General features: G+C 62.6%; 55 protein-coding genes (2 of these 55 only partly in view). 16 read left to right on the top strand and 39 right to left on the bottom strand.

Annotated features, from left to right (window positions below; translation table 11 throughout):
- The 6 genes from ACK4FZ_RS04250 to def form a co-directional block, all read right to left on the bottom strand.
- A protein-coding gene (locus ACK4FZ_RS04250) for an ATP-binding protein (RefSeq protein ID WP_409818403.1) crosses the window boundary here: on the bottom strand, window positions 1–1,014 show its start. The gene continues 1,098 nt to the left of window position 1, outside the view; the window shows 1,014 of its 2,112 coding nt (coding positions 1–1,014); its start codon is at window positions 1,012–1,014; its stop codon lies off the left edge, out of view.
- Window positions 1,014–1,622 (bottom strand): DUF4390 domain-containing protein, encoded by a 609-nt coding sequence (locus ACK4FZ_RS04245; RefSeq protein WP_409818402.1) that lies wholly within the window; start codon window positions 1,620–1,622, stop codon window positions 1,014–1,016. The genes ACK4FZ_RS04250 and ACK4FZ_RS04245 overlap by 1 nt, the downstream gene beginning before the upstream one ends.
- Window positions 1,582–2,832 carry a 16S rRNA (cytosine(967)-C(5))-methyltransferase RsmB gene (rsmB, locus tag ACK4FZ_RS04240; protein WP_409818401.1) on the bottom strand — a complete coding sequence of 417 codons (1,251 nt, stop codon included), beginning with the start codon at window positions 2,830–2,832 and terminating at the stop codon, window positions 1,582–1,584. The genes ACK4FZ_RS04245 and rsmB overlap by 41 nt, the downstream gene beginning before the upstream one ends.
- Window positions 2,833–2,916: 84 nt before the next feature.
- Entirely contained in the window at window positions 2,917–3,777 is an 861-nt protein-coding gene (gene htpX / locus ACK4FZ_RS04235; protein ID WP_409818400.1) for a zinc metalloprotease HtpX, read from the bottom strand.
- A gap of 54 nt (window positions 3,778–3,831) precedes the next feature.
- Complete coding sequence (fmt, locus tag ACK4FZ_RS04230; protein WP_409818399.1) at window positions 3,832–4,752, bottom strand: methionyl-tRNA formyltransferase; 921 nt, start codon at window positions 4,750–4,752, stop codon at window positions 3,832–3,834.
- A gap of 75 nt (window positions 4,753–4,827) precedes the next feature.
- Window positions 4,828–5,331 (bottom strand): peptide deformylase, encoded by a 504-nt coding sequence (gene def, locus ACK4FZ_RS04225; protein WP_409818398.1) that lies wholly within the window; start codon window positions 5,329–5,331, stop codon window positions 4,828–4,830.
- A gap of 108 nt (window positions 5,332–5,439) precedes the next feature.
- On the opposite strand from def, the gene ACK4FZ_RS04220 reads away from it, so the two are divergent.
- The 6 genes from ACK4FZ_RS04220 (at window position 5,440) to ACK4FZ_RS04195 (ending at window position 12,587) form a co-directional block, all read left to right on the top strand.
- Window positions 5,440–6,453: a LysM peptidoglycan-binding domain-containing protein gene (locus tag ACK4FZ_RS04220; protein WP_409818397.1), complete on the top strand. Its 1,014-nt coding sequence runs from the start codon at window positions 5,440–5,442 to the stop codon at window positions 6,451–6,453.
- On the top strand, window positions 6,450–7,571 hold the full coding sequence (gene dprA / locus ACK4FZ_RS04215) for a DNA-processing protein DprA (RefSeq protein ID WP_409818396.1): 1,122 nt from the start codon (window positions 6,450–6,452) through the stop codon (window positions 7,569–7,571). The genes ACK4FZ_RS04220 and dprA overlap by 4 nt, the downstream gene beginning before the upstream one ends.
- Window positions 7,572–7,597: 26 nt before the next feature.
- The gene (locus tag ACK4FZ_RS04210) at window positions 7,598–8,056 is read left to right on the top strand and encodes a DUF494 family protein (protein ID WP_144372312.1); all 459 of its coding nucleotides are present in this window, start codon (window positions 7,598–7,600) and stop codon (window positions 8,054–8,056) included.
- Between the two features lie 134 nt (window positions 8,057–8,190).
- Window positions 8,191–10,485: a type I DNA topoisomerase gene (gene topA / locus ACK4FZ_RS04205; protein ID WP_409818395.1), complete on the top strand. Its 2,295-nt coding sequence runs from the start codon at window positions 8,191–8,193 to the stop codon at window positions 10,483–10,485.
- Window positions 10,486–10,741: 256 nt separating this feature from the next.
- Window positions 10,742–11,131 carry a hypothetical protein gene (locus tag ACK4FZ_RS04200; RefSeq protein WP_409818394.1) on the top strand — a complete coding sequence of 130 codons (390 nt, stop codon included), beginning with the start codon at window positions 10,742–10,744 and terminating at the stop codon, window positions 11,129–11,131.
- 88 nt (window positions 11,132–11,219) lie between these two features.
- Window positions 11,220–12,587, top strand: coding sequence for a PAS domain-containing protein (locus ACK4FZ_RS04195; protein WP_409818393.1), 1,368 nt, complete (start codon window positions 11,220–11,222; stop codon window positions 12,585–12,587).
- 31 nt (window positions 12,588–12,618) lie between these two features.
- Here ACK4FZ_RS04195 and ACK4FZ_RS04190 read toward each other — a convergent pair whose 3' ends face one another.
- The 5 genes from ACK4FZ_RS04190 to ACK4FZ_RS04170 all read right to left on the bottom strand — a co-directional run bounded on the left by ACK4FZ_RS04190 (window position 12,619) and on the right by ACK4FZ_RS04170 (window position 17,418).
- Window positions 12,619–13,002 (bottom strand): diacylglycerol kinase, encoded by a 384-nt coding sequence (locus ACK4FZ_RS04190; protein ID WP_409818392.1) that lies wholly within the window; start codon window positions 13,000–13,002, stop codon window positions 12,619–12,621.
- A complete protein-coding gene (locus ACK4FZ_RS04185) occupies window positions 12,999–14,060 on the bottom strand; it encodes an FAD:protein FMN transferase (protein WP_409818391.1) in 1,062 nt (353 codons plus the stop codon). Before ACK4FZ_RS04185 ends, ACK4FZ_RS04190 begins: the two co-directional genes overlap by 4 nt.
- A complete protein-coding gene (gshB, locus tag ACK4FZ_RS04180; RefSeq protein WP_409818390.1) occupies window positions 14,060–15,013 on the bottom strand; it encodes a glutathione synthase in 954 nt (317 codons plus the stop codon). The genes ACK4FZ_RS04185 and gshB overlap by 1 nt, the downstream gene beginning before the upstream one ends.
- A gap of 32 nt (window positions 15,014–15,045) precedes the next feature.
- Entirely contained in the window at window positions 15,046–16,329 is a 1,284-nt protein-coding gene (gene gshA / locus ACK4FZ_RS04175) for a glutamate--cysteine ligase (RefSeq protein ID WP_409818389.1), read from the bottom strand.
- Window positions 16,330–16,473: 144 nt separating this feature from the next.
- Window positions 16,474–17,418, bottom strand: coding sequence for a carbohydrate kinase family protein (locus tag ACK4FZ_RS04170; RefSeq protein ID WP_144372304.1), 945 nt, complete (start codon window positions 17,416–17,418; stop codon window positions 16,474–16,476).
- Window positions 17,419–17,540: 122 nt separating this feature from the next.
- On the opposite strand from ACK4FZ_RS04170, the gene ACK4FZ_RS04165 reads away from it, so the two are divergent.
- Complete coding sequence (locus ACK4FZ_RS04165; RefSeq protein WP_409818388.1) at window positions 17,541–18,029, top strand: TlpA family protein disulfide reductase; 489 nt, start codon at window positions 17,541–17,543, stop codon at window positions 18,027–18,029.
- Here ACK4FZ_RS04165 and ACK4FZ_RS04160 read toward each other — a convergent pair.
- From ACK4FZ_RS04160 to ACK4FZ_RS04150, 3 genes are all read right to left on the bottom strand, one after another.
- Window positions 18,024–21,155: an EAL domain-containing protein gene (locus tag ACK4FZ_RS04160; protein ID WP_409818387.1), complete on the bottom strand. Its 3,132-nt coding sequence runs from the start codon at window positions 21,153–21,155 to the stop codon at window positions 18,024–18,026. The genes ACK4FZ_RS04165 and ACK4FZ_RS04160 overlap by 6 nt on opposite strands.
- The gene (locus ACK4FZ_RS04155) at window positions 21,155–21,979 is read right to left on the bottom strand and encodes a phosphate/phosphite/phosphonate ABC transporter substrate-binding protein (protein WP_409818386.1); all 825 of its coding nucleotides are present in this window, start codon (window positions 21,977–21,979) and stop codon (window positions 21,155–21,157) included. The genes ACK4FZ_RS04160 and ACK4FZ_RS04155 overlap by 1 nt, the downstream gene beginning before the upstream one ends.
- Before the next feature lie 341 nt (window positions 21,980–22,320).
- Entirely contained in the window at window positions 22,321–24,342 is a 2,022-nt protein-coding gene (locus tag ACK4FZ_RS04150) for an FAD-dependent oxidoreductase (RefSeq protein WP_409818385.1), read from the bottom strand.
- A 208-nt stretch (window positions 24,343–24,550) separates the two neighbouring features.
- On the opposite strand from ACK4FZ_RS04150, the gene ACK4FZ_RS04145 reads away from it, so the two are divergent.
- Window positions 24,551–25,102, top strand: a complete 552-nt coding sequence (locus tag ACK4FZ_RS04145) for a carbonic anhydrase (RefSeq protein ID WP_409818384.1) — start codon at window positions 24,551–24,553, stop codon at window positions 25,100–25,102.
- A 72-nt stretch (window positions 25,103–25,174) separates the two neighbouring features.
- Here ACK4FZ_RS04145 and ACK4FZ_RS04140 read toward each other — a convergent pair whose 3' ends face one another.
- The 25 genes from ACK4FZ_RS04140 to ACK4FZ_RS04020 form a co-directional block, all read right to left on the bottom strand.
- Window positions 25,175–26,095 carry a lysophospholipase gene (locus ACK4FZ_RS04140; protein WP_409818383.1) on the bottom strand — a complete coding sequence of 307 codons (921 nt, stop codon included), beginning with the start codon at window positions 26,093–26,095 and terminating at the stop codon, window positions 25,175–25,177.
- Between the two features lie 19 nt (window positions 26,096–26,114).
- Window positions 26,115–26,417 carry a P-II family nitrogen regulator gene (locus ACK4FZ_RS04135; protein ID WP_409818382.1) on the bottom strand — a complete coding sequence of 101 codons (303 nt, stop codon included), beginning with the start codon at window positions 26,415–26,417 and terminating at the stop codon, window positions 26,115–26,117.
- 10 nt (window positions 26,418–26,427) lie between these two features.
- On the bottom strand, window positions 26,428–27,360 hold the full coding sequence (locus ACK4FZ_RS04130; protein ID WP_409818381.1) for a sodium-dependent bicarbonate transport family permease: 933 nt from the start codon (window positions 27,358–27,360) through the stop codon (window positions 26,428–26,430).
- Between the two features lie 76 nt (window positions 27,361–27,436).
- Window positions 27,437–28,015, bottom strand: a complete 579-nt coding sequence (locus ACK4FZ_RS04125; protein WP_409818380.1) for a GNAT family N-acetyltransferase — start codon at window positions 28,013–28,015, stop codon at window positions 27,437–27,439.
- 209 nt (window positions 28,016–28,224) lie between these two features.
- On the bottom strand, window positions 28,225–29,088 hold the full coding sequence (locus tag ACK4FZ_RS04120; RefSeq protein WP_409818379.1) for a phosphoribosylaminoimidazolesuccinocarboxamide synthase: 864 nt from the start codon (window positions 29,086–29,088) through the stop codon (window positions 28,225–28,227).
- Window positions 29,089–29,141: 53 nt separating this feature from the next.
- Entirely contained in the window at window positions 29,142–30,272 is a 1,131-nt protein-coding gene (locus ACK4FZ_RS04115; protein ID WP_409818378.1) for a 5-(carboxyamino)imidazole ribonucleotide synthase, read from the bottom strand.
- Entirely contained in the window at window positions 30,272–30,760 is a 489-nt protein-coding gene (gene purE / locus ACK4FZ_RS04110) for a 5-(carboxyamino)imidazole ribonucleotide mutase (protein WP_144372292.1), read from the bottom strand. The genes ACK4FZ_RS04115 and purE overlap by 1 nt, the downstream gene beginning before the upstream one ends.
- 552 nt (window positions 30,761–31,312) lie before the next feature.
- Entirely contained in the window at window positions 31,313–32,068 is a 756-nt protein-coding gene (locus tag ACK4FZ_RS04105) for a YbgF trimerization domain-containing protein (RefSeq protein WP_409818377.1), read from the bottom strand.
- A gap of 84 nt (window positions 32,069–32,152) precedes the next feature.
- The gene (locus ACK4FZ_RS04100; protein ID WP_409818376.1) at window positions 32,153–32,692 is read right to left on the bottom strand and encodes an OmpA family protein; all 540 of its coding nucleotides are present in this window, start codon (window positions 32,690–32,692) and stop codon (window positions 32,153–32,155) included.
- 102 nt (window positions 32,693–32,794) lie between these two features.
- Window positions 32,795–34,081: a Tol-Pal system beta propeller repeat protein TolB gene (tolB, locus tag ACK4FZ_RS04095; RefSeq protein WP_409818375.1), complete on the bottom strand. Its 1,287-nt coding sequence runs from the start codon at window positions 34,079–34,081 to the stop codon at window positions 32,795–32,797.
- A 4-nt stretch (window positions 34,082–34,085) separates the two neighbouring features.
- Window positions 34,086–34,970 carry an energy transducer TonB gene (locus ACK4FZ_RS04090; RefSeq protein WP_409818374.1) on the bottom strand — a complete coding sequence of 295 codons (885 nt, stop codon included), beginning with the start codon at window positions 34,968–34,970 and terminating at the stop codon, window positions 34,086–34,088.
- A complete protein-coding gene (locus tag ACK4FZ_RS04085; RefSeq protein WP_409818373.1) occupies window positions 34,970–35,377 on the bottom strand; it encodes a biopolymer transporter ExbD in 408 nt (135 codons plus the stop codon). The genes ACK4FZ_RS04090 and ACK4FZ_RS04085 overlap by 1 nt, the downstream gene beginning before the upstream one ends.
- A 100-nt stretch (window positions 35,378–35,477) precedes the next feature.
- Entirely contained in the window at window positions 35,478–36,143 is a 666-nt protein-coding gene (locus ACK4FZ_RS04080) for a class I SAM-dependent methyltransferase (protein ID WP_409818372.1), read from the bottom strand.
- Window positions 36,144–36,218: 75 nt separating this feature from the next.
- Window positions 36,219–36,398, bottom strand: coding sequence for a DUF3460 family protein (locus ACK4FZ_RS04075; RefSeq protein ID WP_409818371.1), 180 nt, complete (start codon window positions 36,396–36,398; stop codon window positions 36,219–36,221).
- A gap of 58 nt (window positions 36,399–36,456) precedes the next feature.
- Window positions 36,457–37,668 carry a hypothetical protein gene (locus ACK4FZ_RS04070; protein WP_409818370.1) on the bottom strand — a complete coding sequence of 404 codons (1,212 nt, stop codon included), beginning with the start codon at window positions 37,666–37,668 and terminating at the stop codon, window positions 36,457–36,459.
- An 86-nt stretch (window positions 37,669–37,754) separates the two neighbouring features.
- A complete protein-coding gene (locus ACK4FZ_RS04065) occupies window positions 37,755–39,314 on the bottom strand; it encodes a tetratricopeptide repeat protein (RefSeq protein WP_409818444.1) in 1,560 nt (519 codons plus the stop codon).
- A 177-nt stretch (window positions 39,315–39,491) separates the two neighbouring features.
- Complete coding sequence (locus ACK4FZ_RS04060; protein ID WP_409818369.1) at window positions 39,492–41,684, bottom strand: UvrD-helicase domain-containing protein; 2,193 nt, start codon at window positions 41,682–41,684, stop codon at window positions 39,492–39,494.
- A 1-nt stretch (window position 41,685) separates the two neighbouring features.
- The gene (locus tag ACK4FZ_RS04055; RefSeq protein WP_409818368.1) at window positions 41,686–42,717 is read right to left on the bottom strand and encodes a LacI family DNA-binding transcriptional regulator; all 1,032 of its coding nucleotides are present in this window, start codon (window positions 42,715–42,717) and stop codon (window positions 41,686–41,688) included.
- A gap of 214 nt (window positions 42,718–42,931) precedes the next feature.
- Entirely contained in the window at window positions 42,932–43,864 is a 933-nt protein-coding gene (gene rbsB, locus ACK4FZ_RS04050) for a ribose ABC transporter substrate-binding protein RbsB (protein WP_144372281.1), read from the bottom strand.
- A gap of 66 nt (window positions 43,865–43,930) precedes the next feature.
- Window positions 43,931–44,869 (bottom strand): ABC transporter permease, encoded by a 939-nt coding sequence (locus tag ACK4FZ_RS04045; protein ID WP_144372280.1) that lies wholly within the window; start codon window positions 44,867–44,869, stop codon window positions 43,931–43,933.
- A gap of 4 nt (window positions 44,870–44,873) precedes the next feature.
- Window positions 44,874–46,382, bottom strand: coding sequence for a sugar ABC transporter ATP-binding protein (locus ACK4FZ_RS04040; protein WP_409818367.1), 1,509 nt, complete (start codon window positions 46,380–46,382; stop codon window positions 44,874–44,876).
- Window positions 46,383–46,391: 9 nt separating this feature from the next.
- A complete protein-coding gene (gene rbsD / locus ACK4FZ_RS04035; RefSeq protein WP_409818366.1) occupies window positions 46,392–46,790 on the bottom strand; it encodes a D-ribose pyranase in 399 nt (132 codons plus the stop codon).
- Window positions 46,787–47,677 carry a ribokinase gene (locus ACK4FZ_RS04030; protein WP_409818365.1) on the bottom strand — a complete coding sequence of 297 codons (891 nt, stop codon included), beginning with the start codon at window positions 47,675–47,677 and terminating at the stop codon, window positions 46,787–46,789. The genes rbsD and ACK4FZ_RS04030 overlap by 4 nt, the downstream gene beginning before the upstream one ends.
- A gap of 407 nt (window positions 47,678–48,084) precedes the next feature.
- Entirely contained in the window at window positions 48,085–50,160 is a 2,076-nt protein-coding gene (locus ACK4FZ_RS04025; RefSeq protein WP_409818364.1) for an acyltransferase family protein, read from the bottom strand.
- Window positions 50,161–50,298: 138 nt separating this feature from the next.
- Window positions 50,299–50,529, bottom strand: a complete 231-nt coding sequence (locus ACK4FZ_RS04020; RefSeq protein ID WP_409818363.1) for a DUF2061 domain-containing protein — start codon at window positions 50,527–50,529, stop codon at window positions 50,299–50,301.
- Window positions 50,530–50,596: 67 nt separating this feature from the next.
- Between ACK4FZ_RS04020 and ACK4FZ_RS04015 the strand changes: the two genes are divergently transcribed.
- The 8 genes from ACK4FZ_RS04015 to lnt form a co-directional block, all read left to right on the top strand.
- Window positions 50,597–50,764: a hypothetical protein gene (locus ACK4FZ_RS04015; protein WP_409818362.1), complete on the top strand. Its 168-nt coding sequence runs from the start codon at window positions 50,597–50,599 to the stop codon at window positions 50,762–50,764.
- Between the two features lie 16 nt (window positions 50,765–50,780).
- Complete coding sequence (locus ACK4FZ_RS04010) at window positions 50,781–51,974, top strand: cation:proton antiporter (protein ID WP_409818361.1); 1,194 nt, start codon at window positions 50,781–50,783, stop codon at window positions 51,972–51,974.
- Between the two features lie 97 nt (window positions 51,975–52,071).
- Window positions 52,072–53,406, top strand: coding sequence for a tRNA (N6-isopentenyl adenosine(37)-C2)-methylthiotransferase MiaB (gene miaB / locus ACK4FZ_RS04005; protein ID WP_409818360.1), 1,335 nt, complete (start codon window positions 52,072–52,074; stop codon window positions 53,404–53,406).
- 41 nt (window positions 53,407–53,447) lie between these two features.
- On the top strand, window positions 53,448–53,780 hold the full coding sequence (locus ACK4FZ_RS04000; RefSeq protein ID WP_409818359.1) for a hypothetical protein: 333 nt from the start codon (window positions 53,448–53,450) through the stop codon (window positions 53,778–53,780).
- Between the two features lie 5 nt (window positions 53,781–53,785).
- Window positions 53,786–54,754: a PhoH family protein gene (locus tag ACK4FZ_RS03995; RefSeq protein ID WP_409818358.1), complete on the top strand. Its 969-nt coding sequence runs from the start codon at window positions 53,786–53,788 to the stop codon at window positions 54,752–54,754.
- On the top strand, window positions 54,735–55,244 hold the full coding sequence (gene ybeY / locus ACK4FZ_RS03990; RefSeq protein WP_144372270.1) for an rRNA maturation RNase YbeY: 510 nt from the start codon (window positions 54,735–54,737) through the stop codon (window positions 55,242–55,244). Before ACK4FZ_RS03995 ends, ybeY begins: the two co-directional genes overlap by 20 nt.
- A 7-nt stretch (window positions 55,245–55,251) precedes the next feature.
- On the top strand, window positions 55,252–56,088 hold the full coding sequence (locus ACK4FZ_RS03985; RefSeq protein ID WP_409818357.1) for an HlyC/CorC family transporter: 837 nt from the start codon (window positions 55,252–55,254) through the stop codon (window positions 56,086–56,088).
- A 1-nt stretch (window position 56,089) separates the two neighbouring features.
- Window positions 56,090–56,365: the 5' portion of an apolipoprotein N-acyltransferase gene (lnt, locus tag ACK4FZ_RS03980; RefSeq protein WP_409818356.1), read on the top strand. 1,251 nt of this gene lie beyond the right edge of the window; only the first 276 of its 1,527 coding nucleotides appear in the window; its start codon is at window positions 56,090–56,092; the stop codon falls past the right edge of the window.

Raw genomic sequence — 56,365 nt, 5'->3', positions numbered from 1 at the left:
ATTGAACATGGTGGTAAGGATGCCCAACTCGTCCTTGCGGTACACCGGGTGGCGCTTGGAAAAGTCACCCTGGGCGACGGCGCGGGTGCCGGCGGCCAACTCGGACAGCGGCGCCGACAAGCGTTCGGAAATGAACAGCGCAAACGCCAGCGCCGCGGTCAATGCCAGCAGGAACACCAACGCCAGCGTCAACATATAGAAGGTTTTCAGGCCATCGCGCGCCAGCACCAGCTGACGGTAATCGGTGCGCGCGTCTTCGATTAGCTCGGCGTCACGGGCGATGTCGGCTGGGGCCGGCTGAATGACCTGCAGCACCAGCTGCTCGCCACTGATGAAGCTGCGGTAAGGCAGCAGCACCTTCAGCATCAGCCCGCTGCGAGCGTCATTGTCGATACTCTCGTGCGTTTTGCGCGGCGCTAGGGAACGCAATAGCTCGTAATCCGGGGCACGCGGCAGGTAGCGGGTATCGTCGGGGCCGGCAAAACTCACCAGCTGACCCTGGCGGGTATAGATTGCCACCTCCTCGACACCCAGTTGCTCGCGCAAGCGCGATAGCCGGCTGTTCAGTTCGCGCTCGCGCTGGTCGGCCACGTCGTTGGCAATAACCCGCGCCTTGCGCGAGACGTCGGTCAACACGTAACCCAGCGCGTTCTTGCCCAGCTCCAGGCCACGGTCGAGTGCGGTTTCCACCTGCACGTTGAACCAGCTTTCGATACTTCGTGTCAGGAATTGCGCCGAGACGGTAAACACCAGCATGCCAGGCAGCAGCGCCACTACGGCAAACATCAGCACCATTTTCTGCGTGAGTTTGGCACCAAACTCGCGGCTTTTGACGCGGCGACGCAGGCGTAGCAATTGACGGACTACCACCCCTAGCAGGCCGATCAAGCCCAGTGCATTCAGGCCGAATACCCACCAGTAGTACTCCGCCAGTTTGGAGGTATTGCCGGTAGAAATGGCCAGCAAGTACAGCAGCACGACGCCAAAAGCCGCCGCAATCACCGGGTAACGCATCAGTTGGCTACCTCCGGCGCCACGGTGATCCAGTCTGATGCTAACGTCCAGTCACGCGAACCCAGCGCGTTAAGCTGGAACGGTCGCGGTAGCTGACCGATGTCCAGCTCCAGCCTTACCCTGCCACGCAGTTCGCGCTGGCGATCCGGGCCCCAGTCCGAGACGTCCATCACACGCCAACCGGCGATACCGCCTACCGCCGACAGCGCTTCGTTCAACGAACCGTAATTGCTGGCGAGGCCACCAATGACCACCCGGTAGCGATTGGTCAGCCGGTAGTAAACCAGCTTGAAATCAAGCGTGGCAGTGGGTTCAAACAGGGTTTTCATCTGCAGCCACCAAGCGGTGGTACGGGGGCGTGTCAGCTCGAAGGTAAGCTGGAAGCTGAGCGGCACGCCCTGTTGCAGCGCGTCTTGCAGTGGCGGTGGCAGCGTGGTCTGGAACCGGGTTGACAGCGCCAGTGCGCCGTCTTCTACGCGGGCGCTGATGCGGCGGGCAACGATATCCTCTGCTGCCTGCGCCATCGGAATGGACAGCAGGCAGGTCAGCAGCAGGATCAGCGCAACGCTAAGCCTTTTTGACCAGCAGCGCGTAGTAGAAGCCGTCATGTTCCGAGGTGGGCAGCAGTTGTTCGTCTTTCACCAGTTTGGCATCGGCGTGGCGCCCCAGGAAGGCGTCCACTTGCTGACGGTTTTCTTCCGGCATGATGGAGCAGGTGGCGTACAGCAGCTTGCCCCCCACCGCCAGCGTGGGCCACAGCGCGTCCACCATCGCCGCCTGCTGTTTGCCCAGCGCGGCAAAGTCGTCAGGGCGACGCAGCCACTTGATATCGGGGTGGCGACGCACCACGCCGCTGGCCGAGCACGGCACGTCGGCCAGGATACGGTCGAACGGTTGGCCGTCCCACCAGGCCGCCGGGTTGGCCGCATCGGCCGCTTTCAGCGTGGCACTCAGGCCCAGGCGCTGCAGGTTGTCCTGCACGCGCTGCAGGCGCTCGGCGTCCACGTCCAGCGCGGTCAGCTCGACCTTGGCGAGCTCCAGCATATGGCCGGTTTTGCCACCCGGTGCGGCGCAAGCGTCCAGCACGCGCTGGCCGTCTGCCAGATCCAGCAACAGTGCCGCTTTCTGGGCGCCGAAATCCTGTACCGATACCACGCCGTCGGCAAAGCCCGGCAGGTCACGCACATTGCACGGGCTATCCAGCAGTACCGCTTGGCCGTGCAGCGCACGGGCCTTGATGTCCTGCTCGGCGAGCATGGCCACGTAAGCGTCGGCCGTCATGCGGCCAACGTTGACGCGCAGCGTCATCGGCGGGCGGCGGTTGGACATGTCCAGCACCGATGCCCACTGCGTCGGGTAGGCGGCGCGCAGGCGTTGCACCCACCAGCGCGGGTGGTTGTAGCGCGCTTCCTTGTCGGCAGCGGCATCGGCCAGCAGCGCGTCCTTGTTGCGCAGGAAGTTGCGCAGCGTGCCGTTGACCAGGCCTTTCAGGCGGCCCAGCGCGATGTCCTGCGCGCAGCGCACTGCCTGGTCCACTACCGCATACGGGGCGGCACGGGTATGCGCCAGCTGGTACAGCGCCACCAGCAGCAGGCGCTCGATATCGTCGGACGGCAGGCGCTTGGGCACCAGCTGGCGCAGGATGAAGCGCAGCTGGCCCAGATGACGCAAGGTGCCGTAGCCGATGTCCTGCAAGGCGCCCCGCTCACCGGCGCTCAGCTCGGTGCTGCGCTGGGCGGCGGCCAACGCTTCGGTAAGGGTACGGCCTTCTTCGACACGCGCGATCAAACCGGCGGCCAATTCCTGAATACGATGCATGCTGTAGGGGTCTTTCCAATAAAACCGGCCACCGTCCGCAACGGACGGTGGCCGCAAGTCGATTTAAGGCTGAATGATACCGTCTCAGACGCCGCTGCGGGCAATCTCCTGCAAGCGCGCGATGCGCTCTTCGGTATGCGGGTGGGTGCGGAACAGGCTGCTGATGCCACCACCGCCGGATAGCGGGTTGATGATCATCATTTGCGCCGTTTCCGGGTGCGCTTCGGCGGCCGGCATGGTGCGGTACTGCGCGTAGTACTCGATCTTCTGCAGCGCGGCAGCCAACGCCAGCGGGTCGCCGCTGATCTCGGCCCCGCCGCGGTCGGCTTCGAACTCGCGCGCCCGCGAAATGGCCATCTGGATCAGGCTGGCCGCCACCGGTGCCAGGATGGCCACCGCGATGGCGGCGATCGGGTTCACCGGGCGCCCTTCCTCGTCACGGCCGCCAAAGAACATGGCGAAGTTGGCCAGCGCCGAGATGGCACCCGCCATGGTGGCGCTGACGGTGGAGATCAGCGTGTCGCGGTGCTTCACGTGGGCCAGCTCGTGCGCCATCACGCCGCGCAGCTCGCGGTAGTCCAGCATGCGCATGATGCCGGTGGTGGCGGCCACGGCAGCGTGCTCGGGGCTGCGGCCGGTGGCAAAGGCATTGGGCTGCTCTTCGTGGATGACGTACACGCGCGGCATCGGCATGTTGGCGCGCTGCGCCAGCTCGGCCACCATGCCGTACAACTCGGGGGCACTTTGGGCGTCCACTTCCTGGGCGTTGTACATGCGCAACACCATCTGGTCGGAATTCCAGTAGGCGTACACATTCATGGCACCGCCCAGCAGCAGTGCGATCAGCATGCCGGTCTTGCCGCCCATCATGCCGCCCATCACCACGAACAGCGCCATGATGGCGGCCATCAGCATCGTGGTCTTGAACCAGTTGAAACCACCCATGGCGTACTCCTTTCTCGGGTCTGTCACAGACTATGGGGACGGCGGCGCGCCAGCTCAAGCCCCCAGTACGGTACCGGCCAGCGCCGGACGGCCGGCGATGAAATCGCGCGCGGCCAACCTTTTGCCACCGGCGGCCTGTAGTTGCGTCAATACAACAAGCCCGCTGCCGCTGCCCACCACCACACCGTCGGCATCGGCACGGACTACCTGCCCTGCCGGCGCCTGGCCGTCGATGGCGTGCGCGTGCCACAGCTTCAGCGCCTCGCCGGCCAGCAGGGTGTGCGCCCCCGGCGCCGGGTTGTAGGCGCGGATGGCGCGGGCGATGTCGGCCGCCGGCAGCTGCCAGTCGACGCGGGCTTCTTCCTTGCTGAGCTTGGCGGCGTAGGTCACGCCGTCTTCCGGCTGTTTGACCGCCGGGCAGGCGTCAAGTGTCGCCAGCGTGGCCACGATGGCGTCGGCGCCCAGTGCGGCCAACTTGTCGTGCAGGCTGGCCGCCGTATCATCAGCCGTAATCGGCAGCGGGTGTACCGACAGCATGTCGCCGGTATCCAGCCCCACATCCATCTGCATGATGGTGATGCCGGTTTCGGCGTCATCGGCCAGGATGGCACGCTGGATCGGCGCCGCACCGCGCCAGCGCGGCAGCAGCGAGGCGTGGATGTTCAGGCAGCCGCGCGCCGGCATGTCCAGCACCGCCTTGGGCAGCAGCAGGCCGTAGGCGGCCACCACCATCACCTCGGCGCCCACGTCGGCCACCAGCGCTTGTGCTTCCGGCGTTTTCAGCGTCAGCGGCTGCTCCACGCGCAGGCCGTGTTGCAGCGCCAGTTCTTTCACCGGGCTGGGCTTGAGCTTCATGCCACGGCCGGCCGGGCGGTCCGGCTGGGTCAGCACCAGCGAAATGTCATGGCCGGCGTCGATCAGCGCTTGCAGCGCCTGGGCAGCGAAAACCGGCGTACCGGCAAAAATCAGTTTCATCGGGTGTTCCTGGCAATGCAAAAGGGGCACCTGCGTGCCCCGGGTAGCGAATGGGCAGCCAGACGGCTACCGTGCTTACATATTCTGGCGTTCGCGCTTCTTGAGCTTGGTCTTGATGCGGTTCTGCTTCATTTCGGACAGGTACTCGACGAATACCTTGCCGTCGAGGTGATCCACTTCGTGCTGCAGGCAGATCGCCAGCAAGCCATCGGCATCCAGCTCGTAAAACTCGCCCTTGGTGTTCTGCGCACGCAGTTTGACGCGCTCGGCACGGGTAACCTTGTCGTAGACGCCAGGTACCGACAGGCAGCCTTCTTCGTACACGGTTTCGCCGTCCTTCTGCAGGAACTCGGGGTTGATCACCACCAGCGGTGCCGATTTGTCTTCCGACACATCGATGACAATCAGACGGTAGTGGTAGTCCACCTGGGTGGCAGCCAGGCCGATGCCCTTGGCTTCGTGCATGGTCTCGAACATGTCGTCTACCTGCTTTTGAAGGGCTGCGTCGAAGGTAGTAACCGGCTGGGCTACCTTATGCAGGCGCGGGTCGGGGTAGTGCAGGATATTAAGCAGTGCCATGATGCGAACAGTTTTCCAGTTGTGGGATGACGGCAGGCAGAACGATAATGTTGCCAGCATCCGGTTAGCCGTTTTCTCAAGTGCCGGACAAATGGGGTCACTTTACTGATGTTTAAACCTATTATATCGCTACTCTTGGCCCTTGGCCTGTCTGCACCGGCTCTGGCCGACACCCTGGCGCTGCGAGAAGATGCGCCGCAACGCTATGTGGTGAAGCGGGGCGATACGCTGTGGGACATCTCCGCCAAGTACCTGAAAACGCCCTGGAAATGGCCGCTGCTGTGGCACATGAACCAGGAAGAGGTACGCAACCCGCACCTGATCTTTCCGGGTGAGACCTTGGTGCTGGATACCATCGACGGCCAGCCGGTACTTCGCCGCGAAGGCAGCCGCGTTGTCAAACTGTCGCCACAGGTACGCGCGGAACAGCTGGATGCCGCCATCACCACCATTCCGGCCAAGATGATCGAGCCTTTCCTGGCGCGGCCACTGCTGCTGGACGACCCGGCAGAATACGCCGCTGCGCCACGCATCGTGGCTGGTCAAGACAACCGTGTCATCCTGTCCGGTACCGACATTGCCTATGCTCAGGGTCTGGATGCCGGCGGCACGTGGCAGTCATACCGCCTGGGCCGCACCCTCAGCGACCCTGACACCAAGGAAGTACTGGGCCATGAGCTCACCTACGGCGGCGAACTCAATGTGAAAAAACTGGACACCATCAGCACGCTGGTGGTTACCAAAGTAGCAGAAGAAGTACTGGTCAACGACAGACTGATGAAGCGCAGTCAGGTTCCGGTGCTGCAGTATGCACCACACGAGGCACCTGCCAGCCTGCAAGGCCGGGTCATTAGCGCCTACAACGGCGTCAATGAAATTGGCCAAAACTATAATGTAGTGATCAACCGCGGCCTGCGCGACGGCGTGGAAGTCGGCCATGTCTTCGGTATTTTCCGTGCCCCGCGCATGATCGAGCTGGCGCCCAAACAGATGGCACCGCTGCCTACCGAACAAGTGGGGCAGCTGATTGTGTACCGCGTGTTCAACAAGGCCGCCTACGCCCTGGTTGTCGCCGCCACGCAGCCGGTGATCGTGGGCGACCGCATCGCCAAACCGGAATGAACCAGGCACAACACGACTGGCTACGGCTGGCGCTGTCACCCGGCATCGGGCCGCAGCGCTTTTTGCAGCTGATCCAGCGCTTTGGCAATGCCGGTGCGGCGCTCGCGGCCAACCGCAGCCAACTGGCCGGCATTCTCGACGGCGAGGCGATCGATACCCTGGGTAGCGAACTGGCGCAGCAAAGTGCCGACGCGGCGCTGGCGTGGGCGCAGCTGCCCGGCTGCAGCCTGCTAACCCTGAACGACGACGATTACCCCTGCCAGCTCGCCGAAGCCGGCGCGGCACCGCCGTTGCTGTTTGCCCGCGGCCGGCGCGATCTGCTGGCCACCCCGATGCTGGCCATCGTCGGTAGCCGCAATGCCACGCCACAAGGCGAAGAGCACGCCCGCACCTTTGCGCGCAGGTTGGCCGCACAGGGCTACACCATCGTCAGTGGTCTGGCTGGCGGTATCGACGCAGCCGCCCATGAAGGCGCTCTGCAAGCTGGCGGCCATACCATCGCCGTGATCGGCACCGGCATCGACCGCGTCTACCCGGCCAGCAACCGCCAACTGGCGCACCAGATTGCCGAGCAGGGCTTGATCCTGTCCGAGTTTGCGCTGGGCATGGGCCCGCTGGCGCAGCACTTTCCACGCCGTAACCGCATCATCGCCGGCCTGTCGCGCGGCTGCCTGGTGGTGGAAGCCACGCTGCAAAGCGGGTCGTTGATCACCGCACGTCAGGCGCTGGAAGCCGGACGCGAGGTGATGGCCATCCCCGGTTCCATCCTTAACCCGCAAGCTCGGGGCTGCCACCGTCTGATCAAGGAAGGCGCCCGTCTGGTGGAAACCGTAGACGACGTACTGGACGAAATCGGCCGCCCGGCGGCACCGCCGCCGCCCGCCACCGCCATTGACGCCCCGTGCGAGGCAAGCCACAACCGCGCCGCCGGTCTTGCTCACCCGCAGCAAGCTGTCATGGACGCCATCGGTTACGATCCGGTAGACGCCGACGAGCTGGGCGCCCGACTCGGGTTGACGGCGGGGGAGGTTTACGCGATGCTTCTCGAGCTCGAACTCCTCGGCCATGTCGACAGCATGCCAGGCGGGCGTTACCAACGCCGGGCCCCAGCCCCCTAGCCCTTACAACAAAACGATTCCTATAGATGTTTGACGTTCTCGCCTTTTTGCTTGAAGAATTCAATGACCCTGATCATTGCCCCCCGCGTGATGACCTGGGTCGCCAGTTGGCGGCTGCCGGTTTCGAAAACGACGAAATCAGCGATGCCCTCGACTGGCTGGACGGCCTGAACGAGCTGAACGAAGGTGCCTATCTGGGTGCCAACGAAGGCAGCGGCCTGCGCGTATTCCATGACTACGAAGTGTCACGCTTGCCCTGCGACGTGCGCGGTCTGATTGTGTTCCTGGAATCCAACGGCGCGCTGTCGCCGGCGCAGCGCGAAATGCTGATCGACCGCCTGCTGGCCATGCCAGACGACGAGATCACGCTGCCCACCGCCAAGCTGGCCGCCCTGATGGTGTTGTGGGCGCAGCGTGCAGAACTGCCGGTACTGGTGGGCGAAGACCTGCTGTCCGCCCTGCACGGCGAACCCACCATGCAATGAAACCGCGCTGCGCGCCATCAAGGTTGGCCGCAGCGTGTTGACTCGACAAGAGCGCAAAACCTTGCGCTCTTGTTTTGTTTGATGAATACACAATATGTCGCGCCACGTGGCGTGCTACCGAAAACAAAGCAGACATGCCCTCCAGTCTCCTGATCGTCGAATCGCCGTCCAAGGCGAAAACGCTGAAAAAATATCTGGGCCCCGACTTCGAAGTCCTGGCCTCCTACGGTCACGTCCGCGACCTGGTGCCGAAAAACGGCGCCGTGGACCCGGAAAAAGACTTCGCGATGAAGTACCAGCTGATTGCGCGCAACAGCAAGCACGTGGACGCCATCGTCGAGGCCGTGGGCAAGGTGGACCATGTCTACCTGGCAACTGACCCGGACCGCGAAGGCGAAGCCATTTCCTGGCACCTGGTGGAAATCCTCAACAAGAAAAAGCTGTTGAAGGACCGTACTGCACAGCGCGTGGTGTTCCACGAAATCACCAAAAACGCGGTACTGGAAGCCATTGCCAACCCGCGCGACATCGCACAAGACCTGGTAGATGCCCAGCAGGCACGCCGCGCGCTGGACTATCTGGTGGGCTTCAACCTGTCGCCGCTGCTGTGGAAGAAGATCCGCCGCGGCCTGTCCGCCGGCCGCGTACAAAGCCCGGCGCTGCGCCTGATCTGCGAACGTGAAAACGAGATCAAGGCCTTCGTCGAGCAGGAATACTGGACCGTCCACCTGGACAGCCACAAGAGCCGCACCAAGTTCAGCGCCAAGCTGACCCAGTTTGCCGGCAAGAAGCTGGAACAATTCGACATCCCCAACGAGGCGGAACAAAGCCGCATCCTGGGCTTGCTGGCCGGCCACGACGCCAGCGTCGCCAGCATCGAGAAGAAAAAGAAATCGCGCAGCCCTGCCGCGCCGTTCACCACCTCGACGCTGCAACAGGAAGCCGTGCGCAAGCTGGGCATGACCACAGACCGCACCATGCGTACCGCGCAGCAGCTTTACGAAGGTATCGATATCGGGCAGGGTACCGTCGGTCTGATCACCTACATGCGTACCGACTCGGTGGCGCTGGCCAATGAAGCGGTAGAAGAAATCCGCGGCTATATCGGCGAACGCTTTGACGCCGAGCACCTGCCGAAGAACGCCGTCAGCTACAAGAACAAATCCAAGAATGCCCAGGAAGCGCACGAGGCAATCCGCCCCACGTCCATCCTGCGCACGCCGGAGTCGGTAAAGCCGTTTCTGACCACCGACCAGTTCAAGCTGTACGACATGATCTGGAAGCGTACGCTGGCCTGCCAGATGGCGCCGGCCAAGTTCGACACCACCAGCATCGACATCCACATCGGCCAGGGCGTCTTCCGCGCCAGCGGCCAGGTACTGGTGTTTGCCGGCTTCCTGTCGGTGTACGAAGAAGACGTCGATGACGCCGAAGATGAAGAAAACGCCAAGCTGCCGCTGCTGACCGAAGGCGAAAGCCTGCCGGTGGACAAGCTGTACGGCGAACAGCACTTCACCCAGCCGCCGCCACGCTTCTCCGAAGCCAGCCTGGTGAAAGCGCTGGAAGAATTCGGCATCGGCCGGCCGTCTACCTACGCCAGCATCATTTCCACACTGAAGGACCGCGAATACGTCATCATCGACAAGAAGCGCTTCTTCCCCACCGATACCGGCGACATCGTCAACAAGTTCCTCACCGAACACTTCGCCCAGTACGTGGACTACAACTTCACCGCCAAGCTGGAAAACCAGCTGGATGAAATTGCCAGCGGCAGCCGGCAGTGGGTACCGGTGATGGATAGCTTCTGGAAAGGCTTTTCCAAGCAGATCACCGAAAAAGAAGGCATTTCGCGCGCCGAAGTCACCACCGAAAGCCTGGACGAAGCCTGCCCGAAATGCAGCAAACCGCTGTCGATCAAGTTCGGTAAACGCGGCCGCTTCATCGCCTGCACCGGCTACCCGGACTGCGACTACACCCGCAACGTGGGCGAAACCGCCGAGCAAGCCGCTGCCGAAGCGGAAGCTCCGACCGTCATCGAAGACCGCACCTGCCCGGAATGCGGTGGCGAGCTGCACATCAAGAAAGGGCGTTTTGGCAAGTTCATCGGCTGCGCCAACTATCCGAAGTGCAAGCACATCGAACCGCTGGAAAAACCGCGCGATACCGGCGTGCAGTGCCCGGAATGCAAGACCGGCAGCCTGATCGAACGCAAGAGCCGTTACGGCAAGCTGTTCTACAGCTGCAATACCTACCCCAAGTGCAAATACGCTACCTGGAACCCGCCGATCGCCGAGCCCTGCCCCAAGTGCAACTGGCCTATCCTGACGCTGAAGACCACCAAGCGTCGCGGTACCGAAAAAGTGTGCCCGCAGAAAGAATGCGGCTACGCCGAGCAGATTGCGCCGCCGGAAGGCAAGGCTGATAGCTGAAGACGCGACCGGACTGGCTAAGCGGCTCGTACACAAGCCCTGTTTGCTACGCAAGCAGGGCTTGTGTTTTTGGCGTCTCTACTACCACAACTGCGTGGTAACGCGCAGCATGAAAACTACATTCACATGCCATTGATTTCATTCTGAAATCATCCTGCCAAAGCACTAGTATGGATTATGCGTGCCACCACGCAGCGTGGCTGTGCGTACGACGCTGGCCACCCTCGTTCACCCTCTGCCCCCTCGGAGTGATGCCATGCTCAACAGTCAATTCTTGCTGACCGGCAGCAGTGTACTGGCGGTGGTGTTTGCGCTGGGCGGGGCTTGGCCGCTGCTGTCTATTTCTTTTCTGGTCATGCTGTGGGGCATCTGGCGCGCAGACTGCGAGCAGATTGCAGAGCTGACGCCCAATACTTTGGCGATGTTTGTCGAGAACCGTGTACCGGTGTTGTTACCGGAGCAGTTTGAAGGGCGGGAACTGCTCTGGTACCAGGCAGGCACACCGGTTTACCGGGTGTTGATTGCCCCAGATGCGATATGGGAACTGGCTGGCAAAGAGGGGGAAACGGCCGCCGAGCCGGACATGATCCGTGTCTTCCCGGGCATGCTGTACCGACGTCGCTCGTCTCTGCCACCGGGAAGCTGAGAAACCGCCATTTTGTATCGATTTAACCCTATCGAAACCGCGGCATCACCAAGCAGGTTTTTAACGAAGTCAGCCCTAGGCTCCCATAATGGTTTTGTCCTGCCTTGATGCTGGACGGTTAACCAAACGGGAGAATGCCATGTTCGGTCGCCTCTTCAGTCAAACTGACCAGATTTACGAAAGCCTGATAGGCGAACTGGAAAAGCTGCTGCACCTGCCGACGTCAGCAGAACAGGATATCCGGCAGCGGAGCCAACAGATTCTGACCGCCCTGTCGTGGCAACAGCAGGAACAAGGCCGTTTGCACAGTGAGCTAGCGGTAGCTGAGGCCAAACTTACTACCCAGCACGCTGCACACGCGCTGGGGATACAGCGTTTGAACGAACGCATGGAGCTGATGCAACAGGCAACCTCCGACGGGCTGTGGGATATGGAGCTTGACCCTGACCGCCCAATCGAAGAGAACTATCCATTCTGGTGGTCCCCCGCTTTCCGTCACATGCTGGGCTATCAGGACGAACATGACTTTCCCAATATCCTGGGCAGCTGGTCGTCACGGTTACACCCGGAAGATAAGGAAAAAACCCTGGCGGCTTTCCAGCGTCATCTGTACGACCAGAGCGGGCAAACGCCTTATGACGTCATTTACCGCCTACAGCTCAAAAGCGGCGAATACCGCTGGTTTCGTGCCCGCGGCGAAACCAAGCGCGATAAAGAAGGCAGGCCATTACGCGTAGCAGGCGCCCTGACTGACATCCAGGTACAAAAAGAACAGGAACAAACCCTGCAAACCACCATGACTCGCTTCGAGTTGGCCATGGCGATGCTCTCTGACGGGCTATGGGACATGGAAGTGATTGCTGGCGACCCGGTCAACACTGCCAACCCGTTCTGGTGGTCGGACCAATTTCGCCATTTGCTTGGGTTTAAAGATGAAAACGACTTTCCCAACGTACTGGATAGCTGGGCGTCGCGACTGCATCCCGAAGACCGCGAACGGGTATTTACCGCCTTCAAAGCACACTTGCTGGATAAAACCGGCAACACACCCTACGACATCGAATACCGGTTGATGCTGAAAAACGGCTTATACAGATGGTTTCGCGCGAAAGGGCAAACTCGCCGTGCCAGCGATGGCACCCCATTGCGCGTCGTAGGCGCCCTGACTGATATCGATGCCATGGTAATCCAGGACATCATGCACCAGCGCGAGCGCGAGCATCAGTACCGAATGAGCAGCAACTACCGCAAGGTAGAAGAGCTGGTCAGTATCATCCGCGACATATCGGAACAAACCAACCTGCTGGCCATGAATGCCGCCATTGAGGCCGCTCGCGTCGGCGAGGTTGGTCGCGGTTTTGCCGTAGTAGCCGACGAGGTACGCAAACTGGCCGAACGCACACAGCAAGCCACTAACCATATCGTCGCACTGTCAACGGACAGCGGCTTGCATTGAGCTCGACACCCACCTGCTGCAACCGCTCTGGTCAGGCCAGCAACACCAGCCCCCACACCAACGTCAGGTTGACCAAACCCAGTAACTGGGCTGCGCTGCCCATATCTTTGGCGCGCTTGGCCAGCGGGTGACGCTCCAGCGACGTATGGTCCACCGCCGCCTCGATCGCCGAGTTGAACAGCTCGATGATCAGCGTCGCCAGCGAGCTGGCCACCAGCAGTGCCCGCGCCAGCGGCGAGGCAGGCACCACAAACAGCGCCAGCGGAATCAGCACAACGGCCAGCAGCGTCAGCTGCCGGAAGGCATCCTCGTGGCGATAGGCAGCGCGTAAACCATCCAGCGAATAACCAAACGCATTGATCAACCGCTTGATACCGGTTTTACCTTTGAACGGGCTTTCCTGGTGCGAGCTCATGGTGTTCCTGTGTGGTGGATTCTCGGTGGCGTGCCTTGCCACTGCAGGCGCGATGCCAACGCAGCAGGCAACCAAGCCTCGCCGCGGGCATCGATCAGCAGCCAGCCGGCCAACCCAAAGCGGTCCGCGTAGCGCGGTGCGGCGCGCGGCCCGGCAAAATAGATCGGCTTGGACGCCACATCAGACAGCAAACCGGCGCGCGGGCCGGGATAGCTGATGACGGACACGGATTGTACGTCACAGCGGCTTTGCGCGTCGCGCGGGTCGATCAGGTGGCAATAACGCCGGCCACTCAACATGAAATAGCGTTGATAGTCACCCGACGTACCGATGGCCTCCCCGTCGGCCAACGCCAGGGTGGCCATTGCCTCCGGCCGGCGCGGGTGGCGGATGCCCACCCGCCACGGCTCGCCCCCCGGCTTGCTGCCCAGCGCAATCACGTTGCCGCCGATATTCAACAATGCCGAGCTGATGCCAGCCTTAAGCAGGCGCTGCCGGCTGCGGTCCAGCGCCCAGCCCTTGGCCATGCCGCCAAAATCCAGCTGCACGGCAGGGTTACGACTCAGCCAGCGACCGTCCTGCTGCAATACATCCGCCATCCGCGGCCTGGCCGCCGCCAGGTCGGCCAGCGTGTCGGCCGCCGCCAGGCGCGCGGCGTACTGTTCTGCATGAAAGCCCCAAGCCGCCACCATCGCGCCGATGGCCGGCGAGAACAGCCCGTCTGTCTGTACCTCCAGCTGCTGCGCCTGGGTCAGCAAGTCGGTCAGCAGCGGCGAGGCGGCGAAGCGTTCACCGCTGGCGATGGCCTGGTTGGCCGCGTACACCTCGCCACCCGACTGCCAGGCGTGCAGCTGGCGGTGCAGCCCGTCCAGGTCGGCCAATACTGCCGCCGCGGCGCGCTGGGCGCGGGCCAGGTCGGCGTCGTATACCGTCAGCTCCACACGGGTACCGAACACATAGCTTTCCTGACGCCATGACTCCGGCGCACGTTGGCACGCCGCCAGCACCAAAACGACAAAGGCGGCCGAAGCCGCCTGCCATAGCCAGGTTGGCCGCATCAGGCCGCGTTCCCGCAGGCACGCTCCAGCGCGTCGATGAACAGACCGGCCACATTAATACCCGCCTGGTCCATGATCTCGCGAAAGCAGGTGGGGCTGGTAACGTTCACTTCGGTAAGGTAGTTGCCGATCACGTCCAAGCCGGCAAGCAGGATGCCACGCCGCTTCAGCTCCGGCGCCAGCGCAGCCGCAATTTCGCGGTCGCGCTCGCTCAACGGCCGCGCCTCGCCACGGCCACCTGCCGCCAGGTTGCCTCGAGTCTCCCCCCCTTGCGGGATACGGGCCAGGCAATAGTCTACCGGCACACCGTCAATCACCAATACACGCTTGTCGCCATCTCGGATCTCGGGAATATAACGCTGTGCCATCACGGTTTGCGTGCCGTGGTGACTGACAGTTTCGATGATCACGTTCAGGTTGGGGTCGTCCGGCGTGACACGGAAGATCCCACTACCGCCCATACCGTCCAATGGCTTCAGGATGGCATCCTGGTGCTGGCGCACAAAGCGCTTCAGGCGGTCCGGGCGCGAAGTCACCATGGTGGGCGCGGTCTGTTCGGGGAAATTCAGGATCGCCAGCTTTTCGTTGAAGTCGCGTAGCGCCTGGCCGCGGTTAAACACGCGGGCGCCCTGGGCCTCTGCCAGCGTCAGCAACTGAGTGGCATAGAGGTACTCCAGATCAAAAGGCGGGTCTTTGCGCATGACGACCGCAGAGAAGTTCTGCAATGTCATGCGCTGCACATCACCCTTCTTGAACCAGTCCTTGCCGCCTTTACCGGTCAGCGACACCGGGCACGCATCGGTCAGGACACGCTCGCCTTCCACGTACAGGTCGGCAGCCTCGCAAAACCAGATGGCATGGTTGCGCTGGTGCGCTTCCTCCATCATGGCAAAGGTAGTGTCCTTGTGGATTTTGAAACTTTCCAGCGGGTCGGCAATGAACAGAATGTGCATGATGAGCTTCCAGGGTTGGCCGCAAGGCCGGGTTATTCGGCGTCCGGGTCGGTGGCTTCCAGCTCCAGCGACGCGGCCAACAGCGCCAGCCGCGCCACCACGCCGTAGGCGTAGAAGCGGTTGGGCGGCGCATCGGGGCCGGCTTTATGATCCGGCAGGCACGGGGTTTCGAACGACAACGGCACGAAATGCATGCCCGGTGCATTGAGGTTTTCGTCCACACCGCGGCCGGTATGCACGCGGTAGAAGCCGCCCACCACATAGCGGTCCATCATGTACACCACCGGTTCGGCCACGGCGTCATTGATGGACTCGAACGTATGCACGCCTTCCTGCACGATGACTTCGCTAACTTCCAGGCCTTCCTTCACCACTGACATCTTGTTGCGTGCCTTGCGGTTGAGGCCGATCACCTCTTCCGGCGACTTCACGCTCATCACACCCATGCCGTAGGTACCGGCGTCGGCTTTCACGATCACGTACGGATCATGGGTGATGCCGTATTCGCGGTACTTGGCACGGATGCGATCCAGCATCTGCGCCACACTCTCGGCCAGCGCGTCTTCACCCTGACGGGTGTGGAAGTCCAGACCGCCGGTGGCGCTGAAGTAAGGGTTGATCAGCCATGGGTCGATGGAAATCAGCTGCGCGAAATCGGCTGCCACTTTGTCGTAGGCGGCAAAGTGGTTGGTCTTGCGGCGCACCGCCCAACCGGCGTGCAGCGGCGGCAGCAGGTTCTGCTCGATACCGGCCAGTACCGGCGGCAGGCCGGCCGACAGGTCGTTGTTGAGCAGCACAATGCATGGGCTGAAACCGTCGGCCAGCACCACGCGGCTACCACGGCGTTCCATCGGCTCTACGGTGATCACGGCGCCGTTGGCCGCGGTCAGTTGCGTCGGCTCGGTGATTTCCGGGTTCAGCGTGCCCAGCCGCACCTTCAGGCCAGCCTGCTCGAAGATGTGCACCAGCGCGGCCACGTTCTGCAAGTAGAAGGTATTGCGGGTATGGTTTTCCGGAATCAGCAGAATGCTCTTGGCTTTGGGGCAGACGCGGTCGACGGCGCTTTGTGCGGCTTGTACCGCTAGCGGCAGGAAATCGGGGTTGAGGTTGTTATGGCCACCGGGGTAGAGGTTCATGTCTACCGGCGCCAGCTTGAAACCACTGTTACGCAGGTCCACCGAGCCGTAGAACGGGGCGGCATGGTTGTGCCACTGACTGCGGAACCAGTGTTCGATATGCGGCTGGGCCGTCAGGATGCGGCTCTCCAGCTCCAGCAACGGGCCGGTCAGTGCGGTGGTCAGGTGCGGTACGGTCATGGTGCCCTTTCTGCGGCGAAGGCGGTAATTAGTGCATGGTGGGGTCGCGCCGCCACTTATTCAAGTCCGTTACCAGTATGGGTAGTTTTTGACAAAACAAAAAGGCATGCCGAAGCATGCCTTATCGATTGAAAACTGAATCTGTTAAAGAGGCCAGTCTTCGCCGTACGCCTGCTGATACAGGGACTTGAGCTTGTCCCAGTCGAAGTAATGGTTCTGCGGGCCATGGCTGGTGACCTTGATGGCCCCCAGCACATTGGCCAAACGGCCGGTGATCTTCCAGTCGTAACCATGTTTGATGCCGTACAGCAGGCCGGCGCGGAAGGCATCGCCGCAGCCCATCGGGTCAACCGGCTTGATGGGCATCTGCACGCGTGGAATCAAATGAATGGTGTCGTCGACATAGATCTCGGCGCCCTTGGAGCCGCGGGTCACGATCAGCGCCTTCACTTTGTCTTTCAACACTTCCACCGGCAGGCCGGCGCGTTCGCGCATCAGCTCGCTCTCGTAATCGTTGATGGCGACGTAGGTAGCCAGTTCGACGATCTCGTTCAGCTCGTCGCGCGACAGCAGCGGCAGCTCCTGGCCCGGGTCGAAAATGAACGGGATACCAGCGGCGTGCAGCTCGCGGGTATGCTGCAGGAAGGCGGCGTGACCACCGGGCGAGACGATGGCTACCTGCACCGGCTCTTTGACGTCAGCGATGTGGTTGACGGTGGCGTGGTCCATCGAACCGGGGTGGAACGCCATCAGCTGGTTGCCGTCCTTGTCGGCGATGCCGAAGCATTGCGACGTATACTGGCCGCGGATGGTGCGAATGAAGCGGTCATCCACACCGGCGCGCTTCAGGTGCTGGCGGTAAGGCTCGAAGTCCTCGCCGACGGCGCCCATTACCAGCGGCTTTTCGCCCAGCAGACACAGGCTGTAGGCAATATTGCCCGCTGGGCCACCAAACTCGCGACGCATGGTCGGCACCTTGAAGGTGGTGGAGATCTTGTGCAGCTGATCGGGCAGGATATGGTTGTCGAAGCGGTCTTCGAAATTGAACAGGGTATCGTAGGCCAGCGCCCCGCAGACGAGAATGGACATGACTCGCGCGCAAACAAAAAAGTAATCGGCGAGTTTATCATGAACGTTTGTTGACGGTCAGCTGCGAACTGCGGCCAACGTGCAGATATCTAAGCTCTTTTTACTATCAAAACGGAATGAAAATGCACAAAATTTTCCTGCTGCGGCCAACCCTGCTACTAGCCTTGCTGGCGAGCCTGAGCCTGACGGCACACGCTGGCGGCGTACTGGATAAAGCCAGACTGACCCTCACTAGCGGCCAGCCGGCCACCTTTGCCCCGTTCCAAGGCAAGTACACGGTAGTGAATTTCTGGGCTACTTGGTGCGCCCCTTGTCGTCATGAAATGCCGATGCTGTCCAAGCTGGCAACGCAATATGCGGCCAAAGGCATCAAAACCGTCGGTATCGCGCTGGATCAGCCCGAGCAAGTAGCGGATTTTCTAAAGAAAACGCCGGTCAGCTACCCGGTGCTGATGAGCGACGGTGACGGTATTGCGCTAATGCGTGAGCTGGGTAATAAAAGCGGCGGCCTGCCCTACACTGTCATCCTCAATGCACAGGGCAAACCGGTGAAGCAGTTCCTGGGCCTGCTGGACGAGAAAACACTGAACAAAACGCTGGCAGGACTATAGCGTACCGGTATCGGCATGCTGCAACTGCGGTGTGCCGGATAGCAAAGCGCGCACCACCTGGCGGTATTGCTGGCGCATACGCAGCAGCTGCGGCAGCAGTTGTTGCACCGCTGCTTCATCTTGCAGACACAGCCATTGCCACAGCTGCTGGCTTTGCTGCTGGATGTCGGCGTGCAGCTGACCCAGCAACACGTACTCCGGGTGTGCTCCGTAGCGCATCAGCCCGTCGCTACCATACCAGCGCTGAAAGCGTGCACTGACGTCGTCATCCCAGTGGCCACTGACTGTGCCTGCCTGCGCCATGGCAAACAGGCGATCCAGCATGGCGCCCATATTCAATTCCAGACCAAACAGGAAGATATCGTCCTGGGTCCAGCGCTTGCGGGCTGTATGGCGCCACGCCTCCGGGCTGTGCCAGTGCTGGCACCAGGCCACCACCTCTTGCGCCGGCATCGGCTTGGCAATGCCGTAGCCTTGTGCAACCTCGCAGCCCAAATGCAGCAACAGACTGCCAAGCTCGATGGTTTCTACGCCTTCGGCTACCAGTTCGCGGTTGAACGCCTCCGACAGGCCGATGATACCCTGCACGATGGCCAGATCGTCGCTGCTTTCCAGCATGCTGCGCACGAACGACTGGTCGATCTTGAGTTTGTCGGCCGGCAAGCGCTTCAGGTACAACAAAGAAGAATAGCCGGTGCCGAAGTCGTCCAGCGAGAAGCGCACGCCCAGTGCCTGGCAAGTCTGGATCAGGCGGCTGACATGGTCGATGTCGGACAACGCCGTGCTTTCCAGCACCTCGATTTCGAGCATGCCACGCGGCACGTCGGGGTGGGCTTCCAGCAACTCGGCCAGCCGCTCGGCAAAATCCGGCTGTTGCAGATGATGAGCCGAAATATTAACGCTGACCGAAAGTACCCTGCCCTCGCCACGCCAGGTCGTCATCTGCTGCAAGGCAGTAGCAATCACCCACTCGCCAAGCCGGGTATCGAGGTGAGAATCCTCCACATCCGGTAAAAACGCGCCCGGCGGCAAAACACCACGCTGCGGATGGTGCCAACGCATCAGTGCTTCCATCCCCACAATGTGGCCATCGCGCATATTGACCTTGGGCTGGTAATACAGCTGCAACTCGTCCTGCTGCAGAGCATGCTCCAAACGCTGCAGACTTTGCTGACGGCTACGACTCTGACGGTCATGTTCCGCGTCGAAAATCTGGTAACCGTTGCGGCCCAGATCTTTGGCCTTGTACATCGCCTGGTCGGCATGACGCAGCAAGGTATCGGCATCCTGCTCGTCCTGGGGGTACAAGGTAACACCGATACTGGCCGATACTTGCACCTGGATATCGCCAATCTCGCACGGCTGCGCGACGGTATCGAGTACCTGACGCAAACTGCAATGGCAGGCATCAATGTCAGGCAGACCGGAGAGCAGCAATGCAAATTCGTCGCCCCCCAGCCGCGCCACGGTATCACCACCACGCAGGATGACCTGCAGGCGTTCGGCAATGGCGATCAACAGCTGATCACCGACATCGTGACCGTAGCGGTCGTTAACACGCTTGAAACCATCCAGATCCATAAAACAGATGGCCAGCCATTGGCCGCTGCGGGCGGCCTGGGCAATGGCTACCCGCATGCGGTCCCCCAGCAGCACGCGATTGGGCAGCTGGGTCAGCGGATCGTGGTGGGCCATGCGGTCCAGCCGCGCCTCTTGCTCTTTCATCACGGTAATGTCGGCAAACACGGCGATATGGTGCTGTACCGCACCATGCTGGTCGTAGATGACCGAGATGGACAACAGCACTGGATACAGGCTGCCATCCTTGCGCCTGTTCCAGACCTCACCCTGCCAATGGCCCTGTTGTCGCAGGCTGTCGGCAATGGCGCGATAGAAATGCGGTTCGTGCCGACCAGAGTAGAAGTGCGTTGGCGGCCGGCCAATGACTTCCTCGCGGTGGAAGCCACTGATTTCGCACATGGCCCGATTGACATCGACTACCCTGCCATCCGGATCGGCAATGACAATACCTTCACGTGAATGCTTGAACACGCCAGCCAGCAGCCGCAACCGCCCCTCGGCCCGGCGCAGGTCAGAGATATCGTTCCAGGCACCGATAATGCCGGCGATCTCGCCGTCTTCGTCGTAGAAAACATCTTTTGAAAAGATGACATGACGCTGCAAACCATGTTGATCGGTTAGCAGACCAGGGTATTCCTGATGACCAAACCCGGCATGCAGCGCTTCATCGTGTCGGGTATGCAGTGCGGCCAACTCTGGGGCCCACAACTCGGATGCCACCTTGCCGCGAATATCGCGCCGGCTCAGCCCGGTCACACGGGCAAAGGCATCGTTACAGCCCATATAGCGACCTTGTGCATCCTTGTAGAACACCGGCATCGGCATGGCTAGCAGCAGCATGTCGGTAAAACGCTGGCTTTTGGCCCACTTTTCATCGGCAGATTGCACCGCCACCGCCATGCGATTAAATGCCAGCCCCAGGCGGCCGACCTCGTCCACGCCGTCCGCCGGGGCTCGTACTGACAGCGTGCCGTTCCCCAGTGCTTCGGCGGCACGGGTAAGCCGCTTCAGGCGGCGTACAATCCACAGCGTGATCAGTACCATCCAGATAGTCGCCAACAAGCCGGCAACAATCACCATCGGCGCCGTGCGCTGGACAAAACTGATAAAAATCTGCCGCACTTCAGCCACTCGCAAGCCCAGGCTGACCTCACCTTGCGTCAGGGTAAAGCGGGTATCGAACAAGGGGTCGTCAATGCTACCGATGTCGCTGTCTTGCCTGGTCTGCGTGCCAGGATGGCCACTTTGTGCCAACACACGGCCTCGACTGTCGCGTACCACCAGATACGCCAGGTCGCTGGCTCGGGTCAGTTCGTCGGTAATCTCCTGCAGGGTGCTGTAATCGCGCTCCAGCATCGGCGCCACCAGCGCGGCGCGCAGTTCTACCTGCAAACTGCCCAAGCGGGCCCGGGTTTGCTCTACCACCATTTCGCGCATCATGTGCACGCTTTGCCAGGCAATGCTGGCAAACAACAGCAACTGCACCACCAGCAAGGCAGGAATGATGATCCAGGTCAGCGACCGGGGGCGCAGGTCGACCGCCATTATCTGAGGATGACCTTCAGGTCCTGCACATACGGGTCCAGCACTTTCATGTCGGCCGGGGTGATCTCTTTCAAACCATCGTGCCCCAGTTCCTTGCTGAACAGACGGCCAACCTCGGTATGGTTAGCAAACTGCAGCAGCTGGCCACGTAAACCGTCGATTCGGGTGGCACCCAGCCGCCTGTGCACCAGGTACAGCAAGGGCGTGATGTGCGGTAACCGTTTCATTACCCGCACCCTGGCCGTCGTACCAGGGTGCAGCTGGCGCATGGTGGTTACCGAGATGATGGCGGCAGCAGACTCGCCGTTAAGCAACGCCTGTACCGAGTTGGCGTGGCTACCGGCAGGACGGATAGTCACGTCACGGCCGGGCTCCAGACCGTTCTGCCACAGATAGCGGTGAGCCGCGAGCGTAAGGTTAGCCAGCTTGTCGCTGGTGGACACCACCTTGCCGCGCAAGGCCTCCAGCTCGTGCGGGCCGTCCATACGGGTAACCAGCAAGGGTTCCAGATTCGTCAGCGGTCTGGCCAGCGGCACATAGCCCTGCTCCAGCTGAGCCAGACGGCCAAAATAGGGGGACGTGGCAATGATGTCGTAGCGGCCCTCACGGGTACGCGCCAGATAGCTCTGATAGTCGGGAGCCGTCTCCAGTACCACTGGCGCGCCCAGCGAACGTTGCAATTGGGCGCGCATCGGTTCGTACAGCTCGGCCAGCTTGCGTGCCGATAAATAAGGCACCACACCCAGCACCAGCATGTCCGCGGCACGGGCAGCCTGCACCAGGCTGCACAATGTCAGGCACAGCAAAAGGAATTTTCTGGCCATATGGCATTCCCTTATCGTTATGGTGGTAATTCACTCGTCACGCAGACAGCGAACCCCGACAGCCTCTGGTTAAAAAACCTGCGACTGTTCGCTTATCAATGTACTGCCACCGAGCTACCCAATCTAGCATTTCAATAAATATGAATTTCTGATTTGCGCAAATTTTAGCGGGTCTTGCTTTTTTTATGGCAAAAAAGCCGCAATCGGTAATCTGCAAATGCCGAAAAGATATAACAAAGGCATAAAAAAAGACTGCCGCAAGCTGCGGCAGTCCGGTGATGAAGCACAGCTGCAGACAGGAAGCATTCACAAACCTGTCTGCCGAGCGCTTGTTCAATAAATCAGATGCTGGCGGCCAACCTCGCGCCCTGGTCGATGGCACGCTTGGCGTCCAGCTCGGCGGCCACATCGGCCCCGCCAATCAGGTGTACCGGCTTGCCCGCGTCCAGCAGCGGCTGCTGCAGCTCGCGCAGCGGGTCCTGGCCGGCGCAAATGATCACGTTGTCCACCGCCAGTACCTGCGGCTCCCCCTTGATGGTGACGTGCAGGCCGGCGTCGTCAATCTTGTCGTAGCTAACGCCCGGAATCATGGTGACGTTCTTCATCTGCAGGCTGGCGCGATGGATCCAGCCGGTGGTCTTGCCCAGGCCTTCCCCTACCTTGCTGCTCTTGCGCTGCAGCAGGTACACCTCACGCGGGCTGGGGTGCGGCTGCGGGCCGCTGGCCGCCAGGCCGCCTGCGGTAGCCACATCCATGTCTACGCCCCATTCTTTCATGAAGGTGGGCACATCCTGCGACGGGCGAGTGCCCTCGTGGGTCAGGTACTCGGCCACGTCAAAACCGATGCCGCCAGCGCCGATGATGGCCACCTTGCGGCCAACCTCGCGGCGATGCTTCAGCACATCGAGGTAGCTCAGCACCTTCGGGTGGTCGATGCCGGCGATCGGCGGCTGGCGCGGGCTAATGCCGGTAGCCAGGATCACTTCGTCAAAAGCCGCCAGATCCGCCGCGGCGACACGGGTATTCAGCTGCAGCGTAACGCCGGTCTTGTCGATACGACGGCCGAAGTAACGCAGCGTCTCGTAAAACTCTTCCTTGCCCGGCACCTGCTTGGCCACGTTGAACTGGCCACCGATCTCGCTGCCGGCGTCAAACAGCGTCACATCGTGGCCGCGCTCGGCGGCGATGGTGGCAAACGCCAGGCCGGCCGGGCCGGCACCAACCACCGCCAGCTTTTTCGGCGTGGCGGTCGGCAGGTAGTTGAGTTCGGTTTCACGACAGGCGCGCGGGTTCACCAGACAGCTGGTGAGCTTGCCCTGGAAAATATGGTCGAGACAGGCCTGGTTGCAGCCGATACAGGTATTGATCTCGTCGGCACGGCCCTGCTCGGCCTTGATCACGAACTCGGGGTCGGCCAGGAACGGGCGCGCCATCGACACCATGTCGGCACAGCCTTGCGCCAGGATATCTTCCGCCACCTCGGGGGTGTTGATGCGGTTGGTGGTGATCAGCGGAATGCCCACTTTGCCCATCAGGCGCTTGGTCACCCAGGCAAAACCGCCACGCGGCACGCTGGTGGCGATGGTCGGTACTCGCGCTTCGTGCCAGCCGATGCCGGTATTGATGATGTTGGCGCCGGCTTTTTCCACCTCGGCGGCCAACTGCTCCACTTCGCCCCAGGTGCTACCGTTATTGACCAGGTCCAGCATCGACAGCCGGTAGATGATGATGAATTCACGCCCTACCGCCTCGCGCACGGCACGCAAAACCGCCAGCGGGAAGCGGATGCGGTTTTCGAAGCTACCACCCCAGCCGTCGGTACGCTTGTTGGTGTGCTGCGCGATGAACTGGTTGATCAGGTAGCCTTCCGAGCCCATCACTTCCACGCCGTCGTAACCGGCCTGCTGGGCCAGGCGGGCGCAGCGGGCAAAATCGGCGATGGTGCGCTGGATGTCGTCTTCGGACATTTCGCGCGGGCGGTAAAAGTTGATCGGCGCACAAATGGGCGACGCCGATACCAGGTTTTCCTGGAAGCTGTAACGGCCGGTATGCAGGATCTGCATCGCGATCTTGCCGCCGGCAGCGTGTACGGCGTCGGTCACGATGCGGTGGTGCGGCACTTCGGCCTCGTCGGCCAGCATCGAGGCCCCTTCGGCCACGCGGCCTTCTTCGTTCGGGCCCACGCCGCCGGTCACGATCAGGCCCACGCCACCACGCGCGCGTTCGGCGTAGAACGCGGCCATTTTCTCGAAGCCTTGCGGTGCTTCTTCCAGACCGGTGTGCATGGAACCCATCAACACACGGTTTTTCAGCGTGGTAAAGCCCAGGTCCAGCGGTGCCAGCAAGTGCGGGTAAGCCGTCATGATGTTCGTCCTCGTGTTGGTTGCGCGGCAACAGCAGGCAGTCACCGCGGCACTGCATTCGTTATAGGGTGTCCAGTGTGCGAGAAAAGATACTTACTAGTTAGTAAGCTGTCAATGCGCGCACTGTGCTCTGACAAATGCACACCGCGCGGCTGGCGCAGAATCACCTAGAATAAGTGCATATTTCCATAAAATCAGGGAGTGCCACATGTGCCAAAGCCATCAAATTGAACTCGCCACCACCCAGCTCGGGCGTCGTCGTTTTGTACAGTTGGCCACGCTAGGCGGTAGCGCCGCGCTGCTGGGCAGCTTCCTGCCCGCCACGGCTTACGCTGCCGGCGGTACCGACGCGCTGTTGTTGTCGTGCATGGACTACCGGCTGGTCTACGAGACCGAAGCGTTCATGGCCGGCCGCGGCATGAAAAACAAGTACGACCACATCGTGCTGGCCGGTGCCTCGCTGGGCGCCATCACCAGCAAGTTTCCGGCCTGGAACCAGGCGTTCTGGGAACACCTGGACGTGGCGATCAGCCTGCACCACATCCACAAGGTGATGATTCTGGATCACCGCGACTGCGGCGCCTACAAGGTGGTACTGGGTGAAGATTTCGGCAAGCTGCCCGAGAAAGAAACCCAGGTACACGCCGAAACGCTGATGGCGCTACGCAAGCAGATTCTGGCCAAGTACCCGCAGCTGGCGGTAGAAACCTACCTGATGGCACTGGACGGCAGCGTTCAGCAGGTACTGCCCAAGGCCTGATCGCTACCCGCAAATGCAAAGCCCCGCGTCTTGGCGCGGGGCTTTGTCATGCCGGCGGCAGCAGGCTGCCGTTCAGGCGCTGATACGGTTGAGCCAGGCCAGCAGGTCGGCCTCCACTTGGGCACGGTTGGTTTCGTTGTGCATCTCGTGGCGACCACCCGGGTAGACCGTAACCGTCACATCCTGCAAGCCGGCGGCGCGATAGCGCTTGGCCAGCTGCCCCAGCCCGAATTTTCCCAGGCTGACCGGGTCCCGGCTGCCGGCCTGCAACCAAACAGGGCACGCCTTGGGCAGGGCGCGGCCGTCAGCCTCGCCTTTTTCCATATCGATGATGCCGCCAAACAAATCTATCCACAGCTGGGGGGTCGGATGTTGGCCGCATAGCGGGTCGGCAATGTAGGCGTCGACCTGTGCCGGGTCGCGGCTGAGCCAGTCCAGCCGGGTGCGCGCCGGCAAGAAACCCAGGTTGAAGCTGCCAAACACCAGTGCTGTCATGAACGGGTTGGGCCGATCGGCGCCCCCTAGCCTGGCGGCCAACCTGGCCACGCCGCGCATCAGCCACGCCAGATAACGCTGTCGGTAACCCGTTGCCGACAGCACCAAGCCGGCCAGACGCTGACCATGGCGCAGCATGAAAGCACGGGCAATGAAACTGCCCATGCTGTGACCGAACAAAACCACCGGGCGCTCGTGACGGGTACGCGCGTAATCCACTACCGCGCGCAGGTCATCCACCACCTGCTGCCAGCCGCCGTGGGCGGCAAACCAGCCCGGGATGACCGCATAGCGGCCGTGACCACGGTGGTCGTGCGCGTACACGGCATAGCCGGCCGCCACCAAGTGCCCGGCCAGCGCCTGGTAACGACCACCGTACTCGCTCATGCCGTGGCTAATCACGACTACGGCTCGCGGCACCCCTGTCGGCAGCCAGCACAGGCCGTGAAGGGTGGCGTCGTCGCTGGCAGCGAGAGTGAAAGCCTGGCTTACCGTCATGGTCGGTCCTTGAGTGGGATCAGAACTTGTCGGCGCGCAGTACACCGACATCCGACACATAGAGTATCAGGCCATAATCCGGCAGGTAGCTCTGTTCACAACGCTGGGCAATGGCTTGGGCCACCTGTGCATCGCATACCACATCGATGCGGATATTGCGGTCGAAACTCCACGCCCCGCCCTGCACGCCATGAGCGCCACCGCCGCGCGCGTCCACTACGGTATAGCCGTGCGCGCCCAGACGCTGGATATCGCGCACCAGGCGCTCTTCCAGCACCGACTCGGTGACGATGGTCAGCAGTTTTTTATTATGAAACGGCATGATGGTCCTTTCAGGCGTAGGCCAGCTGCGCCAGCCACAGGTAGAGCGGAATGCCCAGCAACAAGTTGAACGGGAAGGTCACCCCCAGGCTGGCCGCCAGCGAAATGGCAGGATTGGCCTCGGGGACGGCAATACGCATGGCAGCGGGTGCAGCAATATAGGACGCCGATGCACACAGCGAGGCCAGCAACATGGCGCCGCCCACAGACAGCCCCATCAGCATGGCCACGCCCAGGCCAATACCGGCAAACAGCAGCGGCATCAGCAATGCCATGCCCACCAGAAACATGCCGCTTTTACGCAGGCCAGACAGCTTGCCAGCAGTGACCAGACCCATTTCCAGCAAAAACAGCGACAACACCGGCTTGAACAGGTCAACATATAGCGGAGACAAGCTCTGGATACCGTCGGCACCGGCCAGCCAGCCGATCAGCAGGCCACCCATCAGCAGCACCATGCTCTTGCCCAGAAACACTTCGTGCCCCAACCGCGCCCAATTGACGCGGCGCTCGCCGCCCAGCCGTGCCAACAACACCCCCACTACCAGCGCCGGCATTTCCATCACTGCCAGAAATACCGTCAGCTGCGGCTCGGCTTCTACGCCCTGCCGCGCCAGGTAGGCGGTCGCCACCGCAAAAGTCACCACACTGACCGAGCCGTAGTGCGCTGCAGTCGCCGCCGCATCGACACGGTTCAGCTTGAGCCGCAGCATGGCAAAAGCCAGCAAGGTCAATACTGCCCCCAGTACAATCACCACCGCCACCTGCCATAGCACGGCAGCGCCACCCAGCTTGGATAGCGCTACACCGCCCTTCAGGCCGATGGCAATCAACAGGAACACCGACAAGGTTTCGTACAACGCCGGCGGTAGTTTGAGATCGGACTTAGCCAGGGCGGCCAACAAGCCCAGGATGAAGAACAGCACGACAGGGTCTAGCGTCATCAGGATGCCTCGCAAGATGGATTGGCGCCATCATAGCGTAAGCCCGGCTGGCGCCAACCCTTTGGGTAACAGGGCCTTAGCTACGCATGCGGGTAGTATCGTAGCCGGGGTTGCGTAACGAAGTCAGCACGTGGTCACGCCAGGCGCCGTTGAGGAACAGGTAATCCTTGGCCTGACCTTCCACCTCGAAGCCCAACTTATGCAGCACATGCGCACTGCGGACATTCTCTGGCTGATAGTTGGCCTGGATGCGGTGCAAGGCCAGCTCGCCAAACGCGTAGCCGATCACCGCCTGCAGTGCCTCGCTCATCATGCCCTGCCCTTCATACGCGTGATCGATGCTGTAACCCAGGCAACAGGCCTGGAAGGCGCCACGCACGATATTGCTGAGGTGAACGGTACCGATTACCTGCCCTGGCTGCTTGTCGTGCATCACCAAGAACAGCGCACCACGACCATTGCGGTACTCGTCGATGTGCTCACGCAGCCGCATACCCCAGAACAGTTCGGTAAAGTACATGTCGCCACGAGTAGGTTCCCACGGTGCCAGATGAGCACGATTGCGCAGCTGGTAATCGCGTACCGCACGTGCCCACGGCGCTTCGGGCGGCAGCAATTGCAGACGGGCGGTACTCAGGGAAGGCTGGCTGGGCATGGGCAGAGCTCCATCGATATCGATAATGCTTAAAGACGGCAAGTATGCCACCAGTGCTGCATGGCAGCAGCAAATTTACCGTGCCGGAACCTGATCGGCGCTAGCAGCAAACAGGCAGCTCGGCATGGCAAAACACCCGCCGTCCGGCAAGCGGGCAGCGGGTGCAGCGAAGGCTACGGTTAACCTGACGGCCAACCTTGGCGGGAGGCTCAGGCGGTCAGGCGTTCGAGCGCTTCGCGGTACTTGGCGGCGGTTTTCTCGCGCACGTCCAGCGGCACTTGCGGCGCCGGCGGCTGCTTGTTCCAGCCGGAAGCCTCCAGCCAGTCGCGCACGAACTGCTTGTCGAACGACGGCGGGGTACTGCCTTCGGCGTAGCTGTCGGCGGGCCAGAAGCGGCTGGAATCCGGAGTCAGCGCTTCGTCCATCAGCACCAGCGTACCGTCGGCGTCCAGACCGAACTCGAACTTGGTATCGCAAATGATGATGCCGCGCTTGGCCGCGAACTCGGCAGCGGTCTTGTACAGCAGGATGGCGGTGTCACGAACCTTGGCGGCCAGCTCGGCGCCAACAATGGCTTCGCACTGGGCATAGGTGATGTTCTCGTCGTGGTCGCCCACTGCCGCCTTGGTGGACGGGGTGAAGATCGGCTGCGGCAGCTTGCTGGATTCCTGCAGGCCGGCCGGCAGCTCGATGCCGCACACGGTGCCGGACTTCTGGTATTCCTTCCAGCCGGAGCCGGCCAGATAGCCGCGCACCACGGCTTCGATCATCACCGGTTTCAGGCGCTTGGCCACCACGGCACGGCCGGCTACCAGCGGCAGCTCGGCCGCAGCCACCACGTCTTCCACTTTGTCGCCGGTGAGGTGGTTCGGCACCACGTCTTTCAGCGTATCGAACCAGAAGTTGGAGATGGCGGTGAGGATCTGGCCCTTGCCCGGAATCGGGTCGTCCAGGATCACGTCGAAGGCGGACAGGCGGTCGCTGGCCACCATCAGCATGCGCTGGTCGTCGATTTCGTACAGGTCGCGTACTTTACCCGAGTAGATTTTTTTCAGGCTGGTCAGTTGGGTCATGAAACTTCCTTCACAAAACAAAAAGCGACGCCTTGTGGGCGTCGCCTGAATGCTTACAGCGTATCTTTCAGTGCACGGGCCTGTTCCAGCGCGTCGTCAACGCTGGCCGCCAGCACGCAGTAGTGGCCCATCTTGCGGCCAACGCGCGCCTGCTTTTTACCGTACAGGTGCAGGTGGGCATTGGGGGCTTCCATCAGCACCGCCCAGTTGGGCTCGCCACCGTCTTCCTGCCACACGTCGCCCAGCAGGTTCACCATCACCACCGGTGACAACAGGCCGGTATTGCCCGGCAGCAGGCCGCACATGGCGCGCACTTGTTGCTGGTACTGGTCGGTGACGCAAGCGTCGATGGTGTAGTGGCCGGAGTTGTGCGGGCGCGGTGCGATTTCGTTTACCACCAGGCTGTCGTCGCCCAGTACAAAGAATTCCACTGCCAGTACGCCGACGTAATCCAGTGCCTCGGCCAGCTGCTTGGCGTATTGCTGGGCGCGTGCGGCCAACTCGGGCGCAATGCGCGCCGGTACGATAGACTCGTCCAGAATGCCGTTCTTGTGGATGTTCTCCGCTACCGGGAACACCGCCACTTGCGCCGGGCTGGTGCGGGTGACGATGGCGGACACTTCCAGCTTCAGGTCCAGCATCTTTTCCAGCACACAGGCCTGGCCGCCCAGATTGGCGTAAGCGGCGCGGGCTTCGTCGGCGGTTTTCACGCGGACCTGGCCCTTGCCGTCGTAGCCCAGACGCGCGGTCTTGAGGATGCCCGGCAGGTAGGGCGCCAGGTCGACCTGGATGTCTTCCACGCTTTCGATGGCCAGATACGGCGCCGTCGGCAGGCCGGCCTTGTTGATCCAGCTTTTCTCGGCGATGCGGTCCTGGGCAATGGCCACGCAGTCGCCGGACGGCGACACGCGGGTAGTCTTGGCCAGCAGACGCATGGCGTCGGCGTTGACGTTTTCGAACTCGGTGGTGACGGCGGCACAGCTGCGCGCCAGCGTAGCCAGCGCCTCGGCGTCGTCAAAAGCGGCACACAGGTGCACGTCGGCAAAGTCGGCAGCCGGTGCATTCGCATCCGGGTCCAGTACCGTCACGCGGTAGCCCATACGCTTGGCAGCGGTCACGAACATGCGGCCCAGCTGGCCACCGCCGAGGATGCCCAGCATGGCCGGTGGCAGGATGGCGGGCATTACTGCACCTCCGGCAGGGTCATGGCCAGCACGGTTTCTTCCTGCTGTTTGCGGAAGGCTTTCAGTTTGGCGGCCAACTCCGGCTGGCTGTTGGCCAGCATGGCCACGGCGTACAGCGCGGCGTTAGCGGCACCGGCTTCGCCGATGGCGAAGGTGGCCACCGGAATGCCCTTCGGCATCTGCACGATGGACAGCAGCGAGTCTTCACCACGCAGGTACTTGGACGGTACCGGCACACCCAGTACCGGGATGTGGGTTTTGGCTGCCAGCATGCCCGGCAAGTGGGCGGCGCCACCGGCGCCGGCGATGATGGCCTTCAGGCCACGCGCTTCGGCGGTATCGGCGTACTGGAACAGCAGGTCGGGGGTACGGTGGGCGGAGACGACGCGGGTTTCAAAGGCAACACCGAAGTCTTTCAGTACGCGTGCGGCGTTCTGCATGACTTCCCAGTCGCTGTTGCTACCCATCACGATGCCAACTTCGATCATGGAGGCGGATTCCGTCAAGAAGGGGGAAAAGCGGAATTTTACCTGATTTGGCAAGGGCTTGCCGCCGCGATTTTCCTTCCCCGGAAGCATCTTCCGGGCAAGAAAAAGCCGCCCTAAAGGCTAATGCCAGTCAGTTAAGCGAATATGCTTCGCCTTCAAGTAGGAGAGCGTGAGTAAAGCGCCCCATCCCGTTGGCGCGAGCCGGTCAAAATGGTGCGCCCCAGGTTTTAAGACGCCGATTTGTTTGAGCCCCGAGCCGTTAGCGAGGGGCGAGTTCGGCGGCGCCTGGGGCGTGCCATTTTGAACGGGGTTTCGAGCAGCCCCGGGTTGCGGGGTCTGCGTGCGAATCTTTGATTCGCTCAGCGATAGAAAAGGGGGCGGCAATCCGCCCCCTTTCCCGTCTGCCGGGCGGAACCGGCATTTAATCATCGTCCGCATAGCGGACACACTAGCCTACTTCAACACAACAAATCCCTAATCAAAAAAAAACGCCAGTCAGCGTTAACTGACTGGCATTAGCCCTAAAGGCGGCCTTGGCTGGCGACAGGCGGTTTACAGTGTGGCTAATTGCTGCTGCGCACGCTGCGCCGCCGGGGTGCCGGGGTACTGCTTGATGATCTTGCGCAAGGTCAGCCGGGCCTGGTCTTTCTGCTCCAGCTGCAGCTGGTTGCCAGCCATCAGGCGCAACGCTTCAGCGGCTTTCGGGTGTTTCGGGTACTGCTCGGCAAAACGGCGCTGGATATCGATGGCGGCGCTGTACTGTTTGAGGGCAGTATGCGCCACGCCCATCCAGTAGCTGGCTTCTTGCGCCTGCTCGCTGCCAGGATAGCTGTCGGCCACTGCTTTCAACAGCGGCAGCGACTTGGCAAAGTCGCGTGCGCGCAGCACGTCCAGCCCCTTCGCCAGTGCTGCGTCGGCCGGGTTGGCCGCAGTCTGCTCCGCCAATGGTGCGTCGGCTTGCGGCTGACTGGCGTCGCGCAGCTGCTGCTCCACCTTGCCCAGGCGCAGATCCATATCGTTATAGAGGTCGTTCTGCCGCTTTTGCGTCTCGGCCACCTGGTGCTGCAACACCTCGTTCTGGCCACGCAACGTCGCCATCTCACCCTTGAGTAGATTGACCTGGTTCACCAGGTCCAGCAGGCGCTGGTTGGCCAGCTTGGCTTCCACATCGGACAGGCGGGCACTGGCTTGCTGATTGCTGCTGGCCAGTTTGTTTTCCAGATCGCGCCGCGCCTGCTCCAGATCGGTGGTAGTAGCGCAGGCGCCCAGCATGACGGGCAACAACAGGGGGAACAGTCGGTTACGCATGGCGTGGGCTTCTATCAAAGAAATATCCGGGAAGCGTGACGCGTTCCCGGATGCGGGTCAAGTGACGGTTAAAGCGGCTGGCGCTTACTGGTAAACAAAGTCGGCACGACGGTTCTGAGCGTGATCGGCCTCGCTACTGCCGGTGGCACGCGGTTTTTCCATGCCCAGGCTAACGGCTTCCACCTGTTGCGGTTTTACGCCCAGCACTTCCAGTGCCTGTTTCACACTCTCGGCACGACGCTGACCCAACGCCAGGTTGTACTCGCGGCTGCCGCGTACGTCGGTATTCCCCTGCACCAGCACATTGCCCTTGTATTTGCCCAGGTAGGCGGCATGGGCTTCTACTACACCCTTGTATTCGTCTTTGATGGCCGACTGGTCAAAATCGAAGAACACGCTCTTGCCGTTGACGCTGGCAAACGCAGCAGCTTCAGCACCTGCGGCGTCCACTTGGGCAACCGGTTGCACCGGGTTCAGCGCAGCATTGCCGGCGCTGCCGGTATTGGCACTGCTGCCGCTGCCGGAGGCTACCGGTGCGGTGTTGGCCGCTTGACCGGCCGGGTTGGTACTGGCGCAAGCACTCAACAGTACAGCGGCGATAACGGCAAAGGGTACGACTTTCATGCAAGGCTCCTTTAGGCGGGCAGGCCGTCAGACGGCCGGATTGACACGATGTTGCAGATTCAATCGACTTTGGTGCAAAAGCAAAGTTCAACTATCGCTAACTCAGGGGTTGAACGGCCCCCAGGCAGCATCCTGTACCTGGCCTTCCAGTACCCCCAGTCGCACACGGCCGGGGTGCTGGGTTGACGCGGCATACAGCACGCTACGCCCGCCCACATCACTGGCATACAGCACCATTTTACCGTTGGGGGCAAAGCTGGGCGACTCATCGAATGCACTGTTGCTGATCATGCGTACATCGCCGTTAGCCAGGTCTTGTAGCATGACCTTAAAGCGTCCACCCTCACGGCTGACGTAAGCCAGCTGGCGGCCGTCCGGTGAAAAAGCCGGCGATACGTTGTAGGCGCCCTGAAAGGTAATGCGACGCGCAGTCTTGCTGCCATCCAGTGCTTGTACATAGATCTGCGGCCCGCCACTGCGGTCGGATACAAAAGCGATCTGGCGACCGTCCGGGCTGAATACCGGCTCGGTATCGATGGCATCGCTGTAGGAAAAACGACTCAAGCCAGTACCGTCGGCATTGATGATATAAACCTGCGAGTTACCGCTTAATGTCAGCACGATGGCCAGGCGGCGACCGTCCGGGCTCCAGGCGGGTGCCGAGTTGCTGCCCTTGAAGTTGGCCAGCAGGCGACGCTGGCCGGTGGCCAGGTCCTGGATATAGATCACCGGCTTTTTGTTCTCGAACGATACATAGGCCAAACGGCTGCCGTCCGGGCTCCACGCCGGCGAGATGATGGGTTCGGCGGAACGCAGTACCGTCTGCGCACGACGGCCGTCTACATCGGCCACTTGCAGACGCGACTCACGCCCTTTTTGCACCACGAAGGCGATGCGGCTGGCAAACAGGCTCTTGCCGCCCAACAGCGCTTCGTAGGTCATGTCGGCGATACGGTGTGCCACGTCGCGCAGCTGCGAGCTATGCACGTCGAACTCGGCGGCCAGCTTCTGTTCGCGCGGGTTGACGGTGTCAGCCCAGAACGTCAGGCGCAGCATGCCGTTATCGAGCTTGCTGACACGGCCGTACAGCACGGCGCGGCTACCATTTTGCAACCACGGTGCGGTATCAAACGCCTGCGGCGATGCCGGCAACGCCACACCAGCCGGTGCCTCCAGTAGCCCAAACATCCCGGTCATCGCCAGGTTGCTTTTCACAGTCTGGGTCACCGCCTCCGGTAGCCACTCTTCGTTCTGCAACGGCAAGATGGTCAGCGGGTAGCGGTTGCTGCCGCCACCAACGATGTCCACGGTCAGGTCAGCGCGCGCCGGCGCTACCAGCACCATGGCCAGCAGCAAGGCATGCAGGATAAAAGCGATCAGTCGTTGCAAGGCATTACTCCTTGGGACGGAAATGAAGGGTAATACGACGATAGTCGGCAAACTCGGCACCTTTGGGCAGCGGCGGGAAGCGCTTCACTTCGGCCAGCGCCGCCAGTACCGCCTGGTCCCAGGCCGGCGAACCGCTGCTGCGCAGGATACGGCTGCTACGGATCTCCAGCGTCGGCAGGATGATCACTTCCACCACTGCCTCCGGGTTGCCCTTGATGCCGTCCGGCAGCACCACATACGGCCGCACCCGGTTGCGCACTGCTTCGCCGTATTGCTGTTTCAAATCCAGCTGGCCATTAGCTACACCGTTCTTGCTGCCTACCTTGGCGCCGGCCTGCGTCACCTTGCCACTGCCGGGGCCTGGTGGCAGGTCGTCGAGCTCGGCCAGCAGGTCGTCAGTTTTGACGCCGGGTGCCGGTTTGGCCGGTGCTTTGCTAGCGGGTGCAGGGTTGGCCGCAGCGGCCGGCTTGGCCATAGTGTCAGGGCGCGGCTGCTGCTTGGTATCCGGTTTGGCTTCCGGCTTCGCCGGCTTGACCGGTTCCGGTTTTGGCGGCGGCGGTTTGAGCGTCGCCTCCGGTTTGATCTTGTCTGGCTTGACGGCTTGCAGTTTCACGTCTGCAGCCGGATTGTCCGGCACCAGCGGCGGCGGCGCCACTTTCGCTACCGGAGGCTGTACAGGCGTCACTGGCACGGGTTGCGGCGGGGCAGGTTCTGCAGGCAGGGGCGTCGGTACCGGCGGCGCGCCACCAGCCCACAGCTCCACCGCCAGCGGCGGCGGCGTGTCCAGTTTTTGCGGCGCGGCCGACCACCACAGGCACAGCAGCACCAACAGATGCAATGCAGCAGAAAACAGCCAGGAGGCAGCACCCGGCTCGCGTGCGGCCGCCATCAGCTACCCTGCTGGCGCACCGTCAGCGCCACTCGCTGGATACCCGCCGCGTGCAGTTTGTCGGCCACCTTCACCACTTCGCTGTACTTGAGGTCCTGATGGGCCGTCACCACCACCGGGCGGTTGTCCTTCAGCCTTGCCTGCACCATGCCGATCAGCGACTCAAGGTTGGCCGCAGGCTCGCGCTTGCCGCCTTCACCGACAAAATAATCACCGTTGGCCTCGATACTGATTTCCAGTGGTTTGGTATCCACTTGGGCGGCGCGGCTGACGCTGGGTACATCGATGACGCCGGGCGTAAACATCGGCGTGGTCACCATAAAAATCACCAGCAATACCAGCATCACGTCGATATAAGGCACCACATTCATCTGGTTCATCATGCGGCGCGGGCGGCGTTGCAACATGGAAGCATCCTGATTCAATAAACATGCCGATGGTAACACCGGCAGCTGACAAACACATGCCAGACAGACTGTACGCTAGCAGCCAGGTTCCTGTGCAGGCTTACAGCTTGCGCAACAAGGTCATGCCGTCACCCATGGGCAGGATGCACAAGCTGACGCGCGGGTCGTTGACCAGCGCGTCGTTGAAGGCGCGCATGATGGGGACGCTGCGCGGGTGATCCGGCTGTGGGTCTACCACACGGCCATTGAGCAGAATGTTGTCGATGGCGATGATGCCACCCGGGCGCACCAGCTGCAGGCAGGTTTCGTAGTATTCCGGGTAGTTATTCTTGTCGGCGTCGATGAAGGCCAGGTCGAAAGTACCGGCCTCGCCCTGCGCCAGCAACATGGCCAGCGTGCGCACTGCCGGTTGCACGTACAGGTCGATGCGGCCATCCACGCCGGCTTCGGCCCAGTACTGGCGCGCGATGGTGGTGAATTCGGTGCTCATGTCGCAGCACACGGTACTGCCCTGCTCGCCCATGGCCAGGGTGACGGTCAGCGCACTGTAGCCTGTAAAGGTACCGATTTCCAGATAGCGGCGGGCGCCGGTCAAGCCCACCAGCCAGGTGAGGAACTGCCCCTGCTCCGGCGCAATCTGCATCTTGGCCAGGCGATGGGTGGCAGTGAACTCGCGCAGTGCGCGCTGTACCGGGTGTTCGCGTACCCCCACCCGCAGCAGGTAGTCAGCAACGTCGGCACCCATGGTCATGGTTTGTCTGGTCATGCAAAACGCTCAAAAAACAAACGCCCTTGCGGGCGTTGGCAACACGAAACAGCACGGCAGGCCGTGCCTGGTGATTTATTCGGGCTGGTATACGTAAGGCTTTTGCGGTACGCGGGATTCTTTCCAGCGGCGCAGGTCCTCCAGATCGAGCTTGCGCTCCCACCAGGTCAGACGCAGCTCGCGACGTTCGGTATCGACTTGCGGGTTCTGTTCCAGAAAGCCGTTCATGAAAGCGGTAAAGTCGGATTGGTACACGGTATCTTCCCCCGATTGACGTTGTCCGCAATTGTAGCCCAAAAATGCAGCACCGGCATCAGCGCACCATGGCTGGCAAATGGGGCATGTCCGGCACCTGCAGACCAGGCTCGGTCATCGCCACCTCCAGCGTCTGCACGCCATGACTGACGTCAAAGCTCAGCCACAGCAGAGCCGCCTCGTCGGCACGGCCACCTAGCGTCGTGTTCAGCCAGTGCGACACCCGCGGCAACAGTTCGCTCACTTCCGCCTCGTCCATCGTCAGCGACAGCAACAGACCACCATGGCGCAAACGCAATGACTGCATGCCGCCAAACGGCTGGCGCAGCAGCTGGCCTTCAAGACGCAGCATCACCGTTTCCAGATGAAACTGGCGGCGCCGTGCCCCTCTGCCATGCACCCACCACACCAGCAAGCGCTGGCCCGGCGCCAGCCCTGGCAGCTGCCGTTCCAGCGTAGCCAACGCGGTATGTACCGAAACAGGCGCCAGAGCACCAGCCTGCGCCAGCCACTGCTGCTGCATGGCGCGCCCCTGGGCTATGGCAGCCAACAGGCGACGACCATGCTGCCACGCATAGCAGCCCAGCCACCATAGCAACAGCATGAACATGGTCAGCACAAGCAGCCGCCAGCCTAGCCTGTCAGCCAGCAACCAGGGCTGGGTAGCCGTGATCTGCAAACGAAAGACACCGCTATGCAGGACCTGCTGCGACGACAGCAACCACGGCGGAGACATCCGCCCCCCCTCAGGCTGCCACAGCGACACACTCACGCTGCCCTGCGTTGTCGTTGCGGCCAACAGCTGCTGCGGTTGCAGCCAGATGGCAAGTACCATGCCATGAGAGCCGGGTAGCAACCACAGCCATTGCTCCGTCTGGGCAGGCTGCCAACGCAGCAACTGGGCCTGGCCTTGTTGTAAGGCTTGCATGGCAGACGCTACCGCCGTCTGCCGTGCCAGATCCTGGCCAGGTAGTAGCCGCCCGCCCAGTTGGAATGGGGCAAAGGTCAACACGGTCAGTTGCGTGTGCGGCTGCGCACTGAGTGTCAGCAGCGCCAGCTGACTCAGCAGCGGTTGCTGACGGCGATAGTTGTCCAGTGCCGGCTGCAACTGGGCTGCGTCTTGCCGCCGCACCGTCCCAAGACGTTGCAGCAGCTCGCTGGTACTGGATTGCAAGGCATCCAGCTGTCGGTGCATTACCGCAAGTTGCTGCTGTAGCTGCTGGTCCAATGCCTGCTGCGCCATGCGGCGCTCGGCTACCTGCAACCACATCACGCCCAGCACGCCCAACAGTAGCCAACAACAAAACAGCCCCGTAAACAGCAGGGGCTGTAGCCAGCGGCGACACGTTGCCAGCGTCACAACAGGAATTCCCGCTTCTGGCTTTGTTCGATCAGGCTACGCCAAGCCTGTAGCAGCTTCTGGAACTTGTTGTTGGTGGGTGCCATTTCGCGCACGCGCTGCAGCAGCTCGTGCGCTTGGCGGATGTGGCTTTCGTGCCAGCCCTGGCGATGGCTCTGCGCGATGATGGCGTTGACCAGGTTGAGCATCAGCTGCACGTTGTCCGGCATTTCCTGCAGCGCCTTCTGGAACAGTGCAATGGCCTTGTCGTGATCGCCGGACTGCGCTTCGCGTACCGCCTGGTTGTTGAGGTCGACAATGCCCTGCACATTGCTGGCAATCAGCTCGCGGCCGGCGTCGCCGCGGCCAACCTGGTCGAACATGGTGGAGAGCTTTTGCAGCAGCTCTTCGTTGTCGTGGTTGTTGCGCACCAGCTCACGGGCCACCTTGTCGCCGATCTCATGCTGGCCCTGGCCATAGGCGGCGCGGGCAAACTCCATGCGGTCGGCTTCTTTCAGCTTGGTCAGCTGCGGCATGCGCTCTTCCGCCGAACGCAGCAGCTTTTCGGCCGCCGCCTTGTTGCCGCTATGGTTCTGGATGTTGCTATCCACCACGTCTGCCATCCACTCGCCTTCCGGGTTGTGCTTGTAGTCGCGGCGCAACGAGGCCAGCGTTTTCATCGCTTCGGCCTTGTCCTGGCCAGCAAGCTGCGTGCGCGCCAGCGTGGCATAGTGGGCGGGGCTGCGGTGCCAGCTGGCCTTGGCCAGGTCCAGTGTGGTGGCGTAGGCCTTTTTGGCCTGCTCCAGATCGCCGTTTTCTTCGGCCACCTGCGCCAGTGCCTGGTGACGACGAATGGTAGCCGGCGACAGCTCGGTGGCGCGCTTCAGCGTTTGCTGTGCCTTGTCCAGCTCGTGGTTGTCCTGATACAGCTTGGCCAACCAGTCGTAAGCCTCCATCACGCGATCGTTTTCGATGATCACCTGCTGGAATAGCGCGATGGCCGGCTCCACTTTCTTGAGCCCGGCCATCGACTTGGCCATGCCCACCTTGGCCCACGGAATTTCCTTGATCTTCAGCACCTGTTGGTACAGGTTGTGCGCCGAGTCGTAGTCGCCGATCTTCATGCTCAGGCTGCCCTTGAGCTTCATGAAGTCGAGGCTGAACTCGTTGCGCTCGCCAATCTTCTTGCTGCAGGCGTCGATGGCTGCCATGTAGTCGTGGCTCATCAGCGCCTCGTCCACCACCTTGAACGCATCGCGGCGGCGCATGGCCACCTCCAGCCGCTTGGCCAGCTCTTCGCCGGTAAACGGCTTCAGCAGGTAGCCATCCGGCGCCAGCTCGGCTGCAGACAACACCTTGGCCGCACGACGCTCGCCACTGACAATCATGAACACGCACGATTGCTTCAGCAGATTGCGCTCCTTGGCCTCCTCATACAGGTACAGGCCGTCGCTGCCGCTGCCCAGGTCGTAATCGCACAGCACCACATCGAAGTCGTAGCGCATCAGCTTGACCAGTGCATCGCTGGCCTTGCCGGCGTACTCCACCTTCTCGGCACCGAAGGACTGCAGCGTCATCGACATCGCACGCTGCATTTCCGGTACGCAGTCCACCACCAGGTACTGCTTCTTGGCAAACGGGTTGCTGTAGTCGCGACGGCCGGTCGCCTCCTTGGCCCCAGTGATGGCGTTGAAGGTAGTCGATTGGTTGGACAACGAACTCATGGAAGGCCCCACTATTGTTGGTGTTGTGGCTTATGCAGGTGTCAGCTTGTCTGCAGCGTAGCGCAAGTCCAGCAGCTTGACGCCGTGTTCTGCAAAATTGATGAGCAAGCGCAAGTCTTCGCCGCTGCCTTCTGCCGTAATGATGACGCCGGCGCCAAACTTGGTGTGCGTCAGCGACTGCCCTACCCGCCACTGCCCCTGCCCTTCGGCGGCACGCTGCTTGACGAAAGCCGGCGTGGCCTGATCCCAGCGCTGACGGGTCGATACCGGTGCAGCTTTTACCGTAGCAGATAATGCGTGCAGCAGCTCTGCCGGAATTTCATCGACAAAGCGCGAGCGGATCGGATAGCGGCTCTGCCCGTGCAGCATGCGGCTTTGCGCATGGCTGAGGTACAGGCGCTTGCGGGCGCGGGTGATGGCCACGTACATCAGGCGGCGCTCTTCTTCCAGGCCCTTGGGGTCGTTGAAACTGTTCTCGTGCGGGAACAGGCCTTCTTCCAGGCCGCCAACGAATACCGCGTCGAACTCCAGACCCTTGGCCGCGTGCACCGTCATCAGCTGCAGCGCGTCTTCACCGGCCTCGGCCTGATGGTCACCGGCTTCCAGGCTGGCCTGGGTAAGAAACTCCACCGCGGCCAACTGCGGTTCTTGCGGCATGAAGCCGGTGGCGGCGTTGATCAGTTCGTCCAGGTTGGCCAGCCGTTCTTCGCCTTCCTTGCGGTCGGCCTCGTACATGGCGCGCAGGCCGCTGTCGTCGATCACCAGGCTGATCTGCTCCGCCAGGTTCAGCGGTTCGCTGCGCTGGCGCAGTTTTTCGATCAGCAGCACGAACTCGGCCAGCTTGCCGGCGGTACGGCCGCCGCCCGCACCGCAGCAGGCCTGCCACAGGCTGATGCCCTGCTCGCGGCTGGCGGTCTGCAGGTTTTCCACGCTGCGGGCGCCGATGCCGCGCGCCGGTACGTTGATCACGCGCAGCAGCGCGTTGTCGTCGTCCGGGTTCAGTACCAGGCGCAGATAGGCCAGCGCGTGCTTGATCTCCTGACGCTCGAAGAAGCGCAGGCCGCCGTAGATGCGGTAGGCCACACCGGCCTGCACCAGCACCTGCTCCAGGATGCGCGACTGCGCGTTGCTGCGGTACAGCACCGCCATGTCGGCCAGGTTCCAGCCGTCGCGGCGCAACGCCTTCACTTCGTCCACGATGAACTGCGCTTCTTCGCCGTCGGAGTAGGCCTCGAACAGGCGGATCTTGTCGCCGGGGCCGGCGGCGGTCCACAGCTTCTTGCCCAGCCGGCCGTCGTTGCGTTCGATCAGCGCGTTGGCCGCATCCAGAATGGTGCCGGCCGAGCGGTAGTTCTGCTCCAGCCGTACCGGGCCGGCTACGCCGTAGTCGGCCAGCAGCGCGCGCATATTGCCCACTTCGGCGCCACGGAAGGCGTAGATGGACTGGTCGTCGTCGCCCACCGCAAAAAGCGCGTTGTCGGGGCCGGCCAGCAGTTTCAGCCAGGCGTATTGCAGGCGGTTGGTATCCTGGAATTCGTCCACCAGCACAAAGCGGAAGCGCGCGCGGTAGTGCTCGCACAGTGCGGCGTTACGCGACAACAATTCGTAACAGCGCAACAGCAGCTCGGCAAAATCCACCACGCCTTCGCGGTTGCACTGCGCGTCGTAGGCGGCGTACAGCTCGATCAGCTTGCGGGTGTAGGGGTCGTAGGCGTTCAGTTCGCCGGCGCGCACGCCGGATTCCTTCTGCCCGTTGATGAACTGCTGCACCTGCTTGGGCGGGAATTTCTCGTCGGAGATGTCCAGGCTTTTCAGCAGGCGCTTGATGGCGCTTTGCTGCTCGCCGCTATCCAGAATCTGGAAGGTTTGCGGCAGGCCGGCGTCGCGGTAGTGCATGCGCAGCAGGCGGTTGCACAGGCCGTGGAAGGTGCCGATCCACATGCTGCGCACGTTCACCGGCATCATCGCGGCCAACCGTGTCTGCATCTCGCGCGCCGCCTTGTTGGTAAACGTCACCGCCAGGATGCTGGCCGGGTTGGCCTGGCCGGTTTGCATCAGCCAGGCGATGCGGGTGGTCAGCACCCGGGTCTTGCCGCTGCCGGCACCAGCCAGCACCAGCGCGCTTTTGGCGGGCCAGGTAACGGCGGAAAGTTGTTCGGGGTTGAGGCCGGCAAGCAGGTCGTGGTTCATGGGGGTGGCGTCTGGCAATTCGGAAAACGCCATTCTACACCAGTGCCAGTGCTGCCCCGGCGTGCGGGCTGTGCTGCACGCGGGCGGCAATGCGGGTGTCGCTTTGCGGCAGCGGCTGGCCTTCCAGCAAGGCCAGCACCTTGGCCAGGCTGGCCTCGGCCAGCGCGGTGCTGTCCTGCTGCACGGTGTCGATGGCCAGCGGCAGGCAGTCCAGCAGCGCGTGGTGGTCAAACGTCATCATGCAGCGCGGCGCCCCGTGCAGGCCGTGCTGCTGGCGCATGAAGGCCAGCACGCCTTCCAGCAGCGTGATGGAGGCGGTAAACAGCGCCTGCGGGTAACGGCCGTTGGCCGCGTACCAGTCGCGCATCATGGCAAAGCCCGACTCGCGCAGGAAATCTCGCTCGCACACCCAGCCCGGCTGCTCGGCCAAGCCCGCCCCGGCCAGCGCCTGGCGGTAGCCGGCCAGCCGGTCGCGGCTGGGCGACAGCGCGGCCTGGCCGCCGAAGTACACCAGCTCGTCCAGCCCTGCGGCCAACCTGGGCGCTAGCAATTGCACCACGCTGTCGGTGGCGTCGGTCACCACCGACGGAATGCCGCTGTCGTCCAGGCGGCGGTCGACAAACACCAGCGGCAGGCGCCGTGTCCATTTCTGGTAGGCCCGCACGTCGCTGCTACAGGGCACCACCAGCATGCCGTCCACCTGGCGCGCCACCAGCTGGGTCATGCCGGCGCTTTCGCGGGCCGGGTCTTCGTCGCTGGTCACCATCAGCAGTTGCAGGTCGCGCGCGCGGCACAGGTTTTCCAGCGCTTGCGCCAGCGCGGCGTGGCTGGCGTTGGTGAGGTCGGGAATGACCAGACCGATGGCCTGGCTGCGGCGGTTGCGCAGCGAACGCGCCGAGTGCGACGGGCTGAAATGCAGCTCGCGCGCCACCTGCTCTACCCGTTCCACGGTGGCCTGGGCAATGCGGTAACGCTCGGCGTGGCCATTGAGCACCATGCTGGCCGTGGTGCGGGACACCCCGGCAATACGGGCCACGTCGTCAATGGTCAGGCGCTGGAAAGTCATGCGGTATTCTCCTGTGGCCGCAGCCGGAATGAAAACTCCCTGCCGGCAAGGTAGCGCCGGCAGGGAGGATTGTAGCAGGGCCGGTGCCGGCGCTTGCCGCCGCCCGCCGGTAAGGTTGGCCGCAGTTGGCGCGGGGCGATAGCGGGCACCGCTTACCGACAGCATGCGGCAGGCTGGCGCGTCCGGACGCCGGCCTGCCCGTCTTGCCGGCGGCTTACTTCACCAGGTTCAGCGGTACCGGAATGAACTTGTCTACCGGCTGGCCGGCGATCAGCTTCTTGGCGGTCTGCACGCCGTACTGGCCGATCAGCTCCGGCTGTTGCTGAACGGTAGCGGCCAGGGTGCCGGCTTTCACGGCAGCCACGGCGTCGGCGGTAGCGTCAAAACCCACCACCACCACGTTCTTCAGGCCGGCAGCCTGAATGGCTTTCACCGCGCCCAGCGCCATTTCGTCGTTGTGTGCAAACACGCCCTGGATGCCCTTGTTGCCCTGGATGATGTTTTCCATCACCGACAGGCCCTTGGCGCGGTCAAAGTCGGCCGGCTGTTTGGCCAGCAGTTTCACGTCGGCCTTGCCGTCTACTACCTGGTGGAAGCCCTGGCCACGTTCGCGCGCGGCAGAGGAACCGGCAATGCCTTCCAGCTCGACGATATTGCCCTTGCCACCCAGTTTTTCCAGCAGGAACTCGCCGGCCATCTTGCCGCCTGCCACGTTGTCGGAAGCGATGTGGGCGCTAACCTCGGCACCGGTCACGCTACGGTCCAGCGATACCACCTTGATGCCCTTGCTGGTGGCTTCTTTCACCACGTTGGCCACCGCGGCGGAGTCGGTCGGGTTGATCAGGATGACGTTCACTTTCTTCTGGATCAGGTCTTCCACGCTGGCCTGTTGCTTGGCCGGGTCGTCCTGCGCGTCCACGGTGATCAGGTTGATGCCTTCTTTCTTGGCTTCCGCTTCGGCGCCGTTACGCAGCGACACGAAGAACGGGTTGTTCAGTGTGGACACCGCCAGGCCGACGGTAGCGGTGCTGGTGGCAGCAGCCGGCTCGCTGGCGGCGGCCGGTGCGCTGTCCGGGCCTTGCTTGGAGCAGGCGGCGATACCGAAAGCCAGCAGGCTGGCCAGCAGCGGGGTAATGATGCGATTCATGGTGCGACTCCCTGTTTGTATTGAACGACACGTGTTGCCGCCGCCGGCCACCTGCCGGCGACCGGTTTACTTCTTGCCTGCGCGGTCCAGCAGCACCGCCAGCAGGATGACTGCGCCCTTGATCACTTGCTGGTAGAACGACGATACGCCCAGCAGGTTGAGGCCGTTATTCAGTACGCCGATCAGCAGCGCCCCCATCAGGGTGCCGAAGATCCAGCCGCGGCCGCCGGTGAGGCTGGTGCCGCCCAGCACCACCGCCGCAATGGCGTCCAGCTCGTAGCCGGTACCGGCGGTGGGCTGCGCCGAGTTCAGGCGCGAGGTCAGCACCACGCCGGCCATCGCCGACATGGCACCGGACACGGTATAGACCCAGATCTTGACGCGATCCACCTTCACGCCGGACAGGCGCGAGGCTTCCTCGTTACCGCCGGTGGCGTACACGTGGCGACCGAACACGGTCTGCTTCAGCAGGAACCAGAAGCCGGCAAACATCAGCAGCATCCACACCACCGGTACCGGCACCAGGCCGGCCACGTAGCCACCACCCAGCATCTGGAAGAAATCGCTGTCCAGGCCGGTAATCGGGCTGCCGCCCGACGCCACCAGCGACAGGCCGCGCAGGATGGTCATCGACGCCAGTGTGGCGATAAACGGCGCCACCTTGCCCTTGCTGATGATCCAGCCGTTGGCAAAGCCCATGGCCGCGCCGGCGCCAATACCCAGCAGCGTGGCCAGCACCGGGTCCAGCCCGCCCTGGATCATCAGTGCGATGCACACCGACGACAGCGCCAGAATGGAACCGACCGACAGGTCGATGCCGCCCAGCAGGATGACCAGTGTCATGCCGAAGGCAATCAGCGCGTTGATCGACACCTGGCGCATCACGTTCATCAGGTTGCCCACGGTGAGGAAATCGGGGCTCATGATGGCCAGCGCGCCGGAAACCACCAGCAGCGCGATGAAGGGGCCCAGCTTTTGCAGCGTGGCTTTTTGTTGTGCAGTCATGCTCTCAATCCTGTGTTGTGCGGGTGTCGTGGCCGGCGGTGCCGGTGGCAGCGGCCATGATGTCTTCCTGGCTGAGGTTGGCCGCATCGAACAGCGCCGTCTGGCGCCCCTCGTGCAGCACCAGGATGCGGTTGCTCATCGCCATCACCTCGGGCAGCTCGGACGACACCATCACGATGGCCACACCGGCGGCGGCCAGCTGGTTGATGATGTGGTAGATCTCGGCCTTGCCGCCCACGTCCACGCCGCGCGTGGGTTCGTCCAGCAGCAATACCTTGGGCGGGTTGGCCAGCCATTTGGCAAACACCACTTTTTGCTGGTTGCCGCCGGACAGCGACTTCACGTCCAGCTCGGCGTCGCGGGTGCGGATGCGCAGCTGTCTGATCTGCTGCGCCACCGCCGCCTGCTCGGCCGCCTGGTTTACCACGCCCAGGCGGGCGTAGTGGTTTAGGTGCACCAGCGTGGCGTTTTCGCGGACCGACATGCCCAGCACCAGGCCCTGGCTCTTGCGGTCTTCGGTCACGAACGCCAGGCCGGCGGCAATGGCGGCGGCCGGGCTGCGCACGTCCAGCGGCGCGCCGTCCAGCCACACCTCGCCGGCGCTACGGCGGTTGACGCCAAACAGCGTTTTGAGGATTTCGCTACGGCCGGCGCCCATCAGGCCGGCAATGCCCAGCACTTCACCGGCACGGGCCTCGAAGCTGATGCCGTCGATGTGGCGGCCGTCGGACAAGCCGCGTACCGCCAAGCGCACGGCGCCCGGCAGCACGTCACGGCCGGGGAAGCGGTCGCCGATCTCGCGGCCAACCATCAGCTTCACCACTTCGTCGAAACCGGTGTCGGCAATCACACGCTCGCCGACAAAGCAGCCATCGCGCAGCACGCTGATCTTGTCGCAGATGTGGAAGATCTCTTCCATGCGGTGCGACACGTACACAATGGCCACGCCACGCGCCTTCAGGCCGCGCATCAGCGCAAACAGGGTGTCGATCTCGCGCGCCGACAGCGCGGCGGTGGGCTCGTCCATGATCAGCACGCGGGCGTCCATCGCCAGCGCCTTGGCGATTTCCACCATCTGCTGCTGGCCGATGGACAGGCTGCCGGCTTCGGCGTCCACGTCGATCTGGCTGGCACCCAGTGCGTCCAGCTGTGCCCGCGCCTGCTGGCGCATGGCTGCACGCTGGATCACGCCAAAGCGCGACGGCTCGCGGCCCAGAAACAGGTTTTCCATCACCGACAGCTGCGGAATCAGGTTCAGTTCCTGGTGGATGATGGCAATACCGGCCGCCTCGGCGTCGCGGGTGCTGCGGATCGCCACGGTCTGGCCGTCCACCTCTACGCTGCCGCTGTCCGGCTGGTACACGCCGCTGAGGATCTTCATCAGCGTGGACTTGCCGGCGCCGTTTTCGCCCATCAGCGCGTGGATTTCGCCGCCGTGCAGGGTGAAGTCCACCTTGTCCAGCACCCGCACCGGGCCGAAGGCCTTGCAGATGCCGCGCATGCTTACCTTCATCGCCGCCTCCTAGAAAATCACGCCGGCGTACAGGATCACGTTGGCGTACGGCGTGGCGTCGCCGGTGCGGATTACCGCCCGCGCCTCACGGCAGTGCTGCTTGAACGCTTCGTGGCTGACAAATTCGGTGGCTATGCCCTGCGCCGGTAGCGCGGCGGCCAGCGCCGACACCGCCGGGTTATGGCTGTGGCACTCGCTGGCAAACAGTGCACGCTCGCAGGCCATGTCGGCCAGCACGGTGTCCAGCACGCGGGCAAAGCCGGGCTCGCCCAGTGCCAGCGACACGTCGATGCACTCCACGCCCGGCGGCACCGGCAGGCCGCAATCGGCGATGACGATGCTGTCGGTGTGGCCCAGGCAGGCCAGCACGCGGGCGATATCACGGTTCAGATGACCCAGCTTTTTCATGCGGCATGCTCCTGCAAAAAGGTGTCCAGTGCGGCCAAGGTCGGCATGCCGCCCTGCGCGCCGGGCTGCGTCACCGACAAGGCGCCGGCTGCCGCGGCGCGGCGTACCGCCTCGGCCAGGCCCAGGTGCAGGAAGGTGGCCAGCGCACCGTTGAAGGTGTCGCCGGCGCCGGTGGTGTCTACTGGCGTGACGGCAAAGCCGGGCTGGTGCTGCAGTTGGCCGCCGGCATCGGCAAAGAAGGCACCGTCGGCGCCGTGCGTCATCACGATGCGGCCGGCGGCAGCGGCCACCAGCTCGCGCCACGGTTGCTGGCTGGCCAGCGTGGCGGCCAGCTCGAATTCGTTAGGGGTCAGTACGCTGACGCGGGCCAGCAGTGCGGCGGGTAGCGCCACCGCAGGGGCGGGGTTCAGCAGGAACGGCTTGCCGTGGCGGGCGGCCAGCAGCGCGGCGTGCTCTACGGTAGCCAGTGGCACTTCCAGTTGTGCCAGCACCACGTCGGCGTCGGCAAAGGCCTGCTCGGCGGCGTCCAGCTGCGCCGGCTGCAGCGCATGGTTGGCGCCCGGCACCACGATGATGGCGTTGTCGCTACCGCACAGCGTGATGCTTGCCACGCCGGTAGCCACGTCCACCTCGCTCACCCAGCGCGTGTCCACGCCTTCGTTGGCCAGCACGGCTTTGAGTTCGGCACCAAACGCATCGCGGCCGACACAGCCGATCATGCTGACTTGCGCCCCCAGCCGGGCGGCTGCCACCGCCTGGTTGGCGCCCTTGCCGCCCGGATAGGTGGCAAAGCCGCTGCCGCTAAGCGTTTCGCCCAGCCGCGGCATGGTGGGGCAATTCACCACCATATCCATATTGATACTGCCTATTACCAGCACACGCGTCATCGCGCTCGTCTCCAGCCTGCGGCCAACCCGTTAGTTGGCCGCGTTATTCTGTTAGCTGACGTTAGCTAAAACGTCATCAGCAAGCGCGAATGCTAGCGCAGCCGCTTGCCCGATGAAAGAGCGACACGCAAAAAATGTAAGGAAGTCACTACAGAAAGCGGGGTTTCAGCCCCTATAACCGCGTGCAAGCCCCCTGAACACGGTGGATTACCCGCCCAGGCGTAGTTGCAGCGCACAAATTCCGGCACCCAGACAGCACAAGCCTGCCAGCGCCCATGCATTGCACCGCAACACGCCACACCAGCCAGCCGGCAGCCCGGCAAGCCGCGCTTGCTGCAAAAACAACACCCCGGCCACGCAAGGTGGGTCGGGGTGTGTTTATGCCACGGATACTCTGTCTTAATGCGTCAGGGTTGACGTGCCCAATCGAATAGCGGGGCGAAGTCCGCATCCAGCGTCCGCGCCATGCTGGCGGTAAGGTGGTTCTGGTCTTTGTAGCGCACCATGCCGCGTTGCGAGGCATAGCAGGCGGTGTCGTCGCAGAAGCGGGGCAGCGGGTCCCACACCCTGACGCTGGCAGGGTGCCGTGCCGCAACTTGCTGCAGAATGGCCATGATGGGCGCACGCTGACGCTGCACCTCGTCTCGGCTGACATTGCATGCTGCCGCACCACGGCGGGCAATGCACTCTGGTACCGACAACGGAAATTCCGGCACCGGCGCCAGTAATACCAGCTTCAGGCCTTTCGCCGACAGCTGTGTGGCCAAGCGCTCAAGCGAACGCGCGAGCTGCTCAAGTGCGTGACGCCGGTCCAGCACCCCGTGGCCGGCCAGCAAGCTATCGGGCAGCACAACCTTCCCGTCCGCATCGGCGGCGGCCAGTGCCGTGATACTGGCACTGCCGGCAACCGGCGCCGCGGTGTAGCCGTTCCAGCGTACGCTCATCAACACGCCCTGCAGCCCCTGTGGCGCCAGCTGGGCTGCCTCGTCCAGTACCGCACGCGCATGGCTAAGGCACCAGCTGCGCACTTTGCCCTCACCGACCGGCACGGCATCCGGCAGCGGCGGGCAGCCATGGTAGACACGGCGCAATACGCCTACGTGGCGGCTTTGCGCCAGGCCGAGGTACAGTGCCATCAGATGGTCGGTATGGGAGTCGCCCCACGCCAGCAAACGCAGCGGCGCATCGGTGGGCCCTACCCGACAGGCCGCTTGTGGCGACAGGGGCACCCCGTGTTCCGCCATGTCGCAACCACCTGGCAAGCGTGCATCGTCCTGCTTGATCGTCAGAATGGGCAGAGAAGCGGGCCACGGGTACTTTTTGGGCAGGTACATGGCAGCGGTGGCGGCCAGCCAAACCAGCAGCGACAGCCCCAGCCCCAACCACAAGGTGCTGCGGTCAACAGCAAACCAGCCCGGTCGACGCTGGCGGACAGGCTGTTCCAGCAAGCAATACGTCAGCCAGGCCAGTAACAGGCTGACTCCGCCCCCCAGCAGCAGATCTCGCCACAGTTCGCGCTCCCCCAAGCCGTAAACCCGCCCCAACGCCAACAGCGGTTGGTGCCACAGATACCAGCTGTAAGACAACAAACCCAGGGCCACTACCCAAGGCTGCGCCAGTCGGCGACTGACCGCGTTGTGCGGATTCAGGCTGCCGGCAGCCAGTAACAGCAGCGTCCCGGTGACCGGCACCAGCGCGGCCAGCCCTGGAAAGACCATGTGCTTTTCTTCAAACAGCAGCACCGAGCACAGCAGCAAGGCCAGACCTAGTGCCCCCAGCCTAGCAGGCAAGGTCGGGCGTGCACGCGCAAGCTGCCAGGGTAACCACGCCAACAAGCCGCCAGCGGCAAACTCCCAGGCGCGCGTCGGCATCAGATAAAACGCCAGAGGCATGTTGGTATACGACAGATAGACACACGCCACTAGCGACAATACCAGCACCACACCCAGAGTTGGCCTCAAGGCGGCGGCACCGCCCAAGCGATAGGCAGCCAGCATCAGCAATGGCCACACCAGGTAGTACTGCTCCTCCACCGCCAGCGACCACGTATGGAGCAGCGGTTTCAGATCGGTCGCGCTATTGAAATAGTCAAAGGCATGCTTCAGGAAGTGGTGGTTGGCAGACAGGGTCACCACCGCCCTCGCCTCGCGGCCGAGACTGTTGGCCGCATCCGGCAACAACACGAAATAGCCAGCCAGCAGGGTCACGAGCGTCACCAGCATCAAGGCGGGTGCCAGGCGGCGGATACGACGCGCAAAAAACGCAGCGAAGCGGATCGTGCCGCTAGCCAGTAACTCGTCGCGCAGCAAGCCGCTGATCAGAAAGCCGGACAGCACGAAGAAGATATCGACACCGACGAACCCTCCTGGCAAACCCGGCACGCCGATGTGGTAAGCAATCACACTGAGCACTGCAATGGCGCGCATGCCATCAATGTCGGCACGGTAATGCGGTGTTGCAGTGGCTCTGGGAAAAGAGAGCATACAAAAAGCCTTGTGTAGAAGAGCCATGAGGCACGGCTTGCATCAAGCACAACACGCAAGCCATACAAAGTGGCAACAATTCTACACTAGGCACCCCGCACGCCAGTCACACCCGTCGCCGCTCGGGCAGGCACGGCCTCAATGCCGGTGCAGCAAGCCGCCGTGGCCGGCGGTGGCGGCGTGCGGGGCGTCGCCGCGACGGGCGCGGATGCGGTCCCACACTTTTTCGTGGAAGTAGTAGGCCACGGTATTGACCAGCGGCTCCACCAGCGCCAGCAGGCTGGCCACGCCAAAGCTGCCGGTGAGCAGATAAGCCACGCTGAACGCCACGGTGAAGTGACAGATGGCGAAGGTGATGGTCTTGATCATGATGCACTCCAACAAGCTATTGAACTTGAAGTGATGATAGCCATTATCACTTAATAGCTGAAATTAAATGTTTCTAGCCACCGCATTGATAGAAACAAATTCGATGGATGATGCCCAATCGGTGAACTCTGCCGCCGCGAGACTTTCTATCTTTAAAGAGCTGCCGCAGCCGCCTGCCCGCTTCCCGCATGCGGGACCCATACGGCAAGGCGTGCCGGCGACCAAAAAACGATAACGGACAGGGAGAACCCATGCACGCAACCCCACTGATTACGACGCTGGTCGGCGCCTTGGTTACTGCTTTTCTGCTTGGCGCGCTGGCGCTGAAGCTGCGCCTGCCACCGCTATTGGGCTACCTGGCGGCCGGCATCCTGGTCGGCCCGTTCACCCCCGGCTTTGTGGCCGACGGCCATCTGGCGGCCGAGCTGGCCGAACTGGGCGTGATTCTGCTGATGTTCGGCGTGGGCCTGCATTTTTCCATCCCCGACCTGTGGGCGGTACGCCGCATCGCCCTGCCCGGCGCCTTCGCCCAGATCGGCGTGGCCATTGCGCTGGGCTGCGGCATGGGTGTGCTGCTGGGCTGGAGCGTACCGCAGGGCCTGCTGTTCGGCATGGCGCTGTCGGTGGCCAGTACCGTGGTGCTGCTCAAAGCCCTGGAAGAGCACGGCAAGCTGGAAACACCCGCCGGCAAGGTGGCGGTGGGCTGGTTGATCAGCGAAGATTTGGCCACCATTCTGGCGCTGGTGCTGATTCCGGCGCTGGCTGGCAGCGCGGCGGCCAACCTGGGCGATTCGCTACAGGCCATCCTGATCACGCTGGGCAAGGTGGCCGCCTTTGTGGCAGTGATGATGCTGGTAGGCCAGAAGGTCATTCCATGGATGCTGGAAAAAATCGTGTACACCGGCAGCCGCGAGATGTTCCGCCTGGGCGTGCTCGCCACTGCGCTGGGCGTGGCCTACGGCGCCACCGCGCTGTTTGATGTGTCGTTTGCATTGGGTGCTTTCTTTGCCGGCACCGTGCTGGCCAGCTCGCCGTTCAGCCACCGCGCCGCCGAAGAAGCCATGCCGCTACGCGATGCGTTTGCCGTACTGTTTTTCGTGGCGGCCGGTATGCTGTTCGACCCGCGCGTACTGATCAACGACACCGTAGCGGTGATAGCCACGGTGGCCATCATCATCGTGGGCAAAGGGTTGGCCGCGTGGCTGTTGATGACGCTGTTGCGCCAGTCGCGTGCCGATCGCTGGCTGCTGGCGGCCAGCCTGGCGCAGATAGGCGAGTTCTCGTTCATTCTGGCCAACCTGGGCCTGAGCCTCGAGCTGCTGACCCCGCGCGGGCATTCGCTGGTGATGGCAGGTGCCATCCTGTCCATTCTGCTCAACCCGCTATTGTTCCGCATCGCGCTGCGCCGCAGCGAGCAGGCCGCTGCCGCACCCGCCGCCTTGTGATACACTCGCGCGCAAGCTATTCATTCGCCAGCAAAAACGCCAGCCAGGAGGGTTCCGGCCGGGGTGAGCTGGCCTTCTCTTTTTTGCAGATACCCGCATGAAAAAGGTTTACATCAAGACGTTCGGTTGCCAGATGAACGAGTACGACTCCGACAAGATGGCAGACGTACTGGGCAGCAGCGAAGGCATGATCAAGACGGACAAGCCGGAAGAGGCGGACGTCATCCTGTTCAACACCTGTAGCGTGCGCGAAAAGGCGCAGGAAAAGGTGTTCTCCGATCTGGGCCGCATCAAACCGCTGAAAGAAGCCAACCCCAACCTGATCATCGGCGTGGGCGGCTGTGTGGCCAGCCAGGAAGGCGACACCATCGTCAAACGCGCACCGTACGTGGACGTGGTGTTCGGCCCGCAGACGCTGCACCGCCTGCCGGACCTGATCAAGAGCCGCCAGCAAAGCGGCGCCGCCCAGGTGGATATTTCCTTCCCCGAGATCGAGAAGTTCGACCACATTCCGCCAGCCAAGGTGGAAGGCGGCGCGGCCTTCGTGTCGGTGATGGAAGGCTGTTCCAAGTACTGTACCTTCTGTGTGGTGCCGTACACCCGCGGCGAGGAAGTATCGCGCCCGTTTGACGACGTGTTGACCGAAGTGGCCAACCTGGCGATGCAGGGCGTGAAGGAAATCACCCTGCTGGGCCAGAACGTCAACGCCTACCGCGGCGCCATGGCTGACGGCGAGATCGCCGACTTCGCCACGCTGCTGGAATACGTACACGAGATTCCGGGCATCGAACGCCTGCGCTTCACCACCAGCCACCCGCGCGAGTTCAGCCAGCGCATCATCGACTGCTACGGCAAGCTGCCCAAGCTGGTTTCGCACCTGCACCTGCCGGTGCAGAGCGGTGCCGACCGCGTGCTGGCCGCGATGAAGCGCGGTTACACCGGCCTGGAATACAAGTCCATCATCCGCAAGCTGCGCGCGCTGCGCCCCGACCTGTGCCTGTCGTCCGACTTCATCGTCGGCTTCCCGGGCGAGACCGAGGCCGACTTCGAACAAACGCTGAAGCTGGTGAAGGATATGGAGTTCGACTTCAGCTTCGTGTTCATCTACAGCCCGCGCCCTGGCACCCCCGCGGCCAACCTGCCGGACGACACCCCGCACAAGGAAAAAGTGCGTCGTCTGGAAGCGCTGAACGAAGTGATCGAAGCCAAAGGCTTCGAGATCAACCAGGGCATGGTCGGCACCGTGCAGCGCATCCTGGTGGAAGGCATCTCCAAGAAAGACCCCGCCATGCTGGCCGGCCGCACCGCCAACAACCGCGTAGTCAACTTCTACGGCCAGCCGCGCCTGATCAACCAGATGATCGACGTGGTGATCACTGAAGCCTTCCCGCATTCGCTGGGTGGCGAGGTGCTCACCGTCGAACACGCTTGACCCTGCACCGGCGGCCTGCCGCCGGTGTGGCTGGATCGCCGATGCGTCTGATCACCCTTGCCATAGTGCTGCTCCCCGCCTGCAGCAACCTGCGCCCGCCAGACCCGGCCACGCTGGACTGCCCGGCGCTGGCGCGGGAAGTTGGCCGCACCGCCAAACTGCTGGCCGCCGAGCGCACAAACCCGCGGCCGCCGGTTACACTGAACATCGGCCTGGGCGGCGCCGTGGGCAGCCACGGCAGCATCGGCGTCGGTTTTGGCCTGCCGATCGGCACCCCGAAGCTGGACGACGACCGCATCCAGGCCTTGCAACAGCAGCTGGCGCGCCTGCAAGCCCTGCAGCGCCAGCGTCAATGCCCGCCAACCACACCCTAGCGTCCATGAACGAAACCACCGTTACCCATAGCTTCACCCCCGTCGATAACGATCGTCTGGCCCGTCTGTGCGGCGCGCTGGACGAAAACCTGAAGCAGATCGAAACCGGCCTGGATGTCAGCATCCAGCGGCGCGGCGAGCAGTTCACGCTACGCGGCGAGCAAGCCGACGCCGCCCTGCAACTGTTGCTGCGCTGCTACGACATGGCCGAAAAGCGCGATGTCGGCATCCGCGACGTGCAGCTGGGGCTGGTGGAAGCCCGCCAGCGCAACCCGCAAGGCGAGGAAGACGACACGCCGCAGCTGGCCACCCGCCGCCGCGACCTCAAAGGCCGCACGCCGCGTCAGGGCGCCTACATCAAGGCCATCTTCGGCCACGACATCACCTTCGGCATTGGCCCGGCCGGTACCGGCAAAACTTACCTGGCCGTCGCCTGCGCGGTAGACGCCATGGAGCGTGACGCGGTGAAGCGCATCGTGCTGGTGCGCCCGGCGGTGGAAGCCGGCGAAAAGCTGGGCTTCCTGCCCGGCGACCTGGCACAGAAGGTAGACCCGTACCTGCGCCCGCTGTATGACGCGTTGTACGACCTGATGGGCTTCGACAAGGTGGCGCGGCTGTTCGAGAAAAACCTGATCGAGATCGCCCCGCTGGCCTATATGCGCGGCCGCACGCTGAACAACGCTTTCATCATTCTGGATGAAGCGCAAAACACCACGCCGGAGCAGATGAAGATGTTCCTCACCCGCATCGGCTTCGGCTCGCGCGCCGTCATTACCGGCGACGTAACCCAGATCGACCTGGCGCGCCACCAGAAGAGCGGCCTGGTCGAGGTGGAGCGCATCCTGGGCAAGGTACGCGGCATCCATTTCCATCATTTCCAGAGCGACGACGTGGTGCGCCACCCGCTGGTGCAGAAGATCGTCGACGCCTACGACCGTTATCAAGCCAAACACGATGAAACAAGCGAAACGTAACCCCTTCCTGCAGCGCCAGGCGGCCCGCCTCGACCTGACCCTGGAAGACCGCCTGGAAACCGAACAAGCGTTGCCGGAAGGCAAACTGTGGCGCCGCTGGTGCCAGGCTGCACTGCAACGCCAGCACCAGCACGCGCAGGTGTCGCTGCTGGTGGTGGATGAGGCGGAAGGCCGCCAGCTCAACCACGATTACCGCGGCAAGGACTACGCCACCAACGTGCTGTCGTTCGCGCTGAACGAAGGCGACACGGTGGCCGGCATGCCGCTGTTCGGCGACCTGGTGTTCTGTGCGCCGGTGGTGGCACGCGAAGCCGCCGAGCAAGGCAAGACGCTGGAAGCGCACTACGCCCACCTCACCGTACACGGCATGCTGCACCTGCAAGGCTTTGATCACGAGCAGGATGACGAAGCCGAGGTCATGGAAGCGCTTGAAACCGTCATCCTTGCCAAGTTAGGCTATGCCGATCCTTACGCCGCCGAGAAAGCCTGATCCAGCCATGGACGACCCCAGTAAAACCGCCAGTTGGTTTGAACGCCTGCTGAACCGCTTCACCCACGAGCCGGAAGACCGTGAAGAACTGCGCGAGCAGCTGCATGCAGCTTTTGAGCGCAACCTGATGGACGCCGAAGCGCTGTCGATGATCGAGGGCGTGCTGTCGTTCTCGGAACAGACCGTGCGCGACGTGATGGTGCAGCGTAGCCAGATCAGCGTGCTGAAGCTGGAAGACAGCATCGAGCAATGGCTGCCGCAGCTGATCGAAACCGGCCACTCGCGCTTTCCGGTGATTGGCGAAGACAAGGACGACATCAAGGGCATCCTGCTGGCCAAAGACCTGCTGCGCTACTTCTATCACCCCGAGCAGTTCGACGTCACCAAGGTGCTGCGCCCGGTAATCTTTGTGCCGGAAAGCAAACCGCTGAACGCCTTGCTGCGCGAATTCCGCGCCAGCAAGACCCACCTGGCCATCGTGGTGGACGAATACGGCGGCGTGTCCGGCCTGGTGACCATCGAAGATGTGCTGGAAGAAATCGTCGGCGAAATCGACGACGAACACGATCAGGAAGAGCAGGAAGAAGACATCGTGCCGGTACGCGGCGGCCGCTATCGTGTGCGCGCCACCACCGCCATCGATGACTTCAACAGCTTTTTTGATTGCGCGCTGCCCGACGACGAAGTGGACACCGTCGGCGGGCTGGTGATGGCCAATCTGGGCTACGTACCCACCCGCGGCGAGGGCCTGCAGCTGGACGAATGGCACTTTACCGTCATCCGCGCCGACAGCCGCCGCCTGCACGCGCTGCTGGTGGAGCGGCGCGCCACCAAACGGGACTGACATGCTGCAACGTCTTGCCCTCTACCTGCTGGCTGCGCTGGCCGGCGCCAGCACGGTATTGGCTTTTGCACCGTATCGCCTGTACTGGGTGGCGCTGCTGGCGCTGACCGTGCTGGTGCTACTGCTGCAACGTTGGCCGCAACGCGCCTTCGGCATTGGCTGGAGCTGGGGCGTGGCCGCCTATACCAGCCAGTTCTACTGGATCTACATCAGCCTGCACGATATCGCCGGCATGCCGGCCTTGCTGGCGGGGGCCATGACGCTGCTACTACCGATG

The organism is Vogesella sp., assembly GCF_046297735.1.
Taxonomy (GTDB): Bacteria; Pseudomonadota; Gammaproteobacteria; order Burkholderiales; family Chromobacteriaceae; genus Vogesella; species Vogesella urethralis.
This window is presented reverse-complemented; position numbering and strand designations above follow the sequence as displayed.

Coding starts and splice junctions, on each gene's coding strand:
- ACK4FZ_RS04170 (WP_144372304.1), bottom strand. CDS start 17,418: ATGTCCATTCTCGTCTGCGGGGCGCTGGCCTACGATACCCTGTTCAAT.
- ACK4FZ_RS04140 (WP_409818383.1), bottom strand. CDS start 26,095: ATGACGGTAAGCCAGGCTTTCACTCTCGCTGCCAGCGACGACGCCACC.
- ACK4FZ_RS04040 (WP_409818367.1), bottom strand. CDS start 46,382: ATGAAGGTAAGCATGCGCGGCATCTGCAAGGCCTTCGGCCCGGTGCGG.
- fmt (WP_409818399.1), bottom strand. CDS start 4,752: ATGAAACTGATTTTTGCCGGTACGCCGGTTTTCGCTGCCCAGGCGCTG.
- ACK4FZ_RS04090 (WP_409818374.1), bottom strand. CDS start 34,970: ATGGCGGCCGCACGCGAGCCGGGTGCTGCCTCCTGGCTGTTTTCTGCT.
- miaB (WP_409818360.1), top strand. CDS start 52,072: ATGAAAAAGGTTTACATCAAGACGTTCGGTTGCCAGATGAACGAGTAC.
- ACK4FZ_RS04130 (WP_409818381.1), bottom strand. CDS start 27,360: ATGACGCTAGACCCTGTCGTGCTGTTCTTCATCCTGGGCTTGTTGGCC.
- ACK4FZ_RS04060 (WP_409818369.1), bottom strand. CDS start 41,684: ATGGCGTTTTCCGAATTGCCAGACGCCACCCCCATGAACCACGACCTG.
- ACK4FZ_RS04030 (WP_409818365.1), bottom strand. CDS start 47,677: ATGACGCGTGTGCTGGTAATAGGCAGTATCAATATGGATATGGTGGTG.
- ACK4FZ_RS04010 (WP_409818361.1), top strand. CDS start 50,781: ATGCACGCAACCCCACTGATTACGACGCTGGTCGGCGCCTTGGTTACT.
- ACK4FZ_RS04120 (WP_409818379.1), bottom strand. CDS start 29,088: ATGACCCAACTGACCAGCCTGAAAAAAATCTACTCGGGTAAAGTACGC.
- ACK4FZ_RS04025 (WP_409818364.1), bottom strand. CDS start 50,160: ATGCTCTCTTTTCCCAGAGCCACTGCAACACCGCATTACCGTGCCGAC.
- ACK4FZ_RS04080 (WP_409818372.1), bottom strand. CDS start 36,143: ATGACCAGACAAACCATGACCATGGGTGCCGACGTTGCTGACTACCTG.
- ACK4FZ_RS04070 (WP_409818370.1), bottom strand. CDS start 37,668: ATGTGGTTGCAGGTAGCCGAGCGCCGCATGGCGCAGCAGGCATTGGAC.
- ACK4FZ_RS04055 (WP_409818368.1), bottom strand. CDS start 42,717: ATGACTTTCCAGCGCCTGACCATTGACGACGTGGCCCGTATTGCCGGG.
- ACK4FZ_RS04245 (WP_409818402.1), bottom strand. CDS start 1,622: ATGACGGCTTCTACTACGCGCTGCTGGTCAAAAAGGCTTAGCGTTGCG.
- topA (WP_409818395.1), top strand. CDS start 8,191: ATGCCCTCCAGTCTCCTGATCGTCGAATCGCCGTCCAAGGCGAAAACG.
- ACK4FZ_RS04200 (WP_409818394.1), top strand. CDS start 10,742: ATGCTCAACAGTCAATTCTTGCTGACCGGCAGCAGTGTACTGGCGGTG.
- ACK4FZ_RS04085 (WP_409818373.1), bottom strand. CDS start 35,377: ATGTTGCAACGCCGCCCGCGCCGCATGATGAACCAGATGAATGTGGTG.
- ACK4FZ_RS04105 (WP_409818377.1), bottom strand. CDS start 32,068: ATGCGTAACCGACTGTTCCCCCTGTTGTTGCCCGTCATGCTGGGCGCC.
- ACK4FZ_RS04165 (WP_409818388.1), top strand. CDS start 17,541: ATGCACAAAATTTTCCTGCTGCGGCCAACCCTGCTACTAGCCTTGCTG.
- ACK4FZ_RS04100 (WP_409818376.1), bottom strand. CDS start 32,692: ATGAAAGTCGTACCCTTTGCCGTTATCGCCGCTGTACTGTTGAGTGCT.
- ACK4FZ_RS04150 (WP_409818385.1), bottom strand. CDS start 24,342: ATGACGGCTTACCCGCACTTGCTGGCACCGCTGGACCTGGGCTTTACC.
- ACK4FZ_RS04220 (WP_409818397.1), top strand. CDS start 5,440: ATGTTTAAACCTATTATATCGCTACTCTTGGCCCTTGGCCTGTCTGCA.
- rbsB (WP_144372281.1), bottom strand. CDS start 43,864: ATGAATCGCATCATTACCCCGCTGCTGGCCAGCCTGCTGGCTTTCGGT.
- ACK4FZ_RS03985 (WP_409818357.1), top strand. CDS start 55,252: ATGGACGACCCCAGTAAAACCGCCAGTTGGTTTGAACGCCTGCTGAAC.
- ACK4FZ_RS04210 (WP_144372312.1), top strand. CDS start 7,598: ATGTTTGACGTTCTCGCCTTTTTGCTTGAAGAATTCAATGACCCTGAT.
- rsmB (WP_409818401.1), bottom strand. CDS start 2,832: ATGCATCGTATTCAGGAATTGGCCGCCGGTTTGATCGCGCGTGTCGAA.
- def (WP_409818398.1), bottom strand. CDS start 5,331: ATGGCACTGCTTAATATCCTGCACTACCCCGACCCGCGCCTGCATAAG.
- htpX (WP_409818400.1), bottom strand. CDS start 3,777: ATGGGTGGTTTCAACTGGTTCAAGACCACGATGCTGATGGCCGCCATC.
- ACK4FZ_RS04185 (WP_409818391.1), bottom strand. CDS start 14,060: ATGCGGCCAACCTGGCTATGGCAGGCGGCTTCGGCCGCCTTTGTCGTT.
- ACK4FZ_RS04000 (WP_409818359.1), top strand. CDS start 53,448: ATGCGTCTGATCACCCTTGCCATAGTGCTGCTCCCCGCCTGCAGCAAC.
- gshB (WP_409818390.1), bottom strand. CDS start 15,013: ATGCACATTCTGTTCATTGCCGACCCGCTGGAAAGTTTCAAAATCCAC.
- ACK4FZ_RS04045 (WP_144372280.1), bottom strand. CDS start 44,869: ATGACTGCACAACAAAAAGCCACGCTGCAAAAGCTGGGCCCCTTCATC.
- ybeY (WP_144372270.1), top strand. CDS start 54,735: ATGAAACAAGCGAAACGTAACCCCTTCCTGCAGCGCCAGGCGGCCCGC.
- ACK4FZ_RS04145 (WP_409818384.1), top strand. CDS start 24,551: ATGTGCCAAAGCCATCAAATTGAACTCGCCACCACCCAGCTCGGGCGT.
- dprA (WP_409818396.1), top strand. CDS start 6,450: ATGAACCAGGCACAACACGACTGGCTACGGCTGGCGCTGTCACCCGGC.
- ACK4FZ_RS04190 (WP_409818392.1), bottom strand. CDS start 13,002: ATGAGCTCGCACCAGGAAAGCCCGTTCAAAGGTAAAACCGGTATCAAG.
- purE (WP_144372292.1), bottom strand. CDS start 30,760: ATGATCGAAGTTGGCATCGTGATGGGTAGCAACAGCGACTGGGAAGTC.
- gshA (WP_409818389.1), bottom strand. CDS start 16,329: ATGACCGTACCGCACCTGACCACCGCACTGACCGGCCCGTTGCTGGAG.
- ACK4FZ_RS04015 (WP_409818362.1), top strand. CDS start 50,597: ATGTTTCTAGCCACCGCATTGATAGAAACAAATTCGATGGATGATGCC.
- ACK4FZ_RS04020 (WP_409818363.1), bottom strand. CDS start 50,529: ATGATCAAGACCATCACCTTCGCCATCTGTCACTTCACCGTGGCGTTC.
- ACK4FZ_RS03995 (WP_409818358.1), top strand. CDS start 53,786: ATGAACGAAACCACCGTTACCCATAGCTTCACCCCCGTCGATAACGAT.
- ACK4FZ_RS04160 (WP_409818387.1), bottom strand. CDS start 21,155: ATGGCGGTCGACCTGCGCCCCCGGTCGCTGACCTGGATCATCATTCCT.
- ACK4FZ_RS04195 (WP_409818393.1), top strand. CDS start 11,220: ATGGTTTTGTCCTGCCTTGATGCTGGACGGTTAACCAAACGGGAGAAT.
- ACK4FZ_RS04065 (WP_409818444.1), bottom strand. CDS start 39,314: ATGACGCTGCAGTCCTTCGGTGCCGAGAAGGTGGAGTACGCCGGCAAG.
- ACK4FZ_RS04125 (WP_409818380.1), bottom strand. CDS start 28,015: ATGCCCAGCCAGCCTTCCCTGAGTACCGCCCGTCTGCAATTGCTGCCG.
- ACK4FZ_RS04155 (WP_409818386.1), bottom strand. CDS start 21,979: ATGGCCAGAAAATTCCTTTTGCTGTGCCTGACATTGTGCAGCCTGGTG.
- ACK4FZ_RS04135 (WP_409818382.1), bottom strand. CDS start 26,417: ATGCCGTTTCATAATAAAAAACTGCTGACCATCGTCACCGAGTCGGTG.
- ACK4FZ_RS04115 (WP_409818378.1), bottom strand. CDS start 30,272: ATGCCCGCCATCCTGCCACCGGCCATGCTGGGCATCCTCGGCGGTGGC.
- rbsD (WP_409818366.1), bottom strand. CDS start 46,790: ATGAAAAAGCTGGGTCATCTGAACCGTGATATCGCCCGCGTGCTGGCC.